The sequence below is a fragment of the Streptococcus sp. CCH5-D3 genome (assembly GCF_001556435.1).
Taxonomy (GTDB): domain Bacteria; phylum Bacillota; class Bacilli; order Lactobacillales; family Streptococcaceae; genus Streptococcus.
In genome coordinates this window covers 1-57,671 of record NZ_LSIW01000133.1, presented here as the reverse complement: position 1 = coordinate 57,671, position 57,671 = coordinate 1, and the positions used below count along the sequence as shown (strand labels likewise).

Here is a 57,671-nt window from a genome sequence, read left to right as displayed (position 1 = left end):
GCAAGTAGTGTTCCTCCCAAGAGGAGACAGCCTGTACTTATAAGAACAAGACGGCTTTGATTGCTGAAAGGTCTACAAGCTAATTTCCAATTCCTTGGACAATCTTTAATATAACGTCGCAATAGTTGAATCAAATCAATCCAAACTGCAAATCCCAAACTTCCAGACATAATGAGAAAAGCTACAGCAAGGTTAATGGTTGGATTGGTTGCATAATCCTGTAAACTGTTAGAACCTAAGTTGTCAAATCCAGCATTACAAAAGGCAGAGACAGCTAGAAAGAGACTATTAAAAATGCCGTGACCAAGTCCAAAACGAGGAATGAAATCAGTCATAATCACAAGTGCTGCCAAAACTTCAATAGAAAAAGTAATTTTATAGACCTTAAAAAGATAAGCTTTCAAATCTTTTTGGTTATCCCTGCTAAGTGCGGATTGAAGGAGATCTTGATCACTCAGTCCTAATTTATTTTTCAGGGTATAGGTGCTAAAGGCTATAAGAGAGACGAGCCCAAGTCCTCCCGTCTGCATGAGAAGCATAGAGAAAATTTGACCGAGACCATTGTATGCCTTACTGACCGGGACAACAGAAAGTCCAGTTACACAGACCATTGACACAGTATTGAAGAGATGATCCAGGTAGCTTGTTTCTGGACTATTAGCATAGTGGCTTATGGGAAGGCTAAGTAAAATACTTCCCACTATAATGACAAAGACAAAGCTGAGCACCAGCTTTTGCGTGACAGTAAGACGATTGATCAATGAAAACCTCCGAGTTATCATAAGAGTAAATAATAATCCAAGGAGTAAGACACCTCCTTGGATAAACGTTATAGCGGCTTCTTGTTAGGAATTCCAGCACGACGTGGGTACTTATTTGGGGTTTCTTTTTTCTTATCGACAATAGTGACATTACGTCCATCCCCATTTGGCAGTCTGTAGTTCTCGTTGAGAATAGGCTTGGCAAAAAGCGAGTTCAAGGCATTTTTAGCATCGGCTAACTCTTCATCAGCTGCTGCAGCTTTAAGTGCAATAAGTTGTCCACCAACCTTCAAAAAAGGAATGGTCAATTCTGAGAGAACCTGCATGCGTGCGACGGCACGGGCAGTAACAATATCAAACTGAGCACGGAAGGCCTTGTCTTGTCCAAAATCCTCTGCACGTCCATGATGGAAGTGAACACCGCTGAGCTCAAGTTCATCAGCCAAGAGATTGAGGAAATTGATGCGTTTATTAAGAGAGTCGATGATAGTCACATCAAGCTCAGGGCAAAGGATTTTCATAGGGAGACTTGGAAATCCAGCTCCAGCTCCGATATCCAGAAGTCGAATACTTTGATTTTTAATATGCCCTTGAAGCACAGGAGCTAGGGAATCGTAGAAATGTTTGAGGTAGACCTCGTCTCTTTCTGTGATTGCAGTAAGGTTGATCTTTTCGTTCCATTCTACCAAAAGCTCAAAGTAGCGTTGGAATTGGTCTTTTTGTTTTTGGCTGAGATCGAACCCCAGTTCTTTCAAAGCCTTGTAAAAATCTTCAGGTGTCATTATATATTCCTTTTATCTAGTTTCAATGCTCTTATTTTACCATAATTAAGAGCTTTCATCTAACTCTATAGGACAGATGGAAACTGGGTCTGATTAAGTTTCTCATTAGCTTTGAAAAAAGTTCTAAGTTTAAGAAATATGTAATATTAAAGGTGTTATTTTTTCTTAAAAATTTGATATAATAATAATTAAGTCTAAAATCATAATCATGCTCTCTAATGAAAAGTAAATGTAGGGGATTATGGTCTTGTGGATTGAAAATAGATCCCTATGGGGAAATTTAATTTGAGGATTAAGAATGATTTATCTTTCAGAAGTTAGAAAGTCTCCAGAGGGGCTCGCCTTTACCGAAGCACCTTCTTTGTTGGAGTCTATTAAAGAACGCTATGATCAAGTTCTAAATCTTGAACAGATTCAAGCAAGTGGTCAGGTAGCCTATGATAATGGCTTGTACCTTTTGGACTATCAACTTAGCTATGATATTACCTTGCCATCTAGCCGTTCACTTGAACCTGTGACACTTAGCTTTAACTATCCGGTTTCAGAAACCTTTATACAAGAGGCAGATGCAGCTCTTCAAAAGGAATTAGTCGAAGAAAATCTAGTTCTTATCTTGGATGGGGATACCATTAATCTTGATGAGAGTATTCTAGATAATATTCTTCTTAATATTCCTTTGAGAGTATTAACACCTGAGGAAGAATCAGGACAAATTTCGCTCTCAGGTAATGACTGGGAAGTCTTGTCAGAAGAGGATTTTGCCGCACTTCAACAGGAGAAAAAAGAGGCAAGTAATCCCTTTGCCCAATTGAACGGTCTATTTGACGAAAATTAATTCAAAAAAATAAACTAAAAATGTTTGACAATTTTAAAAATCTGTATTATTATATCATTAGAAGTTAATTTTCGGATTTATTTATAGGGTAAATCTACAGACTTTTTAAGGGAAATAGAAGTCAAAAAATTTTAAGAAAGTGGTAAATACTTATTATGAGCAAACGCATTTTGATTGTTGAAGATGAGAAAAACCTTGCTCGTTTTGTCTCTCTTGAACTTCAACACGAAGGATACGACGTTGTGACAGCAGACAACGGACGTGAAGGACTTGAAATGGCACTCGAGAAAGATTTTGATCTTATTCTCTTGGACCTTATGTTGCCTGAGATGGACGGTTTTGAAGTAACACGTCGTCTCCAACAAGAAAAAGATACTTATATTATGATGATGACAGCCCGCGATTCAATCATGGACATTGTTGCTGGTTTGGACCGTGGTGCTGATGACTATATTGTAAAACCTTTTGCGATTGAAGAACTATTGGCACGTATTCGTGCAACCTTCCGTCGCCAAGATATCGAAGCTGCTAAGAATGCACCAGCTAAAGCGTCAACTTATCGTGATTTGAAATTGGATGTTCAAAACCGTACAGTTGTTCGTGGTGATGAAGCAATTCCATTGACAAAACGTGAGTTTGATTTGTTGAACACACTTTTGAGCAATATGAACCAAGTGATGACCCGTGAGGAACTCTTGCTTCAAGTTTGGAAATATGATGATGCAATCGAAACAAACGTTGTAGACGTTTATATTCGTTACTTGCGTGGAAAAATCGATGTTCCAGGTAAGGAATCATACATTCAAACAGTGCGAGGAATGGGTTACGTTATCCGTGAAAAATGAGTAAATTACAAGATAAATTATTTGGTAAAGTAACCATTAGAAAAAAGTTGACCATGACAACTGCTGTGGTCTTCTTTCTTGTATTGTCGATGTTCACTCTGGTTGTTGTTTTCTCGGCCAATACGCTTCTTTTGCAACGTGAACGTCAAAATGTAAATAACACAATTTCGAAAGTTGTTACTTATATCGAAAAGGACTGGGATTCTGATGAAGAGTTGAGTCCAGAACCGCTTTTAGCGGCCCTTTATTCGCCTAAAAATATCTATGCATCAATCATTAATGGTGTGCTTTCTGAAAAGCACTCTTTGGATGGTCAAGTTGCAATTTCTAATAAATTATTTTCTAACCAATCTGTTTTTGTTTATGACAAAAAGGGAACGTTTATCTTTACTTCTGAGGAAAACACAGACTCTCCTCCAGGCATGTCTGAAGTAAACAAACTGAAGTCAGTGTCCTATAAAGGAAAGCGTGGTTTCTTACTACAAGTTCCAATTTACGGTAAGGATAAAAAGACCATCGTTGGTTATGCCCAGATTTTCCATGATTTGGAATTCTACTATGCTCTGAAAGAGCGTTTGATTTTCTTATTGATTTTCCTAGAAGTGGGGATGACGGTCCTAGTTATCGCAGCAACTGTGGTTGTCTTGACATCTATTCTTCGTCCGATGAGACAGTTGCACGAAACGATGGGAGTTATCACCGATTCGCCAAGTGATTTGGAACTTCGTTCTAAGATTGAAAGTCACGATGAAATTGGTGATTTGGCGGTTAACTTTAACCGTATGATGGATAAAATCCAAGAAAATAATCAGATGCAGATGCGTTTCTTGAGTGACGTCAGTCATGAATTACGTACGCCGATTGCGGTTATCAAGGGCCATATGGACCTCTTGCAACGTTGGGGTAAAAATGACCCTGAGATTCTTGAGGAGAGTCTTGAGGCTGCAAGTCACGAGGCCAACCGTATGACGATTATGATTAATGATATGTTGGATTCTATCCGTGTCAAAGGATCATTTGAAAATCATAGAAATGATACGTGTGATTTGAATTCTTCAATCCGTACGGTTATTGGTAACTTCCGTGTCTTGCATGAAGATTACCAATTCTATCTCAATGATTTTGAGAGCTCAGAGCGTCCAGCACAAATTTACAGCCAACACTTTGAACAGGCTATTACTATTTTGATTGATAATGCGGTTAAGTATTCTCCTGTTAACAAGGAAATCCAGGTTACAATTAAGGCTCTGGAAGATGAAATGTTGGTACAAGTACAAGATAATGGTGAAGGGATTTCTAAAGAAGATATTGAGCATATCTTTGAACGCTTCTATCGTTCAGATAAGGCACGTAATCGTACGACAACACAATCTGGTGTTGGTATTGGTTTGTCAATCCTTTACCAAATTGTGGAAGCTTATCGCTGCCGTATCAATGTTAGTTCTGAACTTGGTGTTGGAACACGTTTCGACCTTTACATTCCATTTGCGGATGGAGAAACGACGATACCTCAACTTGAGCTTTAAATCAATTTATAAGAGTCTTAGAGTGATTCTTGGTCGTGAGCACGCCTCGTTTAGGGCGTGCTTTTTATGTGTTTTTATGGTAAAATAGAGTACCGAATTTCAAAGATTGGTGGTGAAGTGCATGCGTTGTCCAAAATGTCAACATAATAAATCTAGTGTTATCGATAGCCGTCAGGCAGAGGATGGGAATACCATTCGTCGTCGTCGTGAGTGTGATTCTTGTCATGCTCGTTTTACAACTTTTGAGCGTGTGGAAGAAGTTCCACTTTTGGTTGTCAAAAAAGACGGTACTCGTGAACAATTCTCTCGCGATAAGATTTTTAATGGTATCTTGATGAGTGCTCAGAAGCGTCCGGTTTCTAGTGAGGATATCGAAAATGCCATCACCCGTATTGAGCAAAATATTCGCCGTAACCATGATGGAGAGGTTGATAGTGATGTCATTGGGAATTTAGTGATGAAAGAACTCGCTGACCTTGATGAAATTACTTATGTACGTTTTGCTAGTGTCTACCGTTCTTTCAAAGATGTTGATGAGATTGAAGAGTTACTTCAAGAAATCACCAAGACTGTACGTGCGAAAAAAGAGTCTAAAAAATGAGACCTATTGAAGAATTTGTCTATGTTGGTAATCAGGTTATCGTTCCCGATCAGGCAAGTTTAATGCGTTGCTATTATCCCATTATTGGGAGTGAAGGATACGCTCTCTACCAGTATTTCGTGGCTTTTTATGACAATGGTAATCGCCGCCATAAGTTTGCGGCTATTCTGAATCACCTTAACTTTGGAATGCAGCCCCTTCAAGAAGCACTGGCGGTTCTGACAGCAGTAGATCTCTTGGCCTTTTACCAGTCACCTCAAGGGTTTTATGTGATAGAGCTTAAGTCTCCCTTAACAATTGAGCAGTTTCTTAAACATGCTGTTTATAGTTCACTTCTCGAGCAAAAGATTAGTGAACCAGCAGTAGACGCTTTGAAACCGGCAGGTCTCCAAGGATTGCAAGATTTATCTAAACGTTTTTCGGATGTCTTTACCGATGAGCGTTTGGCTCAAAAGTCTGTGTCTGAAATCAAGCCTAAAAATTCATTTGATTTAACTAGTTTTAGGAATCGGATGCAGGCCGATGGTCTTGTCTTTACAGATGAAAAGACAGATGTGCCGGAAATATATAAATTGTCTGAGACTCATGGCATGAATTGGTATGATACCTATCTCTTAGCTAAAAAGACAGCCGTCAACCATCAGATTATTGTCAAGCGTATGCAGGTGCAATTAGAGCAGGCTCAAGCTCAAACATTAGGTGGTGACTCTGCTTTGACGGAGACTGAAGAAAAGATTCTTAAAGCGGTTAGGTCCGAAAAGCCTATAGATTACTTACAAGGTGCCAAAGGTCCAAGCGGGACTGTTACTAATTCTGAGAAGCAGATTCTCAAGGATTTGGCACAAAGAGGCTTTATGGATGAGGTCATTAACCTCATGGTTGCCTACAGTTTGGGACGGACACGTTCGACGAATGTGAATCGAGAGTATATCTCTAAACTTGCTAACGACTTTGACTTTAAGAATATCCTCACTGCCGAACAAGGGCTTTTAGCTTTGCGTAGTGGTTACAACAAGAAATCACAACAAGCAAAAGCTGATTCTAAGAAGAAAACAAATGTGCCGAGCTGGAGTAATCCAGATTATGATAATCAAACCAGTCAGGCTGATCAGGCTAAATTGGATGAAATTAGACGTCGGGCTTTGGCAAAACTAGAAAAAGGAAAGGAGTAGCCTATGGAAAGAGTTGGACAAACCCTAAACCGAACAGGGCATCATGGGTCTGGCAATGCAACAGATTTAACGAAGCAAATTTTGGCGGATCCAAGAGTGGCTAGCTTTATTCAAGAGCATAGCCTAAGCCAGAATGAAATCAAACGTAGTCTTCCTAAGTTTAATCAATTCCTGGTGGAATGCCGTAAGGTCAAAGAAGGTGATGCCTCCTATATTGCCAAAGGGTATGAGCCGATTCTGACCATGAATGAAGGCTACGCTGATGTGACCTATAAGGAGACGCGTCAGCTCAAAGAGCAACAAGAACAACAGGCTATCGCTAAACGGATTAATTTGGTGAGTCTGCCTCAGTCTTATCGTAAGATTACCTTTGCGGATATTGCTCTAGATGATGTGGCGCGTGTGGATACCTTTGAGAGTCTCGTGGATTTTGTGGCGAATTACCCTAGTCCAGACCAGAAAGGCCTCTACATCTACGGAGACATGGGGGTTGGAAAATCCTTCATGTTGGCTGCTATGGCTCATGAACTTTCCGAAACCAAGAAGGTTGCGACGACCATTATTCATTACCCATCTTTTACCATTGATGTTAAAAATGGAATTAAGGACGGTTCTGTCAAGGAACAAATAGACGCTGTCAAACAAGCAGAAGTTTTGGTTCTAGATGATATTGGTGCAGAGCAATTCTCTTCTTGGATAAGGGATGATGTTTTGCAAGTCATCCTCCAGCATCGTATGATTGAAGAGCTGCCTACTTTCTTTACGTCTAACTATAGTTTTGCGGATTTAGAAGCTAAGCTATCCAATGGACGTCAAGGAGACGAGACTTGGCAGGCCAAACGTGTGATGGAGCGTATTCGTTTTCTTGCCAAAGAGGTTCACTTGAAGGGTGTTAATCGCCGCTAAGTTGAATCTCATAATGATAAAGAATAAGAGAGTTTGCTTCCCTTGGTGGAAGTGAGACTGCTAAATGAAGAAAGGAATCCCTATTTTAATCAGGGACTTAAACATATGACATTACCTACAGTTGCTATCGTGGGTCGCCCAAATGTTGGGAAATCGACCCTATTTAACCGAATTGCGGGTGAACGTATCTCTATCGTCGAAGACGTTGAAGGGGTAACACGTGACCGTATTTATACCTCTGCTGAATGGCTTAATCGCCAGTTTAGCATGATTGATACTGGTGGTATCGATGATGTTGATGCCCCATTCATGGAACAGATTAAGCACCAAGCCGACATCGCCATGACTGAAGCTGATGTTATTGTCTTTGTCGTTTCAGGTAAGGAAGGCGTGACAGATGCGGATGAGTACGTTGCTCGTATTCTTTATAAGACCAACAAGCCAGTTATTTTGGCGGTAAATAAAGTGGATAACCCTGAGATGCGTGCAGATATCTATGATTTCTATTCTCTTGGTCTTGGTGATCCCTATCCAGTTTCATCTGTTCACGGTATCGGTACAGGGGATGTTCTCGACGCTATCGTTGAAAACCTCCCAACAGAAGTTGAAGAAGAAAATCCAGATATCATCCGTTTCAGTTTGATTGGACGTCCAAACGTCGGAAAATCAAGTTTGATTAACGCCATTTTGGGGGAGGAGCGTGTAATTGCTAGCCCAATTGCTGGTACGACTCGCGATGCCATTGATACAAACTTTGTGGACAGTGAAGGTCAAGAGTATACCATGATTGACACCGCTGGTATGCGTAAATCTGGTAAGGTTTATGAAAATACAGAGAAATACTCTGTCATGCGTTCTATGCGTGCTATTGACCGTTCTGATGTTGTCCTTATGGTTATAAATGCCGAAGAAGGTATCCGTGAGTATGACAAGCGTATTGCTGGTTTTGCCCATGAAGCTGGTAAAGGGATTATCATCGTAGTTAACAAATGGGATACGATTAAGAAGGACAACCATACTGTTGCCAACTGGGAAGCGGATATCCGTGAGCAGTTCCAATTTTTGAGCTATGCACCAATTATCTTTGTATCGGCTGAAACTAAACAACGTCTTAACAAGTTGCCAGAGATGATTAAACGTATCAGTGAGAGTCAAAACCGTCGTATTTCATCGGCTGTCTTGAATGATGTTATCATGGATGCCATTGCCATCAACCCAACACCAACTGACAAAGGAAAACGCCTTAAGATTTTCTACGGCACACAAGTTTCGGTTAAACCACCAACATTTGTTATCTTTGTCAATGAAGAAGAGCTTATGCACTTCTCATACATGCGTTTCTTGGAAAATCAAATTCGTCAGGCCTTTGGTTTTGAAGGAACACCAATCCACTTGATTGCTCGTAAACGTAAATAAAAAAGAGACCAACCAGAATAGAATCTTTATGGGTTGGTCTTTTGTCATTGTAAGGAGAAAATGATGTTAGAAAATATTAAAGCTTATTTATCTAAACAAGGGGTTAAGTATATCAAACCTGAAAAAGCGGGTCCGCATCAAGAAGAGATGGAAGTGCTCAAGGCACTTGGTCAAGCAGCTCGTAAGGAAATGCAGACTTTAGCAAAACTTCTAGAGGAGCGTTTGGCACCCTTTAAGATGGATCGTGTCAGTAATTGGGCCAATCAGGCACAAATATGTCGCCCACTCTTTTGGTGCTATTATAGGGCCCCTGAGGACAGTTTAGACGATGTTGCCATGGCGATTCGCCTTTATGGTCAGCCTGAAAAATGGGGGATTTCAGTTGAGGTTAGCTTTGTCGAACGGAAAAAGTCAGACACCACTCTAGCTAAGCAACATAAGGTCCTAGACTTACCGATTGCCCCTTCTCTATACTATTTTGCCCAGGAAGATGGTGTCAGCCATCGTGTGGAAGGAACTGAAGAGAATCGTCAGATGCTTAAAGCAGCAGTTAGAGATGGTCGTATCCGCAAGGTATTGGTTAAGTATGATGTGGTAGTGACTACTAGTAAAACTATGGAAGAGTTAGTAGAAGAGCTTGCTGATGGATTTGATAAGTTGAAAGCCTATTATGAGAAAGCTAATAAAAACTAAAAAATCTCCAGGTTCTTTCTGGAGATTTTCCTTGTTATTTTGGTGCAATTACTTCAGCACCGCCCATATAAGGACGAAGAACTTCAGGGATAGTTACTGAACCATCTTCGTTTTGGTAGTTTTCAAGGATAGCAGCTACTGTACGTCCAACAGCAAGTCCTGAACCATTAAGAGTGTGAAGAAGTTTTACTTTACCATCAGCTTCGTCACGATAGCGGATTTGTGCACGACGGGCTTGGAAATCTTCTGTGTTTGAACATGAAGAAATTTCGCGGTAAGTGTTTTGTGCTGGAATCCAAACTTCCAAGTCGTAGGTTTTAGCAGCTGAGAATCCCATATCGCCAGTACATAAAGTGATGACACGGTATGGTAAGTTAAGTTTTTGAAGGATATTTTCAGCGTTAACTACCATTTTTTCCAATTCATCGTATGAGCTTTCTGGTTTTGAGAATTTGACCATTTCAACCTTGTGGAATTGGTGAAGACGGATCAATCCACGTGTATCACGACCAGCTGAACCAGCTTCTGAACGGAATGAAGGGCTCATGGCTGTGAAGTAGATTGGCAATTCTTTACCATCAAGAATTTCACCGCGGTAGTAGTTTGTCAAAGGAACTTCAGCGGTTGGGATAAGGACATAGTCAGTACCGTCAAGCTCGAAAGTATCTTCCTTGAATTTTGGATATTGACCAGTACCGAACATTGAGTCGTGGTTAACCATGTAAGGTGTGATCATTTCAGTGTAGCCTTCTTTAGCGTGCTCATCCAACATAAAGTTGTAAATCGCACGTTCCAATTTTGCTCCAAGTCCTTTGTAGAAAAGGAAGCGAGAACCAGTGACTTTAGCACCACGTTCCCAATCTAGGATACCAAGGTCTTCCCCAAGATCCCAGTGAGCTTTAACTTCAAAATCAAAGTCACGAGGTGTTCCCCAACGGCGAACTTCTACGTTTTCGTCTTCGTCAGCACCTACTGGAACAGAGTCGTTTGGTGTATTTGGAAGTGTCACAACGATGGCATTAAGCTTTTCATCGATAGCAGCAAGTTCGGCATCAATTTCCTTAATTTCTGCAGAAACTTTTTGCATGGCTGCAATTTGTTCTGAAGCATCTTCTTTGTTACGTTTAGCTTGAGCGATACCATCTGAAGCGATATTACGTTGAGCTTTGAGTTCTTCAGATTTGATAAGAAGCTCACGGCGTTTAACATCAAGCTCTTTAAGTTCATTTAAAGTTTCAGCAGCAACCCCACGTGTAGCCAATTTTTCGGCAAGGGCATCGAAGTCGTTACGAATACGTTTTACATCTAACATAAGTTCCTCCAAAAAGTAAAACACTCCAGTGAAAGTGTTGGAGTGACATGAGCCACGGTTCCATCCAACTTCACAGGAGTGCACTTGTTTATGTTTTTAATTATTAGAAACGGTAGAATTTCGTAGGTTAACCCTACCTGCTCGCAGCAACCGCAGGCTTTCTGAAAGGATCTAGCTAGTACTTATCCGTCTGTTATATTATACAAAAATTATGATTTTTTGGCAAATAAACCTTTGAGTCGAGTGCCGATAGTTTGAATGAGAGTTGGTAACTTGACGACTTTTTCATTACCAAGATGTTCCCTAGCAATCTTTAGAATCTTTCCAGAATCTTTAGAAGCAAAGAGGAATTTGCTCTTGTCTGTCAAAACCTCAAAGTGGCGACTAATTCTTTTTCCGGAGACATTCGCACCGATTTGAGTGATGCTTGTCCATGGGATTTGAATGTATTGCTCGACATTGACATCTGGGTAGAATTCAAGAGCCACATCTCCTATTAGAAACTTACCGACTTTACCTCCGATAGCCATGTAGGAAACGCCTGTTGTATGCAGTTCAACTGTTTTGTTTAATGATTGTGCCATATCTATCTCGCTTTTCGATTGTAGTACTTTTATTATAGCATAAGAAAAGAGTTCAGCTTGGCTAAACTCTTACCCTTTTTATTACATAATTTTGAAGAAGCTTGCAATGATACCAACTACAAAGAGTCCAATAATGATTGTGATTGGTGAAACTTTCTTCTTAAGCAACCACATACATGCAAAAGTAAGGAGAAGTCCCATCAAACCTGGAATCAATGAATCCAATTGTTTTTGAAGGGTATCAACTTGAATCTTATCGAAGCTAAGTTTGTCATTAACTTGGCCGAGGATAGTCTTAAGTTGGTCACCATTGACATTGCCTTTAGGCCATTCGATATAGGCACCTTTAGACAAAACTTTACCTGGGAGGTTTACAGTGAAGACGATAGATACCCAACGTTCAACAAGGACAGCCAAGATGAACATACCAAGGATTGATGCCCCTTTAGTAATATCTTTCAAGATACCACCAGACATGTCTTTAGTGATTTCTGAACCTGCTTTGTAACCAAGTTCTTGAGTGTACCACAAGAAGGCCATACGGATAAGGTTCCAACCGATGAAGAAGATAAGTGGACCAGCGATGTTACCAGCTTGTGCCAATGATGCACCAAGGGCACCAAGGATAGGACGAACTGTGAACCAGAAAACAGGGTCACCGATACCGGCAAGAGGTCCCATCATACCGATTTTAACCCCTTGGATAGCAGCATCTTCGATGTCAGTACCGTTAGCTTTTTCTTCTTCAAGAGCCAAGGTAACACCCATGATAGGAGCAGCTACGTAAGGGTGGGTATTGAAGAATTCCAAGTGACGTTTAAGAGCTGCGGCTTGGTCTTCTTTGTTAGTGTAGAGTTTTTTGATAGCAGGAATGAGTGAGTAAGCCCAACCCAAGTTTTGCATACGTTCATAGTTCCATGAACCTTGCAAGAATTGTGAGCGCCACCAAACCTTTTTACGATCCGCTTGAGATAATTGAATTTTTTCAGCCATGAGAGCACCCCTTCCTAGTAGTCTTCCAAGATATCGCCGATTGGGTCGCCTGAACCAGTTGAAGTTCCGCCACCATTTCCGCCACCTTGTTTAGAAAGGTTGAGGTAGATGAAGGCAATAGCGACACCGATAGCACCAAGAGCGATAAGTGTCAATTGGCTAATAGCAGCAAAAGCAAAACCGATGGCGAAGAATGGCCAAACTTCACGAGTTGCCATCATGTTGATAACCATGGCGTAACCAACGGCTACGACCATACCACCACCGACAACCATACCGTGGTTGAGCCAGTCAGGCATCAATCCAAGAGCATGTTGAACAGATTCTGCTGGGATAGCAAGAAGAAGGGCAGCTGGCACAGCGATACGCAAACCTTGAAGAAGGAGGGCGAGGTAGTGTGCACGTTCAACACCAGCGATGTTTCCGCTTTCTGCTGCTTTATCTGCAGCGTGAACAAGGGCAACAGATGCTGTACGAACAAGCATAGTTAGGAAGAGACCGGCAACCGCAAGTGGGATAGCTGTTGCAGTCGCAACACCGATACCTTCAGTTGTGAAGTTACCACCTTTAACCAAAATAATGGCAGCAGCAACAGAGGCAAGGGCAGCGTCAGGAGCGACAGCGGCACCGATATTAGCCCAAGCAAGGGCAATCATTTGAAGAGAACCACCAAGCATGATACCTGCAGTGAGGTTACCTGTAGCAGCACCGATGAGGGTACATGCAACAAGTGGTTGGTGGAATTGGAATTGGTCAAGGATACCTTCAAGACCAGCAAGGAAGGCAACAACTACGACCAAAATTGCAGAAATAATTGACATATCTGACATGGTAATAATTCCTTTTCTATTGAGTTGTGATTAGCTGAGATGATCAACTAATTTATCCGAATGAAGGTTATTGAACGTTAGCTTTTTTGATAAGGTCGAACAAATCTTTCTTAGAATCATTTGGTACCTTACGGACGTCGAATTCAACGCCAAGGTCACGCAATTTTTCGAAGCAAGCAACATCGTCTTTGTCCATAGACAAAACGTTGTTAACCATTGTTTTACCAGTTGAGTGAGCCATAGAACCAACGTTAAGTTCTTTGATTGGCACGCCACCTTCGATAGCACGAAGTGCGTCTTGAACAGTTTCGAACAAGATAAGCGCGTGTGTGTTACCAAAGCGAGGGTCCTTAGAAGCATCAATCAATTTTTGAATTGGAACAACGTTTGCTTTAACCCCATTTGGTGCTGCTTGTTTGATCAATTCTTTACGAAGCTCATCTTTAGCAACGTCATCTGAAGCAACAATGATACGGTCTGCTTTAGAAGCAGGTGTCCAGTTAGTTGCTACCTGACCATGCAAGAGACGTGTGTCCAAACGTGCCAAGTTAATCTTGAGTTTACCATCTCCGATAACTGTCCCTTCTGGGATAGCTCCTTGAGGTGCAGCAGCTTCTACAGGAGCTGCTGTTGTTTCCTCAGCTGGATTAAGTTCCTCTGGAAGTGCCTTGATACCACCCTTAGCTTCCTTGATGATATTAGCAGCAACTTGCTCTGCAGTAGCGTTAGCATCCATCATACGTTCAGTGTATGCTTGGATTAGCATTGGCAAGTTAAGTCCTGTGATGATAGCAATCTTGCGATCTGGATTTTCTCCAGCAATTCGGCTAGCTTGGTTAAATGGTGAACCAGACCAAAGGTCAGCCAAAACAAGAATTTCATCATCAGCATCGAATTGTGCAATGGCGTCGTTGAAGTGAGCGTACAAGTCATCAGGACCTTCACTTGGCATGAAAGTTACGACTTGAACTTTCTCTTGGTCTCCAAAAATCATAGAGCCTGATTGGTGGATCCCTTCAGCGAACTTACCATGGCTGGCAATAATAATACCGATACCCATTCGTGTTCTCCTCCTTATAAATTATTATTTCCTAGGCTTAAAAAGACTATCTCCGATTTTTTTCAAGACGCTAAAAAAAGCGTCTCTCAATCTTTTTAAACATAAGAAATCAAGAACAATTATATTGTAAAACGCTTTCACGTAAATGTCAATAGCTAGTGAGATAAAATTTCAAAAGAAGTCAATTTCTTTCAAAAATGAGCAAAATATTATAAAAAGATTGCCCAACTATTAGATTGGACAATCTTTTTATAATATTCGGAGATTATTTCTTCTTGACAATGAGTCGGAAAAGATTCTTAAAGCCTTGTTTGAGAACAACGATGAAGCTAGGTGCTTTTCTTAAACTTTCTCGAGGAATTCTTTTTTGAATTTCTTTCAAAGTTATTCGGCTTTTTCGACTGGCAAAACGGAAACGTCCATTTTGCTTAGTACGGATTTCAAAGCGTGGGATGAATTTACCACCGAAGTAGACATCGGCAATCACATAAGTGATTTCATCCCAAGGAATTTGAACGTAGTCTTGTAACTTCGTATCATTGTAAAATTCGAAAGCCTTATCTCCGACCATGATATTTCCGTAAATAGGCCCTTCACGAAACCAAGTTCCCTTAGTTGTGTGAGCCATTTCGGTATTGAGCGATTTAACCATACCTTGCTCCGATTAGAGTACACCAATAATGTGGAGCACAATAGCTAGAACAAAGATACCCAAAATGATAACGATTGGAGAAACTTTTCTCTTAAGAAGGTACATACAGAGGAAAGTCAAACCAAGGGCAGCAAGACCAGGAATCAATTGGTTCAAGTTATCTTGCAAGGTTGTTACCTTGTTGGCTTCGAGTGATTTACCAGCAGCTTGTTCTAGGAAGGCTGCTTTAACACCGGCAATACCTTTTGGAAGTTTATCCCAATCGATATAAGCACCTTCTTGTTGTTTAACAACAGAGACAACTGGTGTGAAGGTAATGCTTACCCAACGTTGGATAAGAGAACCGATAACGAACATCCCCATCATTGATGCGCCACGAGTTACTTGTTGGAGAAGGTTACCTGACAAGTCGTCTGTAATCGCAGTACCAGCACGGTAACCAAATTCTTGAGTATACCATTTAACAGCGGCAACCATAACGTTCCAGAGAACGAAGAAGACGATTGGGCCTAGGACGTTACCTGAAACAGCCAAACCTGCTCCTAGTGAAAGGAAGATTGGACGAAGGGTAAACCAGAAGAGAGGGTCACCGGCACCTGCAAGAGGTCCCATCATACCGACCTTAACCCCTGAGATAGCCGCATCATCGATCTCAGCACCGTTGGCACGTTCTTCTTCCAAGGCAAGCGTAACCCCAAAGATTGGGTTGGCCATGAAAGGTTGTGTATTGAAGAATTCCAAGTGACGCTTAAGCGCAGCAGCACGGTCTTCTTTAGTTTGATAAAGTTTTTTGATTGCAGGAATAAGGGTGTAAGCCACACCACCATTTTGCATACGTTCATAGTTGAATGAAGCTAAAAGGAAGTATGAGCGCAAGAAAGCTTTGAAACGATCTGCTTTTGTTAATTTAATTTTTGAATCAGCCATTTTCTTTCCTCCTAATTAAAAGTCTTCCAGAATTTCACCGAGGGGATCACCTGATCCTCCATCATTTGAAGAACCATTTGAACCACTAGCTTCAAGCGCAAGGTACATAACGGCAAGACAGAGGCCGATGATACCCAAGCTAATCAAGGTCAACTCTTTGAGGGCAGCCAAAGCAAAACCAAGGAAGAAGAATGGCCAAACTTCACGACTAGACATCATGTTGATAACCATGGCATAACCAACGGCTACAACCATACCACCACCGATTGTCATACCTGATTTTAACCATTCAGGCATAGCTTCAAGACCAGATTGTACGAGGTGAGCAGGAATCAAGAGCAAGAGGAGGGCAGGGATAGCAACACGGAGACCTTGGAGGGCCATACCGATAAAGTGCCATCTTTCAACACCAGCGATATCAGCAGCTTCTGCACGGCTATCCATAATATGAGCGATGAAGACAGTTGCTGTACGGACAACCATTGTCAAGGCAAGACCGGCAACAGCCAAAGGCACCGCAAGGGCGATGGCAGGACCAATCCCTTTAGTTCCTTGACCACCCAAGATAAGGATGATTGTAGAAGCTACAGCGGCAAGTGAGGCATCTGGTGCCATGGCAGCACCAACGTTAGCCCATCCCATAGTGATCAACTGTAAGCTACCACCCAACATTACGCCGAGTTCGAGATGACCAGTAACAAGACCGATAAGGGAACAAGCCACAACTGGTTGGTATGTTTCGATTTGGTCGTTAACTGAGCTACAACCGATGATGAAAGCAACAATTACGACTAAAATAATTTGTACTAAACTCATTTATGCATCCTCCAAAATTATTTCTTCTCTGCTAATTTAGTTTCAGCTGACTTAATCAAGGCATCAACGTTTGCTGGGCTATCACTTGGTACCCCACGAACGTCAAATTTGACACCCAATGATTGCAACTCTTTGATAGCATCCACATCTGTTTGGTCAAATGAAAGAGCTTTAGTAACGTTGACTTTTCCTTCTTTATAAGCTGAAGAACCAAGGTTGATTTCTTTAACATCAACACCTGCTTTAACAGCAGCAAGAGCATCTTCAACAGATTCAAAGAGAAGCATAGCACGTGTATCTCCAAAACGTGGGTCATTGTTTGCTTTAACCATGTTTTTAATTGGGATAACGTGAACTTGAACACCAGATGGAGCGGCTTGTTTAATCATGTTTGTACGAAGTTTATCATGACAAACAGTGTCTGAAACAACGATGATACGGTCTGGGTGAGTTGAGTGAGTCCAACCAGTCGCAACCTGACCGTGGAGGAGACGTGTGTCAACACGAGCCAAAACGTATTTGATTTTTCCATCACCAAGTACTGTTCCTTCAGGAATGGTACCCTTAGGAATAGAAGGTTTAGCGTCTGCTGGTTTAGTGTCTTCTTCAGGAATAAGGCCTTCTGGAAGGACTTTAACGCCTTCTTTTGTTTCCTTATAAATGTTAGCGACAATCTCTTCAACCCCAGCATCAGGAGCTACCATACGTTCCGTATATGCTTGGATAAGCATTGGTAAGTTGAGTCCTGTCACGATAACCATCTTGCGATCAGGATTTTCTTCCTTAATTCGGCTTGCCTGGTTAAATGGTGATCCAGACCAAAGGTCTGCAAGGACTAGAATTTCGTCGTCAGCGTCAAATTGAGCAATGGCATCTTTGAAGTGAGCGTACAAGTCGTCAGGACCTTCATTTGGCATGAAAGTAACCACTTGAACTTTCTCTTGTTCACCAAAAATCATAGAACCTGATTGGTGAATACCTTCAGCGAATTTACCATGGCTAGCAATAATAATACCGATACCCATTAGTGTTCTTCCTCCTTTTATATATTGTTTCTTAGGAATAGAAAAATGATTATTGGTATTAGCATTCATGACATGAAAATGACAACAATATTTTTTTAGTCCCTCGAAAATTAGAACACTCTAATTATAGGACGTTACCATGAATTTGTCAATGGTTTTCGTAACAAAAGTGTCATATAATTGAAAAAAACATCAAATTATTGCAAATATACTTTTTTTTCAGACAATAAGTGTTAAGTATAGTTTTAAGCTATATCTAACTAGGGGAAATAGGATTAAGAAAAAATGAGATAAAAGCTTGTAATAGCTGGTGTTGGCTGCTATAATTTCTTCAATTAACTATTTAAGGTTAAATCTATAAGAAAAGAGGGCCTCCTTATGTCAGATTTACTAAGTATTTATAATGAATTGCAATCTAAGAAATGGGTTGACTTGACCCACAAAATTAATGAGGAAAGTCCACATTTCCCAGCCCTTCCTGCTTTGAAACAAGAAGACCTTTTCACATTAAAAGATGGTTTCCATGTTCAAAAATTTACAGTAGTTGGTCAATACGGAACGCATATTGATGCACCGATTCACTTTGTAGAAGGTGGTCGTTGGTTGGATGAGATTGCTCTCAAAGATCTTCTTTTACCACTCTATGTTATCGACAAGTCTAAAGAAGTTGCTGCCAATCCAAACTTTATTTTGAGCAAACAAGATATCTTAGACTTTGAAGCAGAATATGGACAAATTACTGAAGGGGCCTTTGTCGCTTTTCGTAGTGATTGGTCGAAGCGTTGGCCAGATCAAGATGCTATGCGCAACCTTGATGAAAATGGGGTTCAACAGAGTCCAGGGTGGAGCCGTGAAGCTCTAGAATTCTTGATTTATGAACGTAAGGTTAAGGCTGTCGGTCACGAGACTTTTGATACAGATGCTGGCATTCCAGCAGCAGAACATGGTTTGGTAAACGAATACTACCTCTTGGAACAAAACATTTATCAGGTAGAAGTTTTGAATCAATTGGATCAAGTTCCAGCCGTTGGTGCTTTGATTTCGATTGCATTTCCTCACTGGGACAAGGCGACAGGCTCCCCAGTGCGTGCAGTGGCTATTTTACCTTAATCAGAAGAAAAAACACCGAAGAAATTTTCGGTGTCTTTTGTTATTTATAAGAAGAGTTCCTGGAGTTTGCGAGCAACGCCATCCTCTTCATTAGTCCACTCAATTTGTTCGTTAGCGTGGGGGAGAAGAACAGAGCTAGCATTCTTCATGGCATAACCAGTTTTAGCAAGTTCCAACATCTCTGTGTCGTTGTGTTCGTCTCCAAAAGCAATCAGATCATCCGTTGATTTGCGCATGGCCTTAAGTAAGTAGTTTAGGGCGTAGGCCTTGTTTATGCCTTTAGGCGAAAATTCCAAGATATTAAGCGGGCCACCCCAAGAATCAACTTCAATTTCTTCCTTGAAGTCCTTCTTGATGTCATCGGCAAGTTGGTACTTATCCTCATGACGAGTTTGCATAAGGAGAGCGTTAGGGTTGCGCGTGATTTTAGTTGGTTCCAAACGCATAGCCTCAATAATTTTATCAACACCAAAGAGTTGTGGTTGAATACGCTCTGGGTGATTCATAGTGATATAGAAGTGTTTTCGATATTCACTAGCCAGAAAATCCATCTCTAATTCATCATGGCGTTGTAAGAGGCTAATCAGATATTTCTTATCTAATTTAACCGAATGCTCATAAGCCCAGTCTTGGTCTGGAAGATTGGTCAAGGAGCCATTAAAGGTGATGAGTGGTGTTTCTAACCCTAGTGTTTTGTAATGGTCAATAGCCATACGATAAGGACGACCTGTAGCAATAACGACTTGGTGTCCTTTGTTTTGTACGTCTTTAATCGTTTTTTGTGTAAATTCTGAAATAGTTCCATCTGGGCGCAAGAGCGTTCCATCAAGATCTAGTGCAATCAATTTTTTTGTCATGTTCCTATTATAGCAAAAATATGTCCTTTGTTGGTGATTAAGAAAGAGCTTTCTAAGAACGTTCGGTTTTTCATAAGAAAAGTCTCAGGAAATAAACCTTGCGCCGTCAAATAATTTCATGTAGAATAGTAACGTTGCATTCTACGTGAGAATGTTCCGAAATTATTCGGATTTTGACAATAATTTTTTATTAAGGAGTCTAAACTTTCATGGAAAAGTTTTTCAAATTGAAAGAACATGGTACTGACGTCCGTACAGAAGTGACTGCCGGATTGACAACTTTCTTTGCCATGTCTTACATCCTCTTTGTTAACCCAGCGATGTTGGCTCAAACAGGGATGCCTGCACAAGGTGTGTTCTTAGCAACAATTATTGGTGCGGTTGCAGGGACATTGATGATGGCCTTTTATGCCAACCTACCATACGCTCAAGCGCCTGGTATGGGACTTAATGCCTTCTTCACCTATACAGTGGTCTTTTCTTTGGGGTACACTTGGCAAGAGGCCTTAGCGATGGTCTTTCTATGTGGTGTTATTTCATTGATTATCACAGTAACTAAAGTACGTAAGATGATTATTGAGTCTATTCCAACAGCCCTTAAATCTGCGATTTCAGCAGGTATAGGTGTTTTCCTTGCCTATGTGGGGATTAAAAATGCTGGTTTCTTGAAATTCTCAATTAATCCTCATACCTACACTGTAGCAGGTAAAGGTGCTGATATGGCCAAGGCTTCAATTACAGCTTCATCATCAGCTACACCAGGTTTGGTTGCCTTCAATAACCCAACTGTTATTGTCGGTTTGATTGGTCTTGCGATTGCGATTTTCTTTATCGTTAAAGGTATTCGTGGTGGTGTTCTGCTTTCAATCCTCGTAACGACTATCATTGCTATTTTTGCTGGTGTCGTTGATCTTGGAAGCATCGACTGGCACGCAGCTAGCTTGACATCATCTATCAAAGACCTTGGTCAGGTCTTTGGTGCAGCGCTTGGATCTAAGGGATTGGGTTCACTCTTTGCAGACGTTTCTCGTTTGCCTGGTGTCTTTATGGCTATTCTCGCCTTTTCGTTGACTGATATCTTCGATACTATCGGTACCTTAATCGGTACTGGTGAAAAGGTTGGTATCATTGCTTCAACAGGTGATAACAACGAATCAAAAGCTCTTGACCGTGCCCTTTACTCTGACCTTGTTGGTACAAGTATTGGTGCCATTGCAGGGACTTCAAACGTTACAACTTACGTTGAATCTGCAGCTGGTATTGGTGCTGGTGGACGTACTGGTTTGACAGCTCTTGTGGTTGCTGTGCTCTTTGCCATTTCTAGTTTCTTTAGTCCAGTGGTATCAATCGTTCCAAATGCAGCAACAGCGCCTATTCTTATTATTGTAGGTGTTATGATGCTCTCTAACCTTAAGAGTGTGGATTGGGAAGACTTATCTGAAGCTATTCCTGCTTTCTTCACTTCTATTTTTATGGGATTCTCATATAGCATTACCTATGGTATCGCAGCTGGGTTCCTTACTTATACTTTGGTCAAAATTGTCAAAGGTCAAGCTAAGGATGTCCACTTTATTATGTGGATTTTGGATATCTTGTTTATCCTTAACTTCATCAGTATGGCTGTGTTCTAAAGCTTGAAAGTTAAAAGTCTGTATATTTGTCAGGCTTTTTCTTTTGCGATTTTATCTGGGGAATGTGAGAGAGTTTTTTTGATTAACTTTCAAATCTATAGTAAGTTTTACAAAACGATTTCTAATCTATGAGTGATTGATGTGGTTAAAATAAATTGAAGATTAAAATATATATCTTAACTTCTTACTTAAATGATTCAATATTTATAAGTTTCTACTGTATTTTTACAGTGGATTCTAGTCCATATTTTTATTTTTTGATATAATGAAAACATGATTTACAGTCAAAATGAAGAAGAATTGATTAGTATCGGCCAAAAGCTAGGTCGACTGCTCGATTCTGGAGATATAATTGTTCTCTCAGGGGATCTGGGAGCTGGCAAAACGACCTTGACTAAGGGAATTGCCAAAGGTTTGGATATTTCACAGATGATAAAGAGTCCAACGTATACTATTGTAAGGGAGTATGAGGGGCGACTGCCACTCTATCATTTAGATGTCTACCGCATTGGTGATGATCCAGATTCTATTGATTTAGATGATTTTCTGTATGGTGAAGGTGTGACAATCATCGAGTGGGGTGAGCTCCTAGATGAGAGTCTGTTAGGGGATTATCTCCTAATTTCGATATCTCATCATGGAGATGGACGTCAGTTGCTTTTTGAATCTTTCGGTCCTAGAAGTAAGGAGATTCAGGAGGAAATGATAAATGGCTGAGCAAGAATTAGTCATTGAGGAAGCTCAAAGAGAGGATGCTGCCTCTCTAGCTCGTTTACTAGAGACTGTAGCCTTGGAATCGGATTTTCTAGCACAAGATGATAGAAGTTCTATACTGAGTGCTGAACAGTTAGCCACTTATATTGAAAGTCATCAGCATAGGCTTAATGAGATTTGTTTGGTGGCAAAATTGGGTCATGAGGTCATTGGTGTTTGTAATGTTACCTCTGATCAAGATACTAAGACCAGTCATATTGGCGACGTATTTATTGCGGTTTCTAAACCCTACTGGGGGAATGGTGTTGGCCAGTTTCTTATGGAAACAATGATTGACTGGGCAGATCATACACCAACTATCCGCCGCTTAGAGTTGACGGTTCAAGCACGTAATGAACGGGCAGTTCATCTTTATCAAAAATTTGGATTTGACATTGAAGGCACTAAGAAACGTGGTGCAAGAACTAAAAATGGAGAATTTCTAGATGTTTACCTTATGGCTAAACTCATAGATTAGGAAAAAACATGAAACTTGGACGAAAAATTTTATTGATGTTGTTGGCGATTTTTGCAACGACAGTAGTAGCTGCTGGTATTTACCTAACGACAACTTATAATTACGCCACAGGCGAATTGTCAAAAACGTTTAGGGCTTCTAAAGCAACTTCAGGGAATAGTAAGGCTATTCAACAGACTAAGCCTATAACTATTCTCTTGATGGGAGTAGATACAGGATCCAAAGAACGTAAGGAAACCTGGGAAGGAAACTCTGATACCATGATTTTGGTAACAGTGAACCCTAAGACTAAGAAAACAACCATGACCAGTTTGGAACGTGACCTTTTGACAGATATTGAGGGGTCGGGTGAAGCAAAACTAAATTCAGCATATGCTGAGGGTGGTGCTGACTTGGCTATTTCAACCATTCAAAAGGTTTTGGATATTGATATTGACTATTATGCACTGATTAATATGCAGGGTATGATTGATTTGGTAGATGCTGTTGGTGGTATTGAGGTAACGAATCATTTTGATTTTCCAATTTCGATTGCAGAAAATGAACCTGAATTTCAGGCAAAAGTTGAGCCCGGAACCCATAAAATCAATGGTGAGCAAGCTTTAGTCTATTCACGTATGCGTTACGATGACCCTGATGGTGACTATGGTCGCCAAAAACGTCAACGTGAGGTTATTCAAAAAGTTGTAGCTAAGCTCTTGAAGATGGACTCTATTGGTTCTTACAAGAAAATTTTGTCGGCTGTAAGTTCAAATGTTCAAACTAGCATTGACCTTGGTGATACCAATACTCTGCGTAGCTTGATGGGTTATAGTGATGCACTTAAAAATATTAAATCATACCAATTGGCCGGTTCGGATGCCATGATTAATGGAGGAAGCTATCAAGTAGCCTCCACTGAGGATATTCTAAAGGTGCAGAACCGTATTAAGAAGGAAGTTGGTAAGAAGAAAGTCTCTGAATCTAATCTTAAGACTAGTTTGGTTCTCTATGGTTCTGGTAGCTCTAACTATGGCTCAGATGATTTCGTTAATTCTAAAGGAAGTGCGGCTTCGAGTGAGGCATCTTCAAATTATGAGGGCGGGACATCTGAGGCAGCTGGTGGTGGGTCAGTAAGTACCTACAATGGAGGTACTACCTATAGCAATAACTATAGTGAAAACACAGGTAATTATGTTCAGGAACAAGGTACGACAACCCCTACATACAATAATAATGGATCGGGTGTGACTACTTATAGTACGGTTCCAGCGGCGCAATAAATAAGGTTGGGTAATTCCCAACCTTTTTTCTTTGAAATGATAGCAATATGGTTATTCCTTGCAATGGCTTTTGAGCTATGCTATAATATAGGAAAATAACGAAAGAGAGGCGGAGTAGAAACTTCGTCTCTTGTGTGTGTAAGGAGGTCATAATGTCGCAAAAAATTATTGATCTCGTGACGGCAGTCGTAGCTCCAGCTATTCCTGAGCCATATGAACTAGTCGATATCGAGTACGAAAAGCTTGGCGGTGACTATGTCTTGTCAGTTTTGATTGATAAGCCAGGAGGTATTACTGTAGAAGATACTGCAGACTTGACTGAAATTCTCAGTCCCCTCTTGGATACTATTCAGCCTGATCCTTTCCCGGATCAATACATGCTGGAAGTTTCTAGTCCAGGGTTAGAGCGTCCCTTAAAAACCAAAGAAGCTTTGACAAATGCTGTTGGTCAATATATCAATGTTAGTCTTTACAAGGCTATTGATAAGATCAAGATTTTCCAAGGTGACTTGGTGGCCTTTGATGGGGAAACCCTAACAATTGATTACCTTGATAAGACTCGCCATAAAACTGTTGAGATTCCCTATCAAACAGTTGCTAAAGCTCGTTTGGCAGTCAAACTCTAAAACTCTTAGTGTAAATAAAGAAAGGATGCCAGTTTTAGCCTTTAGAGGCTAAAACAACAAAGAATATGAGCAAAGAAATGCTAGAAGCCTTCCGTGTCTTGGAAGAAGAAAAACACATTAACAAGGAAGACATCATTGATGCCGTGGTTGAATCGCTTAAGTCAGCCTACAAGCGTCGTTATGGTCAGTCAGAATCAGCTGTAGTTGAATTTAATGAAAAAACAGGTGATTTTCAAGTTTATACCGTTCGTGAAGTTGTAGACGAAGTCTTTGATAGTCGTTTGGAAATTAGCTTGAAAGATGCCCTTGCTATCAGCTCTGCTTACGAGCTTGGTGACAAGATTCGTTTTGAAGAGTCAGTCGATGAATTTGGCCGTGTTGCAGCGCAATCTGCCAAACAAACCATTATGGAAAAGATGCGCAAGCAGATGCGTGAAATCACTTATAATGATTATAAGCAACATGAAGGTGAAATCATGCAAGGAACAGTTGAACGCTTTGACCAACGTTTCATTTATGTGAATCTTGGAACGCTCGAAGCTCAATTGTCACGCCAAGACCAAATTCCTGGCGAAAGCTTTAAGTCACACGACGTCATCGATGTTTATGTTTATAAAGTTGAAAACAACCCTAAAGGTGTCAACGTCTTTGTAAGCCGTAGCCATCCAGAATTCATCAAACGTATCATGGAACAAGAAATTCCTGAAGTATTTGATGGAACTGTAGAAATCATGAGCGTGTCTCGTGAAGCTGGTGATCGTACCAAAGTTGCTGTTCGCAGTCACAACCCTAACGTTGATGCTATTGGTACTATCGTTGGTCGTGGTGGAAGCAACATCAAGAAAGTTGTCAGCCGTTTCCACCCAACACGTTTGGATGCTAAGACAGGAATTGAAGTTCCTGTTGAGGAAAATATTGACGTTATTCAATGGGTTGAAGATCCAGCTGAATTTATCTACAATGCTATTGCACCGGCTGAAGTTGACTATGTTCTCTTTGACGAAGATGATAGCAAACGTGCGACAGTAGTTGTACCAGATAACAAATTATCTCTTGCAATTGGTCGTCGTGGACAAAACGTTCGTTTGGCAGCTCATTTGACTGGTTACCGTATTGACATCAAGTCAGCTTCTGAATATGAAGCACTCGAAGCTGAAAAAGCTGAGGCTGCTACTGAGGAAGTTGTTGACGAGATTGTTGCAGAAGATGCTACACCTGTTGAAGTCACAACAGAAGAAGTAACTGAAACAACAGAAGCAGAATAAGAAGAACATAGAGGTGTTTGATGGCTAAAACACGAAAAATACCTTTACGTAAATCAGTTGTCTCAGGAGAAATCATTGATAAACGTGATTTGCTCCGCATTGTAAAAACTAAAGATGGTGAGATTTTCATTGATCCAACAGGAAAGAAAAATGGCCGAGGTGCTTACATTAAACTAGATAATGAAGAAGCTCTCCAAGCTAAAAAGAAACGTGCTTTTAACCATAGTTTCTCCATGGATGTTCCTGAAAGTTTTTATGATGAACTCATTGCTTATGTGGATCACAAGGTCAAAAGAAGAGAGTTAGGTCTTGAATAACACAGAAAAATTGTCAAATATGTTGGGACTAGCACAAAGAGCAGGAAAGCTTATTTCTGGCGAAGAACTTGTCATCAAGGCAGTTCAATCAGGACAGGCGAGACTAGTTTTTCTTGCCAATGATGCTGGTAGTAACGTGACTAAAAAGACGACTGATAAATGTAACTACTATAATATAGAAGTCTCCACAGTGTTTAACGCACTGGAATTAAGCATGGCTATTGGTAAACCAAGAAAAACGGTTGCTGTAGTTGATGCTGGATTTTCAAAGAAAATGAGGACTCTTATGGACTAAAGAATAGGAGGACATCACGTGTCAAAGAAACGATTATATGAAATCGCAAAAGAGGTTGGTGTAGAAAGCAAGGTTGTTGTTGCGAAAGCTCAAGAACTTGGTCTTTCTGTGAAGAGCCATTCCTCATCAGTTGAAGAAGCTGATGCTAATCGTATCACTTCAAGTTTAAAAGGGGGAACAGCTAAGGCTGAAAGCAAGCCAGCTCCTAAAGCGACACCAACTCCTAAAGAGGAAAAGGTAGCGCCTAAGGTTGATAAGGTACCTGTTGCGAAATCAGCTCCAGCTAAAGAAACATCAAAGGCTGAAGTCAAAGAAGCCCCTGCGACTCCGAAAAAACCACAAAGCCGTAATTTTAAGGCAGAACGTGAAGCACGTGCCAAGGCAGAAGCAGAGCGTCGTCAAAACGGCGGAGGCCGTGACAACCGTAATCGTAACCGAAATCAACAAGGGAACGATCAAGGTAAACGTCAGAATAATGATCGTCGCAACCAAAACGGAAATGGTCAAGGCAACCGTAATAATGGGAACCGCGGTAACAATAGTAATCGTGACCGTAATTTCCAAGGTAAACAGCGCAATGATCAAGGTCGAAATAAACGTAACGATGTTGCCCGCAACAATCAGGCAGGTCCACGTATTGACTTTAAAGCGCGTGCAGCAGCCTTGAAAGCAGAGCAAAATGCAGAGTATTCACGTCAAAGTGAAACACGCTTCCGCGAAGAAAAAGCTGCAGAGCAACGCCGTGCGAAAGAGCAAGAAAAGGCAAGAAAAGAAAAACAACAGGCTGAAGTCGCTGCTCAAAAAGCAGTTGCTGAAGCTAAGCCAGCTCCTAAGCCAGCACCGGCTGCTCAACCAGCTCCAGCTGCGCAAGCACAAGATACACGTCGTAAAAAGGCACGTCCAGATAAATCACGTGATAATCGTCGCGAGAATGAAGATGGACCTAAGCAAACAAGAAATAATAAGTGGAATAATCAAAACCAAGTGAGAAATCAACGAAATAGTAACTGGAATAAAAACAAAAATAAAAAAGGTAAAAATAACCGTGGTAATTCAGCTCCAAAACCAGTAACAGAGCGTAAATTCCATGAATTGCCAAAAGAATTTGAATATACTGAAGGCATGACGGTTGCAGAAATCGCAAAACGTATTAAACGTGAGCCAGCTGAAATCGTTAAGAAACTCTTCATGATGGGTGTTATGGCAACTCAGAACCAATCTCTTGATGGGGATACTATTGAGTTGTTGATGGTTGACTACGGCATTGAGGCAACCAAGAAAGAAGAAGTCGATAATGCTGATATCGAACGTTTCTTTGTTGACGAAGATTACCTTAACAAAGATGCTATGGTAGAACGTGCACCAGTTGTTACTATCATGGGACACGTTGACCATGGTAAAACAACCCTTCTTGATACCCTTCGTAACTCACGTGTTGCGACTGGAGAAGCTGGTGGTATCACACAGCATATTGGTGCCTACCAAATTGAAGAGGGTGGTAAGAAAATTACCTTCCTTGATACTCCTGGACACGCGGCCTTTACATCCATGCGTGCCCGTGGTGCTTCTGTTACAGATATTACTATCTTGATTGTAGCTGCGGATGACGGTGTAATGCCACAAACTATTGAAGCCATCAACCACTCTAAGGCTGCGGGTGTTCCAATCATTGTTGCGATTAACAAGATTGATAAACCAGGCGCTAACCCAGAACGTGTTATCGGTGAATTGGCTGAGCATGGAGTCATTTCAACAGCATGGGGTGGCGATAGTGAATTCGTTGAAATCTCAGCTAAATTTGGACAAAACATTGAAGAATTACTTGAAACCGTTCTTCTTGTGGCTGAAGTGGAAGAGCTTAAAGCGGATCCAAGTGTTCGTGCTATCGGTACTGTTATCGAAGCTCGTTTGGACAAAGGTAAAGGTGCAGTTGCAACCCTCCTTGTTCAACAAGGTACCTTGCATGTTCAAGACCCAATCGTTGTTGGTAATACCTTCGGACGTGTCCGTGCTATGACCAATGATCTTGGCCGTCGTATTAAGACTGCTGCGCCTTCAACACCAGTTTCAATTACTGGTTTGAACGAAGCACCTATGGCGGGTGACCATTTTGCCGTTTATGAAGATGAAAAAGCAGCTCGCGCAGCTGGTGAAGAACGTGCCAAACGTGCCCTTATGAAACAACGTCAACAAACACATCGTGTTAGCCTTGATAACCTCTTTGACACCCTTAAAGCCGGTGAATTGAAGACTGTTAATGTTATCATCAAGGCCGATGTACAAGGTTCTGTTGAAGCCTTGGCAGCGTCACTTCTTAAGATTGATGTTGAGGGTGTTCGCGTTAATGTTGTTCACTCAGCAGTAGGTGCTATCAACGAATCTGATATTACTCTTGCGGAAGCTTCAGATGCCGTTGTCATCGGATTTAACGTTCGTCCTACACCACAAGCACGTCAACAAGCGGAAACTGATGAAGTTGAAATTCGTCTTCACAGCATCATCTACAAGGTTATCGAAGAAATCGAAGATGCCATGAAAGGGATGCTTGATCCTGAGTTTGAAGAAAAAGTCATGGGTGAAGCTATTATCCGTGAAACCTTCAAAGTTTCTAAAGTCGGAACAATCGGTGGGTTCATGGTTACTAGTGGTAAAATCACTCGTGATTCAAGTGCCCGTGTGATTCGTGATGGTGTCGTTATTTTTGATGGTAAATTGGCAAGCTTGAAACACTTTAAAGATGACGTTAAAGAAGTCGGAAACGCTCAAGAGGGTGGTTTGATGATTGAAAACTACAACGATATTAAAGTTGATGACGTTATCGAAGCTTACATTATGGAAGAAATTAAACGTTAATTTTGTTAGCTTTAAAAAGCTTACTTAGGAGATAAAGCTAGGTCATCTGGCCTGGCTTTTGTTCCATCATAATAAGAGAGAAAGGATAAGACTATGGGAAATTCATTTCGTGTAGACCGTGTTGGTATGGAAATCAAACGTGAGGTCAATGAAATTCTTCAAAAGAAAGTTCGTGATCCACGCGTACAAGATGTCACTATCACAGATGTACAAATGCTAGGTGATTTGTCAGCTGCTAAGATTTTTTACACTATTCATTCAACCTTGGCCTCAGATAACCAAAAAGCACAAACTGGTCTTGAAAAGGCTACTGGGACAATCAAGCGTGAACTTGGTAAAAAATTAACTATGTATAAGATTCCAGATTTGACCTTCATTAAGGATGAATCTATCGAATACGGTAATAAAATTGATGAGATGCTTCGTAATTTGGAGCGTAAAGACTAAGAAAAAATTCCTGTCAGTTATGGCAGGAATTTTGAGTTATAATAGAATAAAAAGGAGGACTTCGATGAAAGTAACGGTCTATTTGGGAGCTAATATGGGTGACAATCCTAGCTTTAAGAAAGCAACGATTGCCTTGGGTCAGTGGATTGCTAAAAATGGGCATACCCTAGTCTATGGTGGCAGTAAGATGGGACTTATGGGAGTTCTTGGTGATACTGTTTTGGAAAATGGGGGAGAGGCTCATGGAATTATGCCGCAATTCCTCAAAGATAGGGAGATAGCCTATGAGGGATTGACTTCAATGACCATAGTAGAAACCATGGCAGAACGAAAGACTGCTATGCTAGAGCAAGGAGACCTCTTTATCGCCCTTCCAGGAGGTCTAGGAACACTGGAAGAAATTTCTGAAGCTATTGCAGCTGCTCGCGTCGGTAAGCTAGACAAACCCTGTGTTTTCTTCAATCTCAATGGCTATTATGATGCTATGAAAACAATGTTGGATACCATGGTTACTCATGACTTTTTAGAGGCTGAAACAGCAGTAAAATTCCTCTTTACAGATGATTTTTCAGAAATTGAAACTTTCGTCCAGTCTTACACGCCTCCTCAATTGAGACGTTATCGCTAATTTTTATGATAGATCAGCTCTCTAAGTTTAAACGAGGAGAGTTTTTTTGATGAAAAGACGATAGTAATTAGTGTTTCTTATAAATTTCAGAAAATTAACTAAAAATCCCTTAACAAAAATGAATAATTTGTATATAATAGTGTTTGTAAATTTAATCGTTTACCAAATTTTCCTCATCATCTGTGAGTAATATCCGTACTATTTAATACCCCTCTTGGTCTGGAAAACTTTGCTAATCGTTAGACTAATTTAACGTTTAGCAGCAAATGTGGGATTTGGGATAGACGAAAGGGATGATAGTAATGTCTATTATGGTTAAAAGTGTTAATTTTGATGATTATCAAAAGACACAGACAAACTATAAGGATACTAATTTTTTACAGTCAGCTGAGATGGCTAAGCTTCAGTTAAGCCGTAATCATATCGGTGAAGTAGAGGCTCTGGTTTTTGAAAGGGATGGCCTGATAGTGGGGCAAACCATTATCGTTTATAGGAGGAGTTTTCGTATCTTTAGGAAAGCACTCTTATTGCATGGCCCCTTGCTAGATTACAATTCTATAACTGATTTGCCAGACCTTCTTGAGGTCTTGATACTCTATTTAAAAAAGAAAAATATTGCATCACTTTCTATTCATCCCTATCTTACCAATCTTATTAGGAATGAAGAACTTGAAATCCTTGAAGAAGATAAGGCTGATGAAGTCTCCAAGGTATTTGAAAAATTAGGTTTTGAGCAGTATTTAGATCCAGAACAGGCTCTAGTTGTTAATCAGATGTTTGTCAAGCCCATTGATACCTTTACTACTTCTGACGAGATGCTCGCAGCTTTCTCACCATCCTTGAAGCGAGATTAAAAAAAATTTACCGCTTTGAATGTCAAAGTTGAAGAGCTAAGTGATGATAATCTTGATCAGTTTTATGCCATCATAGTTCGGACAGCAGAGAGAAAAGGATTTTCAGTTCATCCATTAACCTATTTCCAAGATTTGAAGAGAAACTTTGGAAAATCTGCAAAGTTTATGTTAGCTTATTTGGATTGCCCAGCTTATTTGGCTTATCTTGATGAGAACATTAAATCTTTTGAAACTAAGATTCAGGCTTTAAAAGATGGTCCTCAGAAAAAACGAACCAAGGGTCAAATTGCGGATGCCCAAGATCAGCTTAGAAGCTACTATAAACGTTTAGAGCAATTTAAGACCTATCAAATCACTGGTGACAAATTACCTCTATCGGCTTATCTTTTTATGGATTATGGACCAGAAGTCGTCAGCTTTTACGGCGGGAATGATGAAGCCTACCTTAATTTTGGTGGGGCAGTTCTTCTTCATTGGGAAATGCTACAATATGCTATGCGTAAGGGTAAAGAGCGGTTTAATTTTTATGGGACAATCGAAACTGAAGCAGCTAGTACTGGAAAAGGGAACTTCCATTTCAAACGTCAATTTGGAGGGCAGTTAGAAACACTTGTTGGCTCTTTTGATAAGACCCTAAATCCTTTCTATGATATTTTTAAGAAAACACTAGGTAAAGACTAGTTTCTATATAGAAAAAGTCAATTGAGGTATTACAATTAGCCTCAATTGACTTTTTGTTGTTTACAAATATTTCTTAGCGACTTCAATATCACCAGCATAGTTATCACGTTTCCCATTTACGATTTGGAAAGCATCAGCACCTTTACCGGCAATAACCACAGCGTCTTTGGAGTCTGTAGTCTCAGACATTGCTGTTTTGATTGCTTCTTCTCGATCAACAATGATACGTACCTCACGGTTGATGTGACTGGCAATTTCTTGACAGATAGCAAGAGGATCCTCCTTGTTAGGATCGTCGGCTGTTAGGAAGACATCAACATCAGGGTAGGTATTGAGGACATGTCCGAAGTCTTTACGACGACTTTCACCTTTATTTCCAGGAGCCCCTAGAATTAGGCTAATATGGCCATCTTGATGGCTGGTTACGACTTGTAAGAGCTTATCTAGGCTATCTCCATTGTGAGCATAGTCCACAAAAACCTTGGCTCCTTTAGTTTGTGTAAGAACTTCCATACGCCCTGGAACAGAGGTCTGAGCAATCCCTTCTTTGATGTCTTGAAGGCTAGCTCCAAGACGTAGGCAGGCTAGACCTGCAGCCATAGCATTGTCCTGGTTAAAGTCACCGATAAGTTGGATATCATAGTCACCGGCTAATTTCCCACTTGCCTTAAAGCTAAAACCTGAGCCATGTTTAACAGCATTGTCGGAGTTTTTACCATAGAAGTCATGCTCTTTATCCGCAACTTCCTCAGCGACAAAAGCAAAGTGATCCATACCGCTATTGACGATAACAACTCGACTGTTTTCCAAGAGAAGACGCTTATGGTAGAAGTAGTCTTCAAAGGTTGGATGTTCAATAGGTCCAATATGGTCTGGGCTGATGTTAAGAAAGACACCTACATCAAAAGTCAGTCCATAGACACGCTTAGTCAGATAGGCTTGACTTGAGACTTCCATAATCAGATGGGTCATGCCATTATCAACAGCTTCAGCCATCATGCGGAAAAGGTCCAAACTCTCAGGTGTTGTTAGGGTAGACTTGAAGAAGTTTTTTCCGTCTAGTGTCGTGTTCATGGTTGAAAGCATAGCAGGTTTATGACTTTGCTTGAGAATATTGAAGGCAAAGTAGGCTGCTGTTGTTTTCCCTTTTGTCCCAGTAAAAGCCAGCAATTTTAGTTTGTCTTGGGGGTATTGGTAGAAGACCTGAGCAACGAGGCTCATAGCCTGCTTGATATCTGTTACGATAATGACAGGAATTCCCACTTGATAATCTTTTTCAGCCACATAGAAACTCAAGCCAGCTTTGACAGCATTCTCTAAAAATTCAAGCTTAAAGGCAGCCCCTTTGGCAAAAAAGAGGGAAGATGGTGTGACATCACGACTGTCGTAAGAAAGATGATCAAAAGTTACTCCAGTCCATGAATAGTAGTAGTTGTCTTGGTCAATAATATCTCTAAAATTACGGTCCTTTTTGAGAACCTCTAGAACTTGTTCAATAGTAATCATAGTTCCTATTTTAGCCTTAATGTTCTTGTTTTACAAGTCACAGCCAAAAGTTTATAATAAACTAGATTATATTTTATTCTTTAGAAAGAAAGTTATGACTGAAACTAAAACTGACACACAGCAGCAGCAGATGCTAAGAGGGACGGCGTGGATGACAGCATCCAATATTATCAGTCGTCTATTAGGGGCACTTTACATTATTCCTTGGTATGCTTGGATGGGCAAACATGGTGACCAAGCCAATGCCCTCTTTGGTCAGGGGTATAATATTTATGCCCTTTTCCTTTTGATTTCGACAGCAGGGATTCCAGTCGCAATTGCCAAACAGGTGTCTAAATACAACACTCTTGGAAAGATGGAGACGAGTTTCTTCTTACTCAAGCGTATCTTGTATTACATGATTGGTCTCGGACTGATCTTTGGCGTTTTCATGTACTTTGCTTCGCCGTGGATGTCTTACCTTTCTGGGGGAGACGAGGATCTGGTTCGCGTAATGCGTAGTCTTTCTTGGGCAGTTGTTATTTTCCCATCTATGTCTGTTTTACGAGGCTTTTTCCAAGGCTTTAACAACATGAAGCCTTATGCCTTAAGTCAGATTGCGGAGCAGATTATCCGTGTTATTTGGATGCTGTTGGCGACCTTCTTCATCATGAAAATTGGGACAGGCGATTATGTGACAGCAGTTGTCCAATCGACTTTTGCCGCTTTCATCGGTATGCTGGCTAGTTATGGGGTGCTTTTCTTCTACCTTTGGAAGGAAGGTAAGCTCAAGAGTCTTTTTGGTAAGCAGGCCGTTCATCCTGATATCAATCCAACTGCAATTGTTATTGAAACCTTTAAGGAAGCCATTCCTTTCATTATCACTGGGTCAGCGGTCCAACTTTTCCAGTTGATTGACCAATGGACCTTTATCCGTACTATGGAGAAGTTTACAAGCTATAGTAACAGTCAGCTTCAGGTTCTCTATGCTTACTTGTCTTCAAACCCAAGTAAGATTACTATGATTTTGATTGCCGTAGCTATTTCTATTGCTGGAGTTGGGATTCCCCTCTTGACAGAAAATATGGTTAAGAAGGATCTTAGGGGAGCGGCTAAACTGATTATCAATAATCTTCAGTTACTCTTGCTCTTTATTGTACCTGCCATTGCAGGATCAGTGATTCTGGCTAAACCACTCTACACAGTTTTTTATGGGGCACCAGATAGCCAGGCCCACTTGCTCTTTGTAGCCAGTCTAATTCAAGTTATTTTCTTGGCCTTGTATAGCGTTTTAGCACCTATGCTTCAGGCCATCTTTGAGACCCGTAAAGCTATCAATTATTTTGCGATTGGGGTTTTAGTTAAGGGAATCTTACAGTTACCATTGATTATTTTCCTAGGAGCTCTTGGACCAGTTATTTCAACAGCCATCGGCTTAGGTGTTCCAATTGCTCTGATGTATAATCGCCTCCACACTGTTACGCACTTTAGTCGTAAGACAGTGTTTAGAAAAGCCTTACTCATCTGTATCCTTACAGTGCTCATGGCTATTCCAGTTGCAGTCTTCTATGGGGTGTTCCAGTTTGTACTTTCACCAACAAGCCGTGTGGGCAGTGTGATTTACTTGATCATTGGAGGAGGCCTTGGAATTGGTGTCTATGGCGTTCTTGCTCTTGTAACTCGTATGGCTGATCAATTGCTTGGCACCCGAGCAGCTAGCCTACGTGCTAAATTACATATCAAATAAGATTTAAACCAAGTCGTGTGGCTTGGTTTTTTCTTTTCAACATTTTCTGAAAAAGGAGTATAATAGGGGTGAAAAAATGAAATCGTTTTAATGATTTAGAATCGAGGAAAGGACTATGACTGATTCTAGACAAGAAAATATAAAATTAGGGACCTATCCTCCTGGACAAGTTTACCAAGTCTTGCAGACAAGCCATCAAGGTTTGAGCTCACAAGAGGTTAAGGAGAGGCAGGCGACGTATGGCCCTAACCAATTGAAGGAAAGTAAGACGGAGCCTATTTGGCTGACCTTTTTCAGACATTTTACTAGTCTCATGGCTCTCTTATTGTGGGCTGGTGGCTTTATCGCTATGCTCTCTCATAGCTTGGAGTTGGGGATTGCAATTTGGTTGGTCAACATTATTAATGGTCTCTTTAGCTTTATTCAAGAATATAGAGCAAGTCAGGCTACGGCAGCTCTTAGCAAGCTTCTTCCATCCTATGCGCGAGTTCTTCGTGATGGTAAGGAGGACAAGATTCTAGCTCAAGACTTGGTGCCAGGTGACTTGGTTTTCATTGAAGAAGGAGACCGTATTTCTGCAGACGGACGCTTGGTCGCTGTGACAGATTTGCAGGTTAATCAATCGGCCCTCACTGGTGAGTCTAATCCCATTTATAAGTCAGATCAAGCAGATTTGACTCCCGATAAGACTGAGTTAGAATATGACAATATGGTATTTGCAGGGACGACAGTCTCTTCTGGTTCTGGACATTTTATAGTATCTGCTATCGGTATGAAAACTGAGTTCGGACAAATTGCAGACTTGACGCAAAACCTAGCTCAGGAAAAAAGTCCCCTTCAGAAAGAATTAGACCATTTGACTAAACAGATTTCAGTTATTGCGGTGTCTGTGGGTCTCTTCTTTATGGTGGCAGCGACTCTATTTGTCCATCAGCCTTTGTCTCAAGCCTTTATTTTTGCATTGGGGATGATTGTGGCCTTTATTCCAGAGGGACTTCTTCCCACAGTTACTCTCTCTCTAGCCATGGCAGTTCAACGTATGGCTAAGGATCATGCTTTGGTTAAGAAGTTGTCTTCGGTAGAGACGCTAGGAGCAACTTCTGTTATTTGTTCGGATAAAACAGGGACTTTGACGCAAAATGCTATGACGGTTAACCACCTGTGGACCTTGTCAGACAGTTATGGGGTAACTGGGCTAGGTTACGCACCGGAAGGGCAGATTGAGCAGGAAGGACAACCTGTTTCTCTTGAAGAAAATGAGCTCCTTAATCGTTTGGTCCGATTCTCACATTTGGCTAGTAATGCTCAAGTTGTAGCTCCTAGTGCTGATAATCCCAATTATACGATTTTAGGTGATCCGACGGAGGCTTGTCTTAATGTTCTCGCCGAAAAAGCAAGAATAAATTTAAATGACAATCATACTTGGGCCCCTCGAATCAAGGAAATTCCCTTTGATTCTGATCGTAAACGGATGACAACAGTGCATAAGCTTGAGTCAGGATTGGATGGTAGTTATCATATATCTATCACCAAAGGTGCTCCAAAAGAAGTGATGGAGCTTTGCTCAGATTACTATGATAATCAAGGGATGATTAAATCATTGACAGCTACTGAGCGTCAGGCTATCCTTGCGGCTAACGATAAGTTTGCCCGTGATGGTCTACGTGTTTTAGCTGTGGCCTATAGACCTTTAGATAGCGAGCATATTGGAGAAGACAAGTGGGACATGCAGACCTTGGAGAACAATATGGTCTTTCTAGGCTTGGTTGCCATGAGTGATCCGCCACGTCAGGGTGTGCGTGAAGCCATTGAAAAATGCCATAGAGCTAGTATTCGTATTATCATGGTGACAGGTGATTATGGCTTGACAGCTCTTAGCATTGCTAGGAAAATCGGAATTGTACAAGGGGACGATGCGCGTGTTGTTTCAGGCCTTGAACTGGCAGATATGGATGACAATCAGCTCAAAGAAGCTCTTAAAGGCGAAATCGTTTTTGCTCGTGTAGCACCTGAACAAAAATACCGTGTGGTCAATGCGCTTCAAGAACTTGGCGAAGTTGTCGCTGTTACTGGTGATGGTGTTAATGATGCCCCTGCCCTTAAAAAAGCTGATATCGGTGTAGCTATGGGGCTATCAGGAACTGATGTTGCCAAGGAATCTGCAGATATGATCTTAACAGATGATCATTTTGCTTCTATTGTTCATGCTGTTGAAGAGGGTCGTGCAGTTTATAGAAATATTCAAAAATTCCTGACTTATATTTTTAATTCCAACACACCAGAAGCTGTACCCTCTGCTTTCTTCTTGTTCTCTTTGGGACGTATACCTCTTCCCTTAACGGTTATGCAAATCCTAGCCATCGACCTGGGAACAGATATGATGCCTGCTTTGGGGCTAGGGGTTGAACCGCCTGAAGAGGGCGTTATGGACAGACCACCAAGACGTCTTTCAGATAGCTTGCTCAATCGACAATTGTTGATTAAGGCTTTTGTCTGGTATGGACTGATTGAAGCAGCCTTAGCTATGGGGGCTTTCTTCCTTAATTATTGGGTTAATCAAGGTAACTTAAACCATTTGGCCAGCTCAGGTCCTCTCTATCGAAAGGCAACTACCATGACCTTAGGAGCTATTATCTTTACCCAAATTGGTATGGCTATGAATAGCCGTAAAGGTAGAGGGTCTATATTCCAAGTTAATCCATTTGCTAATCGTATTATTAGCTTAGGGATTGTTTTAGAAATTGTCCTCTTTATCCTCCTGTCTTACGTGCCTTTCTTCCACACGTTATTTAACACTGCACCTATTGGACTTGATGATTGGCTCTATTTACTTGCTTGTCCGTTTGTTATTATGGCTTTGGAAGAAATCAGATATCGCTTATTTGATAAAAAGTAAGTCAGTGGCATACCTTAGATTGAAGCAAGATTTTTAAATCATTTCTTAGCGCCTGAAACGATAATGTTTCAGGCACTTTTTGATGCTTGAAAACCTACTTTCGAAAATCTCAAAAATTGGGCTTATTTTAAATTAGAGTCAGTATCTATCTGTCTTTTTAGGTTATAGAAATAAACTATAACTAACTATCAAGAATCCGTATGATGAACTTACCATTATTTTCAGAAAATAGTGATAAAATAGAGGTCATAGATATGGAGCATATCCACTTTACCATGTAGAAAGGGCACATTATGACACAAGAATATCAATTAGAAACCATTTTGGCACACGCAGGAATCAATTCGGATGAAGCAACAGGAGCCTTGGCTTCACCAATTCATTTTTCAACAACTTACCAACATCCAGAATTTGGCCATTCTACTGGTTTTGACTATACACGAACTAAAAATCCAACACGCGCAACAGTGGAAAAAACACTTGCAGCTATTGAAAAAGCAGATTATGCTATTGCGACAAGTTCAGGGATGAGCGCCATTGTTTTGGCCTTTGAAATTTTCCCAGTAGGCAGTAAGGTTGTAGCTGCGCGTGACCTTTACGGAGGCTCTTTCCGTTGGTTTAATGACAAGGAAAAAGAAGGTCGCTTCTTTTTTGAATACACTAATACCGAAGACGAGATGATTGCGGCCATCACTGATGATACTGATATTGTCTACATCGAAACACCGACAAACCCACTTATGATTGAGTTTGACATTGAAAAAGTGGCCAAAATTGCTCATGACAAGGGTGCAGTGGTTATTGTTGATAATACTTTCTATAGCCCAATCTATCAAACCCCGATTACTCAAGGTGCTGATATCGTTGTACATTCAGCTACTAAATACCTATCAGGTCATAATGATGTTTTGGCTGGTGTTGTTGTGACTAGCAACCAAGAATTCTACGATAAACTTTATTATAACCTCAATACTACGGGTCCTACCTTATCACCATTTGATAGCTATATGCTCATGCGTGGTCTTAAGACCTTAAAACTTCGTATGGAGGCATCGACAGCTAATGCTCAAGAAGTTGTAGCTTTCTTAGAAAAGTCACCGGCTGTTAAGGAAGTTCTCTATCCAGGCAAGGGTGGGATGATTTCCTTCAAAGTGGCTGATCAAGACAAGATTCCAACCATTATCAATTCTCTAAAGGTCTTTACCTTTGCGGAGAGCCTAGGTGGTGTCGAAAGCTTGATTACCTACCCAACGACACAAACCCACGCAGATATTCCAGGTGATGTACGTGCTTCCTATGGTTTGACAGACGACTTGCTTCGTCTTTCAATTGGTATTGAAGCAGCACAAGATTTGATTGCTGACTTGGAAAGTGCCCTTAGTCTTTAAGGAGTTATCTATGACACGTTATGATTTTACAACACAACCAAATCGCTTGAATCAAAACACCATGAAATGGCACGAAGCCGAAAGTAATCCAGAACTCCTTGAGCTTTGGGTTGCTGATATGGACTTCCTACCTGTTCCGGAGATTAGGGATGCAGTCATCAACTATGCTGAGACACATATTTTTGGTTATCCTTATCCAAGTGATGAGCTTTATCAGTCCATTATTAATTGGGAAAAAAATCAACATGGTTACGTCGTTGATAAAGAGAGTATTGTGCTAATTGAAGGTGTTGTCCCAGCCATTTCAACAGCTATTCAAGCCTTTACGAAAGAAGGCGATGCTATTCTCATCAACACACCAGTTTATCCGCCTTTTGCTCGTTCTGTCCGTTTGAATAATCGTCAGTTGATTGAAAATAGTCTTGTTAAGGTTAATGGGCATTTCGAAATTGATTTTGAACAATTGGAACGTGATATCGTCGATAATGAGGTTAAACTTTATGTTTTCTGTAGCCCACATAACCCAGGTGGACGTGTCTGGACTAAGGAAGAATTGACCAAGGTGGCAGACCTCTGCCACAAACATGGTGTCCTTTTAGTATCGGATGAAATCCACCAAGATTTAGCCTTATATGGGAATAAGCACATTTCTATGAATACCATTTCAGATGCTTACAAGGACTTTACCTTGGTACTTAGTTCGGCCACTAAAACCTTTAATATTGCTGGTACCAAAAATAGTTTTACCATCATTGAAAATGAAGACTTACGTAAAGCATTTAAACAAAAGCAATTGGCAAATAATCAACATGAAATTCCAACCATTGGTTTGATTACAACGCAAGCAGCTTTGACCTATGGGCAACCTTGGTTAGAGGAATTGAAGACTGTCTTTGAAACTAATATTGACCTTTTAACCAAGGAACTTAGTGAAAAGACTAATATCAAAGTCATGAAACCTGAGGGAACCTACTTGGTCTGGCTTGATTTTTCAGCCTATGATCAAGATCATAATGAACTTGGACGCTTGCTTAAAGAAGAAGCCAAGGTAGTGCTAAATGACGGTATTACCTTTGGTTCCGAAGGAGAAAAACATTTCCGTTTTAACGTAGCTACACCGACTACTGTTGTTGCAGAAGGGGTGAAACGCCTCGTTTCTGTCTTTGGAAAATAAGAAAAGTGATGCAAATAGCATCACTTTTCTTATTCTTATGAGTGCACATCGTAGATTTTCAAGTTTAGTAGAAGGTCTTTCTGAGTGGAGAAGACCTTGACATCCTGTTTGCCAGAAGTATTAAACCTAGCTAGAGTGTAGGTTTGGCCATTTGGAAAGAAGATTTCCAAGCTACGATTGTCTGTAATAAGCGTTATAGTAATATTATCAGTTTCCTTATAGCGACTGTCAGCTTGATAACCTTGACCATTTCCCAAGAGTCCATCGTAATAGTAAGAAGAGGCAGTTTGGCTACCATCCATGCTGTTGTTCAGTTCAGCAGCATAAGCAGAGACCTGATAGGTACTACCTGTTATTTGGTAGCCGATTTTAACGTAATCAGAGCCTTGCCAGATATCAATGTAGATATAGCCTCCTTCTTTCTTAATATTTGAAAAATGCAGTTGGTAATATCCTGCACTATTTTTTCCAGCAAGATCAAGAAGGCCATTAGCATTCTGATTGTGACTTTTATCAATCCAAGGTTTTCTATTGTCACTGGTGAGTGGCCTTTGACTCGAAATGTTGCCGTTTTGATTTTTGAGGGTTAATTGTTCATTTTTATAGAGGGGGGCGGACTGAATAATACCGTCTTTATCCAGTTGTAGCTTTCTGGGTGTAGCGTAAAATCCGATAGTTTTTAGAAAATCACTCTTGGCCTCTTGGTCACTGTGAATGCCTGACGTGAAGTAGTTCCAATTACCAACCCAGCCAAGACTGATAAGGTTATGGTTGCTTTCTTCAATTCGATCGCTTCCAGTGAAGTTAGCGCCATAATAGTCTGAGCCTTGATCTAAGCGTTTTGTTTCTGTATCTACAATAAATAAGCCGTTACCATCTAAATGCCCTACAGTATAGTAGGTTCCAGTTGTTTCGCCTGAAGCTGTATCCTTAGCTCCAAAAAAGAGAACTTGCTTTTCCTGACCGTCAGTTGTTGTCATTGTTTTGAGAATGGGACACTCGATAGGAGCGTTGTCCTGCCAGTTACGCCCCTTAAAAAATGTTTCGGGTAGGATTTTGGAGTCTCCCTTGCTATCTGCTTTGGTCCAGTTGATACCATCTTGAGATTGATAAACACCTAAGGCGTCACCTTCAGCGACATACATGAGTAATTTGTCTTTGAAGTGGAAGACATAAGGATCGCGGAAATCTTTACCGTTATAGGAGTGTTCCTTTGTCAATAAAGGTTTACCATCTTTTAAAGCTTTAGTAAAGCTAGCTCCCTTGTCGTTTGACTCACTAGCATAGATTGCCTGGCTTCCATCATCCATGAGTCCAGTAAAATAGGCGACAGGTTCTTCGTTTTGGATACCAGAAATCCCCTGACTATCTGTGACTACACTCCCTGTCCAAGCAGAATGCCATCCTTCTTTAGAGTCACCACCCTTTGCTGGTATAGCAGTCTCTTGTTTACTATAGGTGATAAAATCTTTAGTCGTTGTATGTGTCCAATCTTGACCGTTGGGTCCAAAAGGATCAGTAGCCCCATCCACAGAGTGTAGAAAATAGATATCATAGTAATTTTTTTCTTGATTCCACACGATAGTCTGTAGGTCGTTAGACCATCCTTTATGAGATGCTAGATGAAAGGTTTGACTCATAGAAACCTTATTTGTTTTTTGGGAAGGATTGTTAGCGTTCTCATTTTTTATTATAAAAACAAAAAATAAAATTAAAAAAACGAGAGCTAAAATTAGAGGTGAATATTTTGATTCCATATAGTGATATTTCCTGATAAAATTACTTATTTTGTAGTTATTATTTTAACAAAAAAATAGTTTTTTACAAAAAATATAAATTTGTCATTAAAAAAAGATTGGAATTTAGATTAAAAAATGATAGAATAAAACATGTGAAAACCTAAAAGGAGAGTTTAATATGGATAGTACAGTTAATTCACAGTCAAATACAGTAGCACCAAAGCAAGCAGAGTGCAAAAAGATGCGTTATAGCATCCGTAAGGTTGCCACAGTAGGGGCAACATCAGCGCTCGTTGGTACCTTGGCATTTTTGGGTGCCACTCAGGTAAAAGCTGATCAAGTTACAGAAACAGCACCAGCGGTAGCTACTGCGACAGCAACACCAGAAACAAGCACAGCATCTCTAACGGTAGCCAGTGAAACAGCAACAAGTGTGGCAACTTCAGAAGCAGTTGAATCTTCAGTTGCACATTCAGAGGTTGCAACTACACCAGTTACAGAGACACAACCAAGCAACACAACTCCATCAGTAGTCGAAGAAAAGGCGTCTAGCACAGTAGTGACATCTTCATCAGATGCAACAACACCTTCATCAACAGTTGCTGCGGTTTCTGCTCCAGCTCATACATCAGAGGCTGCAGTAGAAGCACCAACTTCAACAGCAAGCTCAGAAACAGCTGATACACACACTGAAGTAGCCCTTAAACCTACTGAAAACAGCGCTGCTAATGCAAACCTTAGCAAACTTAATGGTCGTATCAAGTCTATTGTTGAAGATAATATGACCTCAGATCAAATCGTTGCCTTGACTGAGGAAGAAATTAAAGCACTTAATAAAGTTGACTTTAGTGATGATGCAATCAAGGGTACAGGTACTAGCTTGACTTACCGTAACTTGAAAGATATCGTTGCTAGCTTCTTGAAGCAAGACAGCAAATTGGCAGTTCCTTACTTTAAAGCAGATACAATCATCAATATGCCTGCTTTCAACACTGTTGATGCCCAAACGATGAAAAAAGAAGAAATCGACGTTTGGGATTCTTGGCCAGTCCAAGATGCTAAGTCAGGTGTAGTTAGCAACTGGAATGGTTACCAGTTGGTTATTTCAATGGCCGGTGCACCAAATAAAAATTCAAACCACATTTACTTGCTCTATAGAAAATATGGGGATAATGACTTTACTCATTGGAAAAATGCGGGTCCAATCTTTGGTTACAATGCCCTTGAAGATGACCAACAATGGTCAGGTTCAGCGACTGTTAACTCTGATGGTAGTATCCAACTTTATTACACTAAGAATGATACTAGTGGTGGTAAATTAAACTGGCAACAATTGGCTAGTGCTACACTTAACTTGGCTGTTGAAAACGACGAAGTTGTTATCAAGTCAGTTGAAAATGACCACATTCTCTTTGGTGGAGATAATTATCACTATCAAAGCTATCCTAAATTTATGAGTACTTTTGATGATGACCATAACCATGATGGTAATCCAGACCGTACGGATAACTACTGTCTTCGTGACCCACACATCATTGAAGATAACGGTAGCCGTTACCTTATTTTTGAATCAAATACAGGTGACGAAAACTACCAAGGCGAAAAACAAATTTACAAATGGTCAAACTATGGAGGAGATGACGCCTTTAACCTTAAGTCATTCCTCAATATTGTTAATAATAAACACCTTTACAACCTTGCATCATGGGCAAATGGTTCTATCGGTATCTTGAAACTTGATGATAATGAGAAAAATCCATCTGTAGCTGAACTTTACACACCGCTTGTCACTAGCCACATGGTTACTGATGAAGTAGAACGTCCAAGTGTTGTTAAGATGGGTGGCAAGTATTACCTCTTCACTGCTTCACGTATCAACAAATCTACAGATGCTGAAGGTACTGTAGCAGCGCGTGAAGCTGTCGGTGATGACGTTGTCATGCTTGGATTCGTATCAGACAGCCTCCGTGGGAAATACCGTCCACTTAACGGCTCAGGTGTGGTCTTGACAGCCTCTGTTCCAGCTGACTGGCGTACATCTACCTATTCTTACTATGCGGTTCCTGTTGAAGGATCATCAGATACTCTTTTGGTAACTTCTTACATGACTAACCGTGGTGGTATTGCTGGTGCTGAGAATAAATCGACATGGGCTCCAAGCTTCCTCATTAAGATGAATGAAGATGATACTACAGAAGTTCTTCCTAAGATGACCAACCAAGGGGACTGGATTTGGGATAAATCTAGTGAAAGCTTGGTACACGTGGCCGATCAAAACAGTGCTAAATTGCCAAATGAGGACTATAACGTAGATTATTATGCAGTGTCAGATTATGGTCTTAAACCACATACTTATCCTACAGTTGATGGTTCACCGGGCGTTTCTGAAGCTCGCGGTGTCTTAACTGTAACTGTTAAAGATGGTGAAGACAAGAAATCAGATAAATCAGAAACACCAGTAAATCCAACAGAAGGTAATCATTCTGTTGATGATAAGTCTAACAAACCAGATACACCTTCTAAACCAGCAGACAATAATCAACCATCAACTAATAAAGAAGATAAACCAGCAACGCCGACGAATCCAGATTCTCCAGTTCGTAATCCGTTCCCTTATTTCACAGACCGCCCATCTAATGATAATAATTCATCAGATGATCATCATGTAGAGGTTCCTGCGAAACCTTCAACAGAGAGTTCTGTGGGTGACCGTCGTCCAGTAGCTCAAGCTACAGAGATTGCGTCACCAGTACCAGAGGCTATTGTAGCAACTGGACCAACTGTTTCAACGACTCCTGTTAAAGAAGAGTCTGTCACTGAAACAGAAGCTCCAAAACCAGCTAAGTCTGAAGAGGAAGTTCAGTCTCACGGAGTCGCTAAAGCTGATGAAGTAACTAAGTCTGATGAGTCAAGTAAAGACAACAATACTAAAGTTGCTGCCAAACTTGCTACGACTCCTAAGACACCAAGTGATTCAGAAGGTTCAAAGAGCAACATTCTTTCAATCTTGGCGACTATCTTTGCAGCAATTGCAAGTCTAGCTCTTCTTGGCTATGGTTTGGTCACAGGAAAGATTCATTTGCCTAAAAAATAATCCTTTTCAAAAACGTTTGCAGTAAAGCAAGCGTTTTTTTTGCCTTTTTGATATAATGGAGTGAATATAAAGCAAAGGAAGAAACTATTATGGGTAAATTTCAAGTTATTTCACATCCACTGATTCAACATAAACTTTCAATCCTCCGTCGTGAGGATACTTCTACTAAGGACTTCCGTGAGCTAGTTAATGAAATTGCTATGCTCATGGGTTACGAAGTGTCTCGTGACCTTCCTCTCGAAGAGGTTGAAATTCAAACACCAATTACTAAAACTGTACAAAAACAACTTTCTGGTAAGAAATTGGCGATTGTTCCAATTCTTCGTGCGGGTATTGGTATGGTCGATGGTTTCCTTAGCCTTGTACCAGCAGCTAAAGTTGGTCATATTGGTATGTATCGTGACGAGGAAACTCTTGAGCCAGTTGAGTACTTAGTTAAATTACCAGAAGACATTGATCAACGTCAGATCTTTGTAGTAGATCCAATGCTTGCGACTGGTGGTTCAGCAATCTTGGCAGTAGACTCACTTAAAAAACGTGGTGCAGCTAATATCAAGTTTGTTTGCTTAGTTGCAGCACCAGAAGGTGTCAAAAAATTGCAAGATGCTCACCCAGATATCGATATCTACACAGCATCTTTGGATGAGAAACTTAATGAAAACGGTTATATTGTTCCAGGTCTTGGAGATGCAGGTGACCGTCTCTTTGGTACAAAATAAGTTGAAAAGGGAAAATTTCCCTTTTTTTACTAGATTAATAAGTTTTAAGTGAGATTGGTTTAGGAGAGTTTAGCACTCTTTTAGAAAGAGTGCTAAGAATGATGTTTTTTATTTGACCTAATTTGACTAAAATCATATAATAGCATCAAGACAATATTAAAAGGAGGATTCATATGATTCCTGTAGTAATTGAACAAACATCACGCGGTGAGCGTTCTTATGATATTTACTCACGTTTGCTCAAGGATCGTATCATCATGTTAACAGGTCCTGTTGAAGATAATATGGCAAACTCAATTATCGCCCAACTCTTGTTCTTGGATGCTCAAGACAACACAAAAGATATCTATCTTTATGTTAATACACCAGGTGGATCAGTTTCGGCAGGTCTTGCCATTGTTGATACAATGAACTTCATCAAGTCTGATGTTCAGACTATCGTTATGGGGATGGCAGCATCTATGGGAACAATTATTGCTTCAAGCGGTACCAAAGGTAAACGTTTCATGTTGCCAAATGCAGAGTACATGATTCACCAACCAATGGGTGGTACTGGTGGTGGTACGCAACAAACAGACATGGCTATCGCAGCTGAACATTTGCTCAAAACGCGTAATAACTTGGAGCAAATCTTGGCGGATAATTCTGGACAGCCAATTGAAAAAGTTCATGTAGACGCTGAACGTGACAATTGGATGAGTGCCCAAGAAACGCTTGAATATGGCTTTATCGATGAAATCATGGCTAATAACCAATTAAAATAGACTGAGCTTGTCTTAAATAAAAGTCAGATGCAAATCGGTTGTATAAGGACCGTTTCATCTGGCTTTTTGTGTTATAATAGAAAACATGTTAATAATCAATAAGGAGTTGCTTGCTATTGATCAAGCTATAGATTGTCTTGTTTCGTGTTTTATAAAGCTACCTGAGGTAGAAAATTACCGTTTGAAACGCCAGAAATTCGAATATGACAGAGAACTTCAAGAGCAACTCTTTGCATTTCAGGAATTAAAGGATAGCTATGATACTGCTAAGGAGTACGAAGCTTTTAGACCAGATGTGAGAGAGTTGAAACGTCAGGTTTTGCGAATGAAGCGCCAAATTGATTTGAACGAGGTGGTTATTGGCTATCGTCAGGCAGAGTTCGATTTGCAGACTATTTTAGCCAATCTTGGTGAGGAGATTGCCCAAGCTGTTTCAGACCAGATTTTTATCGATTCTGGGCTACCTCTTGCCCCTCACAAACCGCATCATAAAAAGGGAGACACTAACATAAAGGAGAAAATGAGTCATGATTAAGCGTCAAGGCATTATTGTTTATTTATACTACAATAGAGACTTACGTAAAATTACCAAGTTTGGGGATGTTGTCTACCATTCTTATAAGATGCGTTATGTGCACCTTTATGTAGATGAGGACAAGGTCGAGGATATTTTGAAAGAGCTCGATGGAATGAAAGCAGTGAAAAAAGTTCTGCCTTCCTACTATTCTGATATTGATATGGACTTTGTAGGTAGTCTGGAACGCTACGACACCTCAGTTCCTGAACCGTTTAAGAACTTTTCTCTTTAATAGGAGAAAAGTTTTTTTTATTTTCAAAAAGTTATTCTTAAAGTAATGGAAACGATTACTGTGGCTAAAGCTTAGTTATGTGTAGTTGACAATTGTCTGATAATTCTGTAAGCTATAAGGTGGACTTTTTTAAGAAAATATTAAGGAGAAATCTTATGTCTAAAAAGATCACACTTATTGTGTTAGCCTTTTTTGCTTCCATTTTCTTGGTTGCCTGTGGCAAGTCACCAGATGTGACTGCTAATGCCAATGGTACTAAGATTGGCGATACCATCAAAATTGGTGTTAATATGGAGTTGACAGGTGCCGTTGCAGCCTATGGTAAGGCAGAGCAAAATGGTATTAAGTTGGCTGTTGATGAAATTAACAAAGCTGGTGGCGTCGATGGCAAAAAACTTGAGCTTGTCACAAAAGATAATAAATCTGAAAACGCTGAAGCTTCAACCTCTTCAACGAACTTGGCTATTCAGAGTAATGTAAATGCTATCGTTGGTCCAGCGACATCAGGTGCTGTCGCTGCGGCTAGCCTCGTATCACAAAAAACAGGGGTTCCTTTGTTGACACCTTCTGGTACTCAGGATGACCTTACGGTAGATGCTAACGGAGCTAAGAAATTTGTTTTCCGTACAACCTTTAAAGATAGCTACCAAGGTAAAGTTTTGGCAGCTTATTCTTACAGTAATTTGAATGCTAAGAAAGTAGTTCTCTACTATGATAATGCTTCGGATTATGCTAAGGGGATTGCAGATGAATTCAAGCGTGAATATAAAGGTAAAATCGTTACTGAAGCTACCTTTGCTTCAGGTGACAAGGACTATCAGTCAGCTTTGACTAAATTTAAAGACCTTGATTATGATGCGATTGTAATGCCTGGTTACTATACTGAGACTGGTATTATCACTAAACAAGCACGTGACCTTGGAATTGATAAACCAATCCTTGGACCTGATGGATTCAGTGATGCGAAATTCACTGAGCTTGCAGGTAAAAAGAATGCGTCAAACGTCTACTATGTATCAGGATATTCAACAAATGTTTCTCTTTCTGACAAAGCATCAGGATTCATCGAAGCATATAAAAAAGCTTACAAAACTGAACCAAATATGTTTGCTGCTCTAGCGTACGATTCAGTTTATATGATTGCAGAAGCATCTAAAGATGCGAAAACATCAGTTGATATTGCTGATAACTTAGCACATTTGAAAAACTTTGTCGGGGTTACTGGTAAAATGACGATTGATAAGGATCATAACCCTATTAAAGCAGCTCTTATGGTTAAAAGAGATAATGGTGAAGAAGTTTCAGCGGAAGCCGTTGAAATTGAAAAATAATCTATTATCTATACTGAAAATGAACTAGAAAGTTTGGTTATATATGTTTTTTGAACAACTTCCCCAACAACTAGTCAATGGTATTATCTTGGGTAGTATCTATGCCCTACTTGCCCTTGGATATACCATGGTTTATGGGATTATCAAATTGATTAACTTTGCCCATGGAGACATCTATATGATGGGTGCCTTCGTTGGTTACTATGCGATTAATAGCCTTGGAATGAATTTCTGGGTTGCCCTTGTCTTTGCTATGCTTGTCTGTGCGATTTTAGGGGTTGTTATTGAGTTCTTGGCTTATCGCCCGCTCCGTAATTCGACACGTATTTCTGCCTTGATTACAGCTATCGGTGTCTCATTCTTCCTTGAGTACATCATGGTTCTATTTGTAGGGGCAGATACACGTTCATTCCCTCAAAAGATTGCAATTGAGACTTATCATCTTGGATCAATCTCTGTAACAAATGTGCAATTGCTTATCTTGGTAGTTGCGCTTGTGCTTATGGTTGCTCTTCAATTGATTGTTAAAAAGACTAAGATGGGTAAAGCTATGCGTGCCGTATCTGTAGACAGTGATGCCGCTGAATTGATGGGTATTAATGTTAATAACACTATTAGCTTCACTTTTGCTCTTGGATCATCACTAGCAGGGGCAGCGGGTGTCCTTATTGGTCTTTACTATAACTCTATCGAACCTCTTATGGGTATGACGCCAGGTATTAAAGCCTTTGTTGCCGCTGTTCTTGGTGGTATCGGTATTATCCCTGGTGCAGCACTTGGTGGATTTGTTATCGGTATTTTGGAGACATTATCAACTGCAATTGGTTTGTCAAGTTACCGTGATGCCATCGTTTATGGTGTCTTGATTGTTATCCTTTTGGTTCGCCCAGCGGGTATCCTCGGTAAAAATGTGAAAGAGAAGGTGTAAGACATGAAGAAAAATCTAAAAGTAAACCTTATTTGGTTTGGTCTTATCATTGGGCTCTTCCTTGTTTTGAAAGCTCTTGAACTTTCAGGTATCATGAACCTTTACTATATCCAAATCTTAATGGGGATTGGAATCTCAATCCTTATGGGACTTGGTACTAACTTGGTTCTTGGTTTCTCAGGGCAATTTACACTTGGGCAAGCTGGTTTCATGGCAATTGGTGCCTATTCATCAGCTATCATCACTGGTATGATGCCAACATATGACGGTTTCTACCTCTCAATGGTTGTCGGTGTCATCATCGCAGCTATTGTTGCCCTTATCTTTGGTCTACCTACCCTTCGTTTGAAAGGTGACTACCTTGCCATTGCAACTCTTGGTATGGCTGAAATCATCCGTATCATTATCGTTAATGGTGGTGAATTGACCAATGGTGCCGCTGGTTTGACAGGTATCCTTCCCTATACTAGTTGGCCTGTAATTTATTTCTTTGTGGTAATCATTACCATTTTGGTGCTTAATTTCTTACGTTCAGCAACTGGACGTCAAGCAATCACTCTTCGTGAAGATGAAATTGCTGCTGAGTCAATGGGTGTTAATGTCACAAAAATGAAGGTTCTTATCTTTGTTATTGGTGCCATGATTTCAGCGATTGCTGGTTCACTTTATGTCAGCTACATCGGTACAGTCGTGCCGAAAGACTTCACCATCATGAAATCAATTGATTACCTTATCATTGCCGTTCTTGGTGGTCTTGGATCAATCACAGGTACTATCATTGCCGCTGTTGTTCTTGGTATTATCAACATGTTCCTACAAAATGTTTCAAACCTTCGTATGATTATTTACGCCTTGGCTTTGATTCTTGTAATGCTCTTCCGTCCAGGTGGACTTCTTGGAACAAAAGAACTCTATCTCTCAAAATTCTTCAATAAATCTAAGGAGGGCAAATAAAATGGCACTTCTTGAAGTTAAAAATCTGACTAAAAACTTCGGTGGTTTGACTGCCGTTGGTGATGTTTCAATGGAACTCAATGAAGGTGAGTTGGTTGGGCTTATCGGACCAAATGGCGCTGGTAAAACAACCTTGTTTAACCTTTTGACAGGTGTCTATGAGCCAAGTGAAGGGACTGTTATACTTGATGGTACAGTCCTAAACGGTAAAGCACCTTATAAAATCGCTTCACTCGGTTTGTCACGTACTTTCCAAAATATCCGTCTTTTCAAAGACATGACTGTACTTGAAAACGTTCTTGTTGGTTTATCAAATAAGCAACCTTCAAATTTCTTTGCATCTCTTTTGCGTTTGCCTAAGTACTATTCAAGTGAAGAAGAGTTAAAAGCAAAAGCTATGAAACTGTTGGCTATCTTCAACTTGGATGGTGAGGCAGATACACTTGCGAAAAACTTGGCTTACGGACAACAACGTCATTTGGAGATTGTTCGTGCACTTGCAACAGAACCAAAAATTCTTTTCCTTGATGAACCAGCTGCGGGTATGAACCCACAAGAAACAGCTGAATTGACTGCTCATATTCGTCAAATTCAAAAAGACTTCGGAATTACCATCATCTTGATTGAGCACGATATGAGTTTGGTCATGGATGTTACTGAGCGTATCTATGTTTTGGAATATGGACGCTTGATTGCCGAAGGAACACCTGATGAAATTAAGAATAACAAACGCGTTATTGAAGCTTACTTGGGAGGTGAAGCATAATGGCAATGTTGAAAGTTGAAAATCTCTCAATTAAATATGGATCGATCGAAGCTGTAAAAAACGTCAGCTTTGAAGTTAATGAAGGTGAAGTCGTAACTCTTATCGGAGCTAACGGTGCAGGTAAGACATCAATTCTTCGTACCATCTCAGGTCTTGTTCGTCCAACTGAGGGAACCATTTCTTATCTTGGAAACGACATCCATAAAACACCAGCACGTAAGATTGTTGCCGAAGGTTTGGCTCAAGTACCTGAGGGACGTCATGTATTTGCAGGATTAACCGTAATGGAAAATCTTGAAATGGGAGCTTTCCTTCATACAAATAAAGAAGAGAACGCAGCTCTCTTGAAAAAAGTCTTCCAACGTTTCCCACGTCTAGAAGAACGTAAGAATCAAGATGCAGCGACACTTTCTGGTGGTGAGCAACAAATGCTTGCAATGGGTCGTGCCCTTATGAGCCGTCCAAAACTTTTGCTTTTGGATGAACCTTCAATGGGACTTGCTCCAATCTTTATTCAAGAAATTTTTGATATTATCGAAGATATTAAGACACAAGGGACTACAGTTCTTTTGATTGAACAAAATGCCAATAAGGCTTTGTCAATTGCGGATCGTGGTTATGTTCTTGAAACTGGTAAAGTGGTTCTTTCAGGTACTGGTGAAGAACTTCTTGCATCAGATGAAGTTCGTAAAGCCTATCTTGGAGGATAAGAAAAAGCGCCCAAGGGCGTTTTTCTATCGTCTCATGCTGATTGTAAAATACTAATTTTTCAGTAAAATATTGCAATCGGTTTCACTTAATGTGGTATAATACAAGTAAGAAATCATTCGGAGGAAAATGAAACATGGCAGTAAAAGATTTTATGACGAAACGTGTAGTTTATGTCTCACCAGAAACAACAGTTGCAGTAGCTGCAGATATTATGCGTGAGAAAGGTTTGCGCCGTTTGCCAGTAATTGAACACGATAAACTTGTTGGGCTTGTTACAGAAGGTACAATGGCGGAGGCCTCACCATCAAAAGCAACAAGCTTGTCAATTTATGAAATGAACTATCTCCTTAATAAGACAAAAGTAGGAGATATCATGATTAAGAATGTCCTTACTGTTTCCAAATATGCTAGCCTTGAGGATGCAATCTATATCATGCTTCAAAATAAGGTTGGAGTCCTTCCAGTTGTGGACAATGACCAAATTTCAGGAATTATCACAGATAAAGATGTCTTTCGTGCTTTCTTGGAAATTTCTGGTTATGGTCAAGCTGGAATTCGTATTGGGTTGGAAGTTCCAGATACTCCACGTGTTTTGGAAAAAATTGCGAACCTTATTGCTAGTGAGAATCTCAACATCGAACGTACAATTGTTGCCCCTAAAAATGACACTGTACTTCGTGTTGAACTTCAAGTTGAAGGAGAGATTGGGATTGAACAACTCAAGAAGGTTTTTGTAGAAGCAGGATTTACAGTTACTGAAATTGCAGAAACAGAAGCAAAAGAGTTAGACTAATAACAAGGATAAAAAACAGAAAGTTTGTAGGAAGAGTTCAGTGGAAATGAGATTAAAATCCTTACTTTTTCTAGTAATTAATGAACTACAGGCTTAACTTTATACAATAAAAAGAGGCTAGAGCATTATGCTCCAGCTTCTTTTTTATTAGTCTTGAAAATCGTAAAGTGTTGTAGAGAGGTAACGCTCACCATTGTCAGGCAAGAGTGTCAAGACTTTTTTGCCTTCGCCAAGCTCAGCGGCAACCTTTAGGGCAGCAGCAATAGCAGCACCTGATGAGATACCAGCTAGGAAACCTTCTTGGCTACCCAATGTACGTGATGTTGCGATAGCTTCATCAGAAGGGATGCGCACAACACTGTCATATGATTTTGTATCCAATGTGTCAGGAATGAAACCAGTTGAGATACCTTGGATTTTGTGTGGTCCTGGTTTATCACCATTCAAGACGGCAGATTCGTCAGCTTCAATACCATAAACCTTGATATTTGGATTGGCAGCCTTAAGGGTTTTTGAAACACCTGAAATAGTACCACCAGTACCGATACCAGCAACAAAAGCATCCAAACCTTCTGCACCAAAATCTTCAAGAATTTCTTGGCCAGTTGTAGCCGCATGAACAGCTGGGTTTGATGGGTTAGCAAATTGAAGAGGTACCCAACCATTGCGTTCAGCAGCAACTTCTTTAGCCTTAGCAATTGCACCCTTCATTCCTTCGCTACCAGGAGTCAAAACAAGCTCAGCTCCATAAGCTTGGATGATTTTACGACGTTCAACACTCATTGTATCAGGCATTACGATAACAACTTTATAGCCTTTAGCAGCACCGACCCAAGCAAGACCGATACCAGTGTTACCTGAAGTTGGTTCAACAATGGTATCACCAGGTTTAATCGTACCAGCTTTTTCAGCATCTTCAATCATACGAAGAGCAATACGGTCTTTTACTGAAGAACCAGGGTTGAATGCTTCGAGTTTAACGTAAACATCTGCTGATCCTTCTGGAACAATAGAATTAAGTTTAATAACAGGTGTTTTTCCAATAAGTTCAGTGATTGAGTTGTAAATTGTCATATTTAAAATCCTCTTAATCTTTGATTGATGGTTTTAAGTATACGACGGTAGGCTCAACTTGTAAAATACATCTTCTTTATCACTGTGATAACGTTTAACTATCAGATAGGAATTTCAACGATTTTCTTTCCAGATTTTTCATAATTAACTTTCCCTTGATAGAACTCAGTTAGTTCTTGACCAAGTCTTTCAATATCAGACTCTTCGACAAATAAAGTAGTAGAAACATCTGATAAGAAAGTTGTATCAAATTCTTGTAGTCCTTCTTTTTCAAGGAAGTTGGAGAAGACTTGGTATTGAGAGTAGGTTAACTCTACGGTTAGTCCTGTTAATTCCTTGACTTCAACTCGGCCAATCTCTTCAATAGCATGGGCAACGCTACCAGAGTAAGCTCGGATAAGACCACCTGCCCCAAGCTTGATTCCTCCAAAATAACGAGTCACAACTGCTACGACATTAGTAAGACCTTGTTTTTCTAGAACAGTAAGCATAGGAACCCCAGCTGTTCCAGAAGGTTCACCATCATCACTGGAACGCTTAATTTGGCCATCATCACCAATGATTATTGCAGAGCAAGAATGATTGGCCTTGTGATGCTGTTTCTTAATCTGAGCGATATATTCTCTTCCTTCTTCCTCACGGCTGATACGTTTCAAGTGACAAATAAAACGAGATTTTTTTATTTCTTCTTCAACGATTCCATCGTTGGCAATAGTTTTGTAATCCATAAAAAAATTTTATCATAAAAAGATGAATTCAAACATATTTTCGAATAGAAAGATATGGTACCTAAAGAATATTATGGACGACTATTTACGAAAGAGCAGTTGCCAGTGAACTATCACCCAGAGGCTTTAACATTAGAAAGTATGATAAAGGTCGATAAACAACTTAGATGTAAAAGATGTTACAGTCGGATAGAGGAAGATTGGCAATTACCGGGAGGTCAATATTATTGTAGAGCATGTATTGTCTTTGGTAGAAACCAAGAAGGAAAAGAACTTTATTTTTTTCCTTCCAAAACATCAGAAATTGAATTTCCTGTTTTGAAGTGGTTTGGAGAACTGACTCCCTATCAAGCTAAGGTCTCAGAGAAACTTTTGAGAACTTATCAAAAACAGAAAGATAGTCTCGTACATGCTGTGACCGGTGCTGGTAAGACAGAAATGATTTATAACATCGTTGCCTATGTTCTGGAAAATAAAGGTCATGTAGCTATCGCAAGTCCTAGGGTTGATGTTTGTCGAGAATTATTTCTACGTATGAAGAGGGATTTTACTTGTAGTATTTCCCTGCTTCATGCTGAGAGTGAACCATATGATGGTAGTCCGCTTGTAATAGCTACCACACATCAACTACTAAAGTTTTACCAGATTTTTGACTTAGTTATTGTAGATGAAGTAGACGCATATCCTTTTGTAGGAAATGTCATGTTAAATCATGCTGTAGAACAGGCGAAGACCGAAACCGGTCGATTTATTTACTTAACAGCGACTTCAACATTATCTTTAGAAGAGCAAGTTCGTCTTGGGACTTTAGAAAAGCATCACCTTGCTAGACGTTTCCATGGAAATCCTTTAGTACTTCCTAAATTCCTCTGGCAGGGCAGATTACAAAAATCTCTGACAAGAGGCAAGCTTCCAAGACCTCTTCTTTATCAGATTAAAAAGCAACGTAAATCAAAATTTCCTCTATTAATCTTCTTTCCAAATATAGCGATAGGTGAAAAGTTTACAAGTATTCTACAAAAATATCTTCCAGATGAAAAAATGGCCTTTGTTTCCTCAAAAAGTGAGGAGCGTTCAACTATCGTAGAGAAGTTCCGAGAAAAAGAACTGTCTATCTTAGTTACAACAACTATCCTCGAACGTGGTGTAACCTTTCCACAAGTAGATGTTTTTGTTTGTATGGCAAATCATCACTTATACACTAGTTCGAGTCTTATTCAGATTGGAGGTCGAGTTGGAAGATCACTAGATAGACCGACAGGAAAGCTTTATTTCTTTCATGAGGGACTATCCAAATCAATGCTTCGGTGTCGAGAAGAGATAAAGGTTATGAATAAAAAAGGAGGGTTTAACAATGAAGTGTCTGCTATGTAATGATTGGATTGAATCACTACCAAAATTAAGAGACCTCATTATGTTTAACCAAAGAAAAGAGTACTATTGCCGATCTTGTAAATATCAGTTTAAAAACCTCTCAAAAGAAAGATGTCAAAATTGTAATAAAGAGTTATATGGAGATTCTTGTATTGATTGTAAACTTTGGATGAAAAAAGGCTATATTCCAAAGCACCTTGCTATTTATCGATATGAAGAAAATATGAAAGAGTATTTTAGTCGCTATAAATTTATGGGAGACTATTGTCTTAGAAAAATATTTCAACAAGATATTAAAAACAGCTTAAAACCATTTTTGAAGAAAGGTTATACCATAGTGCCAGTCCCATTATCGGAAGAACGCTTGGCAGAAAGAGGATTCAACCAAGTTGAGGGATTGATAGAGGGAATTCCCTATCGAGATATCTTTGAGAAAAGAGATATTGAGAAGCAATCCTCAAAAACACGCGAGGAGCGTCTAAGTCAAGATAATGCTTTCTGTCTCAAGGAAGGTATAAATCTACCAGATAAGATTATTATAGTGGATGATATCTATACAACGGGTTCCACTTTATATCAGATGGTTCAACTGTTAGAAGGTATAGGTATTAAAGAAGTTTTGACCTTTTCACTAGCTAGATAATAAAAATCCTTGCAAATTTTCATGAAAAGGATATAATAAAGATAAAGAAAACGCTAACAAGCGAGAAAGAGGTCTTTTATGATTAAATATAGTATCCGTGGCGAAAACATCGAAGTAACTGAAGCACTTCGTGACTATGTTGAAAGTAAACTTAGCAAAGTTGAAAAATACTTCAACGAAGACCAAGAATTGAATGCACGTGTAAATCTTAAGGTTTATCGCGAAAAGACAGCTAAAGTAGAGGTTACTATTCCAACAGGTTCTGTAACACTAAGAGCAGAAGATGTTTCGCAAGATATGTATGGTTCTATTGACCTAGTGGTTGATAAGATTGAAAGACAAATCCGTAAAAACAAAACAAAAATTGCACGTAAGCATCGTGAAAAAGTTCCAACAGGAGAAGTATTCTCAGCTGATTTTAATAACGAGCAAGTTGAAGAAGCACCAGCTGTTGAAGTTGTAAGAACTAAAAACATTGAGTTGAAACCAATGGATGTTGAAGAAGCCATCCTTCAAATGGAATTGTTGGGTCATGACTTCTTTATCTATACTGATAGCGAAGATCATACAACTAATGTTCTCTATAAACGAGAAGACGGTAACTACGGTCTGATTGAAGCTAAATAATAAAAAAGGGAAGTAGGTTGAGAAACGTGCTTCCTTTATTTTTTTCAAAAACCCTATTGACAATAACTGATTTGAGTGTTAAGATATAAAAGTTGTCCTAACAGACTTGCCACAAACTTGAAAAGGTTCCAAAA

General features: G+C 40.1%; 54 protein-coding genes and 1 pseudogene (1 of these 55 running past the window's edge). 39 read left to right on the top strand and 16 right to left on the bottom strand.

What is annotated here, in order from left to right:
• A protein-coding gene (locus tag AX662_RS08430; RefSeq protein ID WP_079119914.1) for a TrkH family potassium uptake protein crosses the window boundary here: on the bottom strand, positions 1-761 show its 5' portion. The gene continues 604 nt to the left of window position 1, outside the view; 761 of the gene's 1,365 nt are visible here — the first part of the coding sequence; it begins with the start codon at positions 759-761; the stop codon falls past the left edge of the window.
• 68 nt (positions 762-829) lie between these two features.
• Entirely contained in the window at positions 830-1,543 is a 714-nt protein-coding gene (rsmG, locus tag AX662_RS08425; RefSeq protein WP_060972166.1) for a 16S rRNA (guanine(527)-N(7))-methyltransferase RsmG, read from the bottom strand.
• A gap of 298 nt (positions 1,544-1,841) precedes the next feature.
• Between rsmG and AX662_RS08420 the strand changes: the two genes are divergently transcribed.
• The 8 genes from AX662_RS08420 (at position 1,842) to AX662_RS08385 (ending at position 9,537) form a co-directional block, all read left to right on the top strand.
• Entirely contained in the window at positions 1,842-2,378 is a 537-nt protein-coding gene (locus AX662_RS08420) for a DUF177 domain-containing protein (RefSeq protein WP_037600313.1), read from the top strand.
• Positions 2,379-2,533: 155 nt separating this feature from the next.
• Complete coding sequence (locus AX662_RS08415; RefSeq protein ID WP_002883757.1) at positions 2,534-3,223, top strand: response regulator transcription factor; 690 nt, start codon at positions 2,534-2,536, stop codon at positions 3,221-3,223.
• Positions 3,220-4,749, top strand: a complete 1,530-nt coding sequence (locus AX662_RS08410; protein WP_060972165.1) for a HAMP domain-containing sensor histidine kinase — start codon at positions 3,220-3,222, stop codon at positions 4,747-4,749. The genes AX662_RS08415 and AX662_RS08410 overlap by 4 nt, the downstream gene beginning before the upstream one ends.
• Positions 4,750-4,870: 121 nt before the next feature.
• Positions 4,871-5,350 (top strand): transcriptional regulator NrdR, encoded by a 480-nt coding sequence (gene nrdR, locus AX662_RS08405; RefSeq protein WP_002883820.1) that lies wholly within the window; start codon positions 4,871-4,873, stop codon positions 5,348-5,350.
• Entirely contained in the window at positions 5,347-6,522 is a 1,176-nt protein-coding gene (locus tag AX662_RS08400; protein ID WP_060972164.1) for a DnaD domain protein, read from the top strand. The genes nrdR and AX662_RS08400 overlap by 4 nt, the downstream gene beginning before the upstream one ends.
• Positions 6,523-6,525: 3 nt before the next feature.
• Entirely contained in the window at positions 6,526-7,428 is a 903-nt protein-coding gene (dnaI, locus tag AX662_RS08395; RefSeq protein WP_060972163.1) for a primosomal protein DnaI, read from the top strand.
• Positions 7,429-7,533: 105 nt separating this feature from the next.
• Positions 7,534-8,844, top strand: coding sequence for a ribosome biogenesis GTPase Der (der, locus tag AX662_RS08390; RefSeq protein ID WP_060972162.1), 1,311 nt, complete (start codon positions 7,534-7,536; stop codon positions 8,842-8,844).
• 63 nt (positions 8,845-8,907) lie between these two features.
• Positions 8,908-9,537 (top strand): hypothetical protein, encoded by a 630-nt coding sequence (locus AX662_RS08385; protein WP_060972161.1) that lies wholly within the window; start codon positions 8,908-8,910, stop codon positions 9,535-9,537.
• A 34-nt stretch (positions 9,538-9,571) separates the two neighbouring features.
• On the opposite strand, the gene serS is transcribed toward AX662_RS08385, so the two are convergent.
• From serS to AX662_RS08340, 9 genes are all read right to left on the bottom strand, one after another.
• Positions 9,572-10,849 carry a serine--tRNA ligase gene (serS, locus tag AX662_RS08380; protein ID WP_037597435.1) on the bottom strand — a complete coding sequence of 426 codons (1,278 nt, stop codon included), beginning with the start codon at positions 10,847-10,849 and terminating at the stop codon, positions 9,572-9,574.
• A gap of 209 nt (positions 10,850-11,058) precedes the next feature.
• Positions 11,059-11,433, bottom strand: a complete 375-nt coding sequence (locus tag AX662_RS08375; RefSeq protein WP_060972160.1) for a DUF956 family protein — start codon at positions 11,431-11,433, stop codon at positions 11,059-11,061.
• An 81-nt stretch (positions 11,434-11,514) separates the two neighbouring features.
• Positions 11,515-12,426, bottom strand: a complete 912-nt coding sequence (locus AX662_RS08370; RefSeq protein ID WP_060972159.1) for a PTS system mannose/fructose/sorbose family transporter subunit IID — start codon at positions 12,424-12,426, stop codon at positions 11,515-11,517.
• A 14-nt stretch (positions 12,427-12,440) separates the two neighbouring features.
• Positions 12,441-13,256: a PTS mannose/fructose/sorbose transporter subunit IIC gene (locus AX662_RS08365; RefSeq protein ID WP_048790689.1), complete on the bottom strand. Its 816-nt coding sequence runs from the start codon at positions 13,254-13,256 to the stop codon at positions 12,441-12,443.
• 67 nt (positions 13,257-13,323) lie between these two features.
• Positions 13,324-14,316 (bottom strand): PTS sugar transporter subunit IIB, encoded by a 993-nt coding sequence (locus AX662_RS08360; protein WP_002883770.1) that lies wholly within the window; start codon positions 14,314-14,316, stop codon positions 13,324-13,326.
• Positions 14,317-14,581: 265 nt separating this feature from the next.
• Positions 14,582-14,968 (bottom strand): DUF956 family protein, encoded by a 387-nt coding sequence (locus AX662_RS08355; RefSeq protein WP_014633902.1) that lies wholly within the window; start codon positions 14,966-14,968, stop codon positions 14,582-14,584.
• Between the two features lie 12 nt (positions 14,969-14,980).
• Positions 14,981-15,895, bottom strand: a complete 915-nt coding sequence (locus AX662_RS08350) for a PTS system mannose/fructose/sorbose family transporter subunit IID (protein ID WP_014633903.1) — start codon at positions 15,893-15,895, stop codon at positions 14,981-14,983.
• A gap of 15 nt (positions 15,896-15,910) precedes the next feature.
• Positions 15,911-16,711, bottom strand: a complete 801-nt coding sequence (locus AX662_RS08345) for a PTS mannose/fructose/sorbose transporter subunit IIC (RefSeq protein ID WP_002886606.1) — start codon at positions 16,709-16,711, stop codon at positions 15,911-15,913.
• Positions 16,712-16,728: 17 nt separating this feature from the next.
• Positions 16,729-17,736 carry a PTS sugar transporter subunit IIB gene (locus tag AX662_RS08340; RefSeq protein WP_002889985.1) on the bottom strand — a complete coding sequence of 336 codons (1,008 nt, stop codon included), beginning with the start codon at positions 17,734-17,736 and terminating at the stop codon, positions 16,729-16,731.
• Between the two features lie 378 nt (positions 17,737-18,114).
• On the opposite strand from AX662_RS08340, the gene AX662_RS08335 reads away from it, so the two are divergent.
• Positions 18,115-18,846 (top strand): cyclase family protein, encoded by a 732-nt coding sequence (locus AX662_RS08335; RefSeq protein ID WP_060972158.1) that lies wholly within the window; start codon positions 18,115-18,117, stop codon positions 18,844-18,846.
• Positions 18,847-18,890: 44 nt separating this feature from the next.
• Here AX662_RS08335 and AX662_RS08330 read toward each other — a convergent pair whose 3' ends face one another.
• Positions 18,891-19,703 (bottom strand): Cof-type HAD-IIB family hydrolase, encoded by an 813-nt coding sequence (locus AX662_RS08330; protein ID WP_014633589.1) that lies wholly within the window; start codon positions 19,701-19,703, stop codon positions 18,891-18,893.
• A gap of 209 nt (positions 19,704-19,912) precedes the next feature.
• Between AX662_RS08330 and AX662_RS08325 the strand changes: the two genes are divergently transcribed.
• The 12 genes and pseudogenes from AX662_RS08325 (at position 19,913) to AX662_RS08270 (ending at position 31,793) form a co-directional block, all read left to right on the top strand.
• Entirely contained in the window at positions 19,913-21,334 is a 1,422-nt protein-coding gene (locus tag AX662_RS08325) for an NCS2 family permease (protein WP_002883789.1), read from the top strand.
• Between the two features lie 273 nt (positions 21,335-21,607).
• Positions 21,608-22,051 (top strand): tRNA (adenosine(37)-N6)-threonylcarbamoyltransferase complex ATPase subunit type 1 TsaE, encoded by a 444-nt coding sequence (gene tsaE, locus AX662_RS08320; protein ID WP_002889989.1) that lies wholly within the window; start codon positions 21,608-21,610, stop codon positions 22,049-22,051.
• Positions 22,044-22,565, top strand: a complete 522-nt coding sequence (locus tag AX662_RS08315) for a GNAT family N-acetyltransferase (protein ID WP_060972157.1) — start codon at positions 22,044-22,046, stop codon at positions 22,563-22,565. The genes tsaE and AX662_RS08315 overlap by 8 nt, the downstream gene beginning before the upstream one ends.
• Before the next feature lie 8 nt (positions 22,566-22,573).
• Positions 22,574-23,827 carry a glycopolymer--peptidoglycan transferase LytR gene (gene lytR, locus AX662_RS08310; RefSeq protein WP_060972156.1) on the top strand — a complete coding sequence of 418 codons (1,254 nt, stop codon included), beginning with the start codon at positions 22,574-22,576 and terminating at the stop codon, positions 23,825-23,827.
• A 152-nt stretch (positions 23,828-23,979) separates the two neighbouring features.
• A complete protein-coding gene (gene rimP, locus AX662_RS08305; protein ID WP_060972155.1) occupies positions 23,980-24,453 on the top strand; it encodes a ribosome maturation factor RimP in 474 nt (157 codons plus the stop codon).
• Between the two features lie 65 nt (positions 24,454-24,518).
• A complete protein-coding gene (gene nusA, locus AX662_RS08300) occupies positions 24,519-25,718 on the top strand; it encodes a transcription termination factor NusA (protein ID WP_002886615.1) in 1,200 nt (399 codons plus the stop codon).
• Between the two features lie 20 nt (positions 25,719-25,738).
• Positions 25,739-26,035 carry an RNase P modulator RnpM gene (gene rnpM / locus AX662_RS08295; protein ID WP_002883779.1) on the top strand — a complete coding sequence of 99 codons (297 nt, stop codon included), beginning with the start codon at positions 25,739-25,741 and terminating at the stop codon, positions 26,033-26,035.
• A complete protein-coding gene (locus tag AX662_RS08290; RefSeq protein ID WP_002883776.1) occupies positions 26,028-26,330 on the top strand; it encodes a YlxQ-related RNA-binding protein in 303 nt (100 codons plus the stop codon). Before rnpM ends, AX662_RS08290 begins: the two co-directional genes overlap by 8 nt.
• 18 nt (positions 26,331-26,348) lie before the next feature.
• Positions 26,349-29,183: a translation initiation factor IF-2 gene (gene infB / locus AX662_RS08285; RefSeq protein ID WP_060972154.1), complete on the top strand. Its 2,835-nt coding sequence runs from the start codon at positions 26,349-26,351 to the stop codon at positions 29,181-29,183.
• A gap of 93 nt (positions 29,184-29,276) precedes the next feature.
• Entirely contained in the window at positions 29,277-29,630 is a 354-nt protein-coding gene (rbfA, locus tag AX662_RS08280) for a 30S ribosome-binding factor RbfA (RefSeq protein WP_002883798.1), read from the top strand.
• Between the two features lie 64 nt (positions 29,631-29,694).
• Positions 29,695-30,258 carry a TIGR00730 family Rossman fold protein gene (locus tag AX662_RS08275; RefSeq protein WP_060972153.1) on the top strand — a complete coding sequence of 188 codons (564 nt, stop codon included), beginning with the start codon at positions 29,695-29,697 and terminating at the stop codon, positions 30,256-30,258.
• Positions 30,259-30,560: 302 nt separating this feature from the next.
• Positions 30,561-31,793, top strand: a pseudogene (locus AX662_RS08270) (lipid II:glycine glycyltransferase FemX).
• Between the two features lie 60 nt (positions 31,794-31,853).
• Here AX662_RS08270 and AX662_RS08265 read toward each other — a convergent pair.
• Positions 31,854-33,299 carry a UDP-N-acetylmuramoyl-L-alanyl-D-glutamate--L-lysine ligase gene (locus tag AX662_RS08265; protein WP_060972152.1) on the bottom strand — a complete coding sequence of 482 codons (1,446 nt, stop codon included), beginning with the start codon at positions 33,297-33,299 and terminating at the stop codon, positions 31,854-31,856.
• 94 nt (positions 33,300-33,393) lie between these two features.
• On the opposite strand from AX662_RS08265, the gene AX662_RS08260 reads away from it, so the two are divergent.
• The 4 genes from AX662_RS08260 to AX662_RS08245 all read left to right on the top strand — a co-directional run bounded on the left by AX662_RS08260 (position 33,394) and on the right by AX662_RS08245 (position 40,483).
• Positions 33,394-35,025, top strand: a complete 1,632-nt coding sequence (locus tag AX662_RS08260) for a putative polysaccharide biosynthesis protein (protein ID WP_060972151.1) — start codon at positions 33,394-33,396, stop codon at positions 35,023-35,025.
• 115 nt (positions 35,026-35,140) lie between these two features.
• Positions 35,141-37,921, top strand: a complete 2,781-nt coding sequence (locus AX662_RS08255) for a cation-translocating P-type ATPase (protein ID WP_060972150.1) — start codon at positions 35,141-35,143, stop codon at positions 37,919-37,921.
• A gap of 293 nt (positions 37,922-38,214) precedes the next feature.
• Complete coding sequence (locus tag AX662_RS08250) at positions 38,215-39,309, top strand: cystathionine gamma-synthase (protein WP_060972149.1); 1,095 nt, start codon at positions 38,215-38,217, stop codon at positions 39,307-39,309.
• Between the two features lie 10 nt (positions 39,310-39,319).
• Complete coding sequence (locus AX662_RS08245) at positions 39,320-40,483, top strand: MalY/PatB family protein (RefSeq protein WP_060972148.1); 1,164 nt, start codon at positions 39,320-39,322, stop codon at positions 40,481-40,483.
• A gap of 35 nt (positions 40,484-40,518) precedes the next feature.
• Here the strand turns inward: AX662_RS08245 and AX662_RS08240 are convergent, their stop codons facing one another.
• Positions 40,519-42,240 carry a glycoside hydrolase family 32 protein gene (locus tag AX662_RS08240; protein ID WP_060972147.1) on the bottom strand — a complete coding sequence of 574 codons (1,722 nt, stop codon included), beginning with the start codon at positions 42,238-42,240 and terminating at the stop codon, positions 40,519-40,521.
• A gap of 160 nt (positions 42,241-42,400) precedes the next feature.
• On the opposite strand from AX662_RS08240, the gene AX662_RS08235 reads away from it, so the two are divergent.
• The 11 genes from AX662_RS08235 to AX662_RS08185 all read left to right on the top strand — a co-directional run bounded on the left by AX662_RS08235 (position 42,401) and on the right by AX662_RS08185 (position 53,091).
• Positions 42,401-45,316, top strand: a complete 2,916-nt coding sequence (locus tag AX662_RS08235) for a glycoside hydrolase family 68 protein (RefSeq protein ID WP_060972146.1) — start codon at positions 42,401-42,403, stop codon at positions 45,314-45,316.
• Positions 45,317-45,405: 89 nt separating this feature from the next.
• The gene (upp, locus tag AX662_RS08230) at positions 45,406-46,035 is read left to right on the top strand and encodes a uracil phosphoribosyltransferase (RefSeq protein ID WP_002883819.1); all 630 of its coding nucleotides are present in this window, start codon (positions 45,406-45,408) and stop codon (positions 46,033-46,035) included.
• Positions 46,036-46,208: 173 nt separating this feature from the next.
• Positions 46,209-46,799, top strand: a complete 591-nt coding sequence (locus AX662_RS08225) for an ATP-dependent Clp protease proteolytic subunit (RefSeq protein WP_002883818.1) — start codon at positions 46,209-46,211, stop codon at positions 46,797-46,799.
• An 85-nt stretch (positions 46,800-46,884) separates the two neighbouring features.
• Positions 46,885-47,334, top strand: a complete 450-nt coding sequence (locus tag AX662_RS08220; RefSeq protein ID WP_060972145.1) for a YlbF family regulator — start codon at positions 46,885-46,887, stop codon at positions 47,332-47,334.
• On the top strand, positions 47,327-47,608 hold the full coding sequence (locus tag AX662_RS08215) for a DUF2129 domain-containing protein (RefSeq protein WP_014633923.1): 282 nt from the start codon (positions 47,327-47,329) through the stop codon (positions 47,606-47,608). The genes AX662_RS08220 and AX662_RS08215 overlap by 8 nt, the downstream gene beginning before the upstream one ends.
• Before the next feature lie 155 nt (positions 47,609-47,763).
• Complete coding sequence (locus tag AX662_RS08210; RefSeq protein WP_014633924.1) at positions 47,764-48,939, top strand: ABC transporter substrate-binding protein; 1,176 nt, start codon at positions 47,764-47,766, stop codon at positions 48,937-48,939.
• A gap of 43 nt (positions 48,940-48,982) precedes the next feature.
• Entirely contained in the window at positions 48,983-49,867 is an 885-nt protein-coding gene (locus AX662_RS08205) for a branched-chain amino acid ABC transporter permease (RefSeq protein ID WP_002890014.1), read from the top strand.
• A gap of 3 nt (positions 49,868-49,870) precedes the next feature.
• Entirely contained in the window at positions 49,871-50,821 is a 951-nt protein-coding gene (locus AX662_RS08200; RefSeq protein WP_037600371.1) for a branched-chain amino acid ABC transporter permease, read from the top strand.
• Between the two features lies 1 nt (position 50,822).
• Entirely contained in the window at positions 50,823-51,587 is a 765-nt protein-coding gene (locus tag AX662_RS08195; RefSeq protein ID WP_021143582.1) for an ABC transporter ATP-binding protein, read from the top strand.
• Positions 51,587-52,297 carry an ABC transporter ATP-binding protein gene (locus AX662_RS08190; RefSeq protein WP_037600374.1) on the top strand — a complete coding sequence of 237 codons (711 nt, stop codon included), beginning with the start codon at positions 51,587-51,589 and terminating at the stop codon, positions 52,295-52,297. Before AX662_RS08195 ends, AX662_RS08190 begins: the two co-directional genes overlap by 1 nt.
• A gap of 134 nt (positions 52,298-52,431) precedes the next feature.
• Positions 52,432-53,091: a CBS and ACT domain-containing protein gene (locus AX662_RS08185; RefSeq protein ID WP_060972144.1), complete on the top strand. Its 660-nt coding sequence runs from the start codon at positions 52,432-52,434 to the stop codon at positions 53,089-53,091.
• A 147-nt stretch (positions 53,092-53,238) separates the two neighbouring features.
• Here AX662_RS08185 and cysK read toward each other — a convergent pair whose 3' ends face one another.
• Both cysK and AX662_RS08175 read right to left on the bottom strand, forming a co-directional pair.
• Positions 53,239-54,165 (bottom strand): cysteine synthase A, encoded by a 927-nt coding sequence (gene cysK, locus AX662_RS08180; RefSeq protein WP_060972143.1) that lies wholly within the window; start codon positions 54,163-54,165, stop codon positions 53,239-53,241.
• Positions 54,166-54,266: 101 nt separating this feature from the next.
• Positions 54,267-54,893, bottom strand: coding sequence for a YigZ family protein (locus AX662_RS08175; RefSeq protein ID WP_060972142.1), 627 nt, complete (start codon positions 54,891-54,893; stop codon positions 54,267-54,269).
• A gap of 54 nt (positions 54,894-54,947) precedes the next feature.
• Here AX662_RS08175 and AX662_RS08170 point away from each other — a divergent pair, with 54 nt between their 5' ends.
• The 3 genes from AX662_RS08170 to hpf all read left to right on the top strand — a co-directional run bounded on the left by AX662_RS08170 (position 54,948) and on the right by hpf (position 57,537).
• Positions 54,948-56,267 (top strand): DEAD/DEAH box helicase, encoded by a 1,320-nt coding sequence (locus AX662_RS08170; protein ID WP_060972141.1) that lies wholly within the window; start codon positions 54,948-54,950, stop codon positions 56,265-56,267.
• Entirely contained in the window at positions 56,248-56,910 is a 663-nt protein-coding gene (locus tag AX662_RS08165; RefSeq protein WP_060972140.1) for a ComF family protein, read from the top strand. Before AX662_RS08170 ends, AX662_RS08165 begins: the two co-directional genes overlap by 20 nt.
• Positions 56,911-56,988: 78 nt before the next feature.
• On the top strand, positions 56,989-57,537 hold the full coding sequence (gene hpf, locus AX662_RS08160) for a ribosome hibernation-promoting factor, HPF/YfiA family (protein WP_002883786.1): 549 nt from the start codon (positions 56,989-56,991) through the stop codon (positions 57,535-57,537).
• The last annotated feature ends 134 nt before the right edge of the window (positions 57,538-57,671 follow it).

Bases quoted from the DNA above. Each gene is read 5' to 3' on its own strand.
- rsmG (WP_060972166.1), bottom strand. From the start codon at position 1,543: ATGACACCTGAAGATTTTTACAAGGCTTTGAAAGAACTGGGGTTCGAT.
- AX662_RS08420 (WP_037600313.1), top strand. From the start codon at position 1,842: ATGATTTATCTTTCAGAAGTTAGAAAGTCTCCAGAGGGGCTCGCCTTT.
- AX662_RS08415 (WP_002883757.1), top strand. From the start codon at position 2,534: ATGAGCAAACGCATTTTGATTGTTGAAGATGAGAAAAACCTTGCTCGT.
- AX662_RS08410 (WP_060972165.1), top strand. From the start codon at position 3,220: ATGAGTAAATTACAAGATAAATTATTTGGTAAAGTAACCATTAGAAAA.
- nrdR (WP_002883820.1), top strand. From the start codon at position 4,871: ATGCGTTGTCCAAAATGTCAACATAATAAATCTAGTGTTATCGATAGC.
- AX662_RS08400 (WP_060972164.1), top strand. From the start codon at position 5,347: ATGAGACCTATTGAAGAATTTGTCTATGTTGGTAATCAGGTTATCGTT.
- dnaI (WP_060972163.1), top strand. From the start codon at position 6,526: ATGGAAAGAGTTGGACAAACCCTAAACCGAACAGGGCATCATGGGTCT.
- der (WP_060972162.1), top strand. From the start codon at position 7,534: ATGACATTACCTACAGTTGCTATCGTGGGTCGCCCAAATGTTGGGAAA.
- AX662_RS08385 (WP_060972161.1), top strand. From the start codon at position 8,908: ATGTTAGAAAATATTAAAGCTTATTTATCTAAACAAGGGGTTAAGTAT.
- serS (WP_037597435.1), bottom strand. From the start codon at position 10,849: ATGTTAGATGTAAAACGTATTCGTAACGACTTCGATGCCCTTGCCGAA.
- AX662_RS08375 (WP_060972160.1), bottom strand. From the start codon at position 11,433: ATGGCACAATCATTAAACAAAACAGTTGAACTGCATACAACAGGCGTT.
- AX662_RS08370 (WP_060972159.1), bottom strand. From the start codon at position 12,426: ATGGCTGAAAAAATTCAATTATCTCAAGCGGATCGTAAAAAGGTTTGG.
- AX662_RS08365 (WP_048790689.1), bottom strand. From the start codon at position 13,256: ATGTCAGATATGTCAATTATTTCTGCAATTTTGGTCGTAGTTGTTGCC.
- AX662_RS08360 (WP_002883770.1), bottom strand. From the start codon at position 14,316: ATGGGTATCGGTATTATTATTGCCAGCCATGGTAAGTTCGCTGAAGGG.
- AX662_RS08355 (WP_014633902.1), bottom strand. From the start codon at position 14,968: ATGGTTAAATCGCTCAATACCGAAATGGCTCACACAACTAAGGGAACT.
- AX662_RS08350 (WP_014633903.1), bottom strand. From the start codon at position 15,895: ATGGCTGATTCAAAAATTAAATTAACAAAAGCAGATCGTTTCAAAGCT.
- AX662_RS08345 (WP_002886606.1), bottom strand. From the start codon at position 16,711: ATGAGTTTAGTACAAATTATTTTAGTCGTAATTGTTGCTTTCATCATC.
- AX662_RS08340 (WP_002889985.1), bottom strand. From the start codon at position 17,736: ATGGGTATCGGTATTATTATTGCTAGCCATGGTAAATTCGCTGAAGGT.
- AX662_RS08335 (WP_060972158.1), top strand. From the start codon at position 18,115: ATGTCAGATTTACTAAGTATTTATAATGAATTGCAATCTAAGAAATGG.
- AX662_RS08330 (WP_014633589.1), bottom strand. From the start codon at position 19,703: ATGACAAAAAAATTGATTGCACTAGATCTTGATGGAACGCTCTTGCGC.
- AX662_RS08325 (WP_002883789.1), top strand. From the start codon at position 19,913: ATGGAAAAGTTTTTCAAATTGAAAGAACATGGTACTGACGTCCGTACA.
- tsaE (WP_002889989.1), top strand. From the start codon at position 21,608: ATGATTTACAGTCAAAATGAAGAAGAATTGATTAGTATCGGCCAAAAG.
- AX662_RS08315 (WP_060972157.1), top strand. From the start codon at position 22,044: ATGGCTGAGCAAGAATTAGTCATTGAGGAAGCTCAAAGAGAGGATGCT.
- lytR (WP_060972156.1), top strand. From the start codon at position 22,574: ATGAAACTTGGACGAAAAATTTTATTGATGTTGTTGGCGATTTTTGCA.
- rimP (WP_060972155.1), top strand. From the start codon at position 23,980: ATGTCGCAAAAAATTATTGATCTCGTGACGGCAGTCGTAGCTCCAGCT.
- nusA (WP_002886615.1), top strand. From the start codon at position 24,519: ATGAGCAAAGAAATGCTAGAAGCCTTCCGTGTCTTGGAAGAAGAAAAA.
- rnpM (WP_002883779.1), top strand. From the start codon at position 25,739: ATGGCTAAAACACGAAAAATACCTTTACGTAAATCAGTTGTCTCAGGA.
- rbfA (WP_002883798.1), top strand. From the start codon at position 29,277: ATGGGAAATTCATTTCGTGTAGACCGTGTTGGTATGGAAATCAAACGT.
- AX662_RS08275 (WP_060972153.1), top strand. From the start codon at position 29,695: ATGAAAGTAACGGTCTATTTGGGAGCTAATATGGGTGACAATCCTAGC.
- AX662_RS08265 (WP_060972152.1), bottom strand. From the start codon at position 33,299: ATGATTACTATTGAACAAGTTCTAGAGGTTCTCAAAAAGGACCGTAAT.
- AX662_RS08260 (WP_060972151.1), top strand. From the start codon at position 33,394: ATGACTGAAACTAAAACTGACACACAGCAGCAGCAGATGCTAAGAGGG.
- AX662_RS08255 (WP_060972150.1), top strand. From the start codon at position 35,141: ATGACTGATTCTAGACAAGAAAATATAAAATTAGGGACCTATCCTCCT.
- AX662_RS08250 (WP_060972149.1), top strand. From the start codon at position 38,215: ATGACACAAGAATATCAATTAGAAACCATTTTGGCACACGCAGGAATC.
- AX662_RS08245 (WP_060972148.1), top strand. From the start codon at position 39,320: ATGACACGTTATGATTTTACAACACAACCAAATCGCTTGAATCAAAAC.
- AX662_RS08240 (WP_060972147.1), bottom strand. From the start codon at position 42,240: ATGGAATCAAAATATTCACCTCTAATTTTAGCTCTCGTTTTTTTAATT.
- AX662_RS08235 (WP_060972146.1), top strand. From the start codon at position 42,401: ATGGATAGTACAGTTAATTCACAGTCAAATACAGTAGCACCAAAGCAA.
- upp (WP_002883819.1), top strand. From the start codon at position 45,406: ATGGGTAAATTTCAAGTTATTTCACATCCACTGATTCAACATAAACTT.
- AX662_RS08225 (WP_002883818.1), top strand. From the start codon at position 46,209: ATGATTCCTGTAGTAATTGAACAAACATCACGCGGTGAGCGTTCTTAT.
- AX662_RS08220 (WP_060972145.1), top strand. From the start codon at position 46,885: ATGTTAATAATCAATAAGGAGTTGCTTGCTATTGATCAAGCTATAGAT.
- AX662_RS08215 (WP_014633923.1), top strand. From the start codon at position 47,327: ATGATTAAGCGTCAAGGCATTATTGTTTATTTATACTACAATAGAGAC.
- AX662_RS08210 (WP_014633924.1), top strand. From the start codon at position 47,764: ATGTCTAAAAAGATCACACTTATTGTGTTAGCCTTTTTTGCTTCCATT.
- AX662_RS08205 (WP_002890014.1), top strand. From the start codon at position 48,983: ATGTTTTTTGAACAACTTCCCCAACAACTAGTCAATGGTATTATCTTG.
- AX662_RS08200 (WP_037600371.1), top strand. From the start codon at position 49,871: ATGAAGAAAAATCTAAAAGTAAACCTTATTTGGTTTGGTCTTATCATT.
- AX662_RS08195 (WP_021143582.1), top strand. From the start codon at position 50,823: ATGGCACTTCTTGAAGTTAAAAATCTGACTAAAAACTTCGGTGGTTTG.
- AX662_RS08190 (WP_037600374.1), top strand. From the start codon at position 51,587: ATGGCAATGTTGAAAGTTGAAAATCTCTCAATTAAATATGGATCGATC.
- AX662_RS08185 (WP_060972144.1), top strand. From the start codon at position 52,432: ATGGCAGTAAAAGATTTTATGACGAAACGTGTAGTTTATGTCTCACCA.
- cysK (WP_060972143.1), bottom strand. From the start codon at position 54,165: ATGACAATTTACAACTCAATCACTGAACTTATTGGAAAAACACCTGTT.
- AX662_RS08175 (WP_060972142.1), bottom strand. From the start codon at position 54,893: ATGGATTACAAAACTATTGCCAACGATGGAATCGTTGAAGAAGAAATA.
- AX662_RS08170 (WP_060972141.1), top strand. From the start codon at position 54,948: ATGGTACCTAAAGAATATTATGGACGACTATTTACGAAAGAGCAGTTG.
- AX662_RS08165 (WP_060972140.1), top strand. From the start codon at position 56,248: ATGAAGTGTCTGCTATGTAATGATTGGATTGAATCACTACCAAAATTA.
- hpf (WP_002883786.1), top strand. From the start codon at position 56,989: ATGATTAAATATAGTATCCGTGGCGAAAACATCGAAGTAACTGAAGCA.